Raw genomic sequence first — 57671 nt, 5'->3', positions numbered from 1 at the left:
CCTCGTCGGGGTGGCCGGGCACGTGGACCGTCCAGCCGTCGAGGGTGTCGAGCAGGGAGATGTCGCCCGGCGCCATGTGGGTGTAGCCGCCGGCGGGCCAGTCGAAGGAGGCGGCGGCGCTGACCAGGACGGCGCCGAGGCCCTGGTGGCCGAGATCGAGCTTCACCTGCTCGAAGGGCCTTTCGACGAGGAAGCTGGCGAAGGTGTGCAGGACCGGCCGCATGCCCGTCAGGGCCAGGCCGGCGCCCGCGCCGATGAGCAGTTGCTCGCGGATACCGACGTTGATCACCCGGTCGGGGTGCCGCCGCCGGGCCTCCGCGAAGCCGTCGACGCCGATCTCGGCGAGGACGACCGCGACGCGCGGGTCCTCGTCGAGCAGGCGGGAGACGACCGGGGCGAATCGGTCGCGCATGGTGTCCATGGGAGAAGTCCTTCCGGATCGGATCACGGGGGGCTGCGGGCGGGGGTTCTCAGGCCTGCTGGGACGGGACGCGCGCCACGACGACGTGCGGACGCCCCGGATGCGGGGCCGTGAAGGCCGCGTACAGGGCTTCGTGGTCGCGGCCGTCGACGGTGACGGCGGACCAGCCCGCCGCCTCGAACCGGGCGGTGATGCCGCCCGGACGGGCGTGTGAGGCGGAGGAGTTGTCGACGACGACGGTGTGCAGCCGGTCCAGCCCGGCCGGGCCGGCGAAGGCGATGGCCTCGTGGTTGCTGCCCTCGTCCAGTTCGGCGTCACCGGTCAGCACCCAGACGGCCGGGTGGTCCAGCCCCTGGGCCCGCAGGCCGAGGGCGGTGCCGACGGCGATCGGCAGCCCGTGCCCGAGGGACCCGCTGCCGATCTCGGCGCCGGGGACCAGGGTGCGGTCGGGGTGGTGGCCGAGCGGGGAGTCGTAGGAGCCGAAGGCGGGGAGCCAGTCGACCGGCAGGAACCCCTTGGCGGCCAGCACCGCGTAGTAGGCCATGGGGCCGTGTCCCTTGGACAGCAGGAACCGGTCCCGTCCGGGGTCGTCCATGCGGTCCGGGGCCACCCTCAGGACCCGGTCGTAGAGCACCCACAGCACGTCGAGGGTGGAGGTGGCGGCGGGCCCGTGCTTCTCGTCACCGGTCATCAGGCCCATCAAATGGTCCAGATGGGAGTGGCCGAGGACGTCGGGCGTCGGGTGCGGGGGAGAGGCAGTGGTCTTCATACCGCAGATCCTGATACCTCAACTTTGGTTGAGGTCAAGCCCCGGATGCGGACGCCGGCCCGGGCGTTGAGCGGAATCAGGTGATCCGGCGCCCCGGCGGCGGACTCCTCCGGCGCTGCCTGCCGCGGTTGTTCTCGCCGGCATCTGGCGTGGCTCCTTCCGGAGTCTCACGTTCCGCCTCCGGGTCGGTGTCCGGGGTGCGGTATCCGGCCAGGCCTCATCGGTGTCCGTTCTCACCGCCGCGGGCAACACCCCGGTCGGCGGTGGCATCGTCAAGGCCCCCGACCGGTGCCCGGCACCCCGCGGAGCGGCCCGCGTTCAGCAGTGGCCCATCGCGCGGTCCACCGTGATCTCGACCAGCACCCGCTCGGGGTTCGGGGTGGGCATGCGCTCGTAGCGCACGGCGTAGCGGTTCACCGCGTCGGCCACCGCCTCCGGCTCCGTACGGACCACCGCGCGGCCCTCCAGCGTCGCCCACCGGCCGCGCGACACCTGGCAGACCGCGACCCGCGCCCCGTCCGGCCCGGCGGCCAGGATGTTGCGGACCTTGCGGCTGGTCTTGCGGGTGATGACCCGGGCGATGCCCTGCTCCGCGTCGAAGGTGACGCCGACCGGTACGACGTGCGGGGTGCCGTCGGGGCGGAGCGTCGTGATGGTGCAGAGGTGCCGCTCGGCCCAGAAGGCGAGGTACTCGGGGGTCAGCGCGCTGAGGTCGGTGGCCATGCCGGAGAGCGTATCCGGGGCGGGGAGGGCGGTTGGCGGGGGTTCCGCCCGCCGGGAGAGGTTCGGCCGGGAAACGGCCGGTTCCCTGCGGTCCTTTATGGTTCCCGGGAGATCTCCCGCGGGCCGGTCGGCCCGCGGGTGCGCAGGGCGCCGGGCGGAAGATGCCGTTCGAGGAGCAGGACGGCGCCCGCGGCCAGGCAGTTGACCACGCCGAGGGCCGCCCACGGCAGGGAGCGGTGCAGCTCGAAGAGAGTGGTGAAGAAGGCCGGGGCGATGATCCCGGCGAAGGCGAAGCTGTACTGGTAGGCGGCCAGGTAGCGGCCCCGGGCGGCGAGCGGGGCGACCGCCGTCGCCAGCCCCATGGAGACCGGGGCGTGCATCAGTTCGGCCAGGGTGAAGAGCAGCGTGGCGGCCGCCAGCAGCGGGAGCACCCACGACGGCCGGTCGGGAACGAGTCCGGAGTACGCGAACGACCAGGCCGCCCACAGCCCGGCCGCAGCCGCCAGCACCCGGGTCCGCCGGTACGGGGCGAGCCGCTGGGCCACAGGGGCGGCCAGCAGCGACACCAGCACCATGTTGCCGACGAGGACCGCCGAGGTGAGCCCGGCGGGGGCGCGCAGGCCGGTCTCCACGAAGGTCGGGAGGGCGAGGGCGAGCATCATGGTCGTCATGGCGAAGACCGTGTTGATACCGGTCAGGGCGAGGAACGGGCCGTCCCGGAGCATGGTGCGGTAGCCGGCGCGAGGGGCTTCGGTACCGTCCGCGCGCCGTCCGGTGCGCCCCTCCGCCTCCCCCGCCGCGTCCTCCCCCGCCGCGTCCTCCCTCGCCCCGCCCTCTCCGCCGCCCCCGTGGCCGTCGTGCCGTGGCCTGGGCGCGCGGACGAAGACCCCGATCACCAGAGCCGCCACGGCGAAGCACCCCGCTGCCCCGTACGCGACGGCGCGGTAGGCGTCCGCCCTGCCGTCGGCGATGACGAGCCCGGTGAGGAGACCTCCCGCACCGATGCCCGCCGTGCGGGCCATCGTCGCCCAGCCGAACCAGGTGTCCTTGGTCAGTGCGGACCGGCTGCCGTCCGCGTAGTCGGCGATCACGGTGAAGACGGCCGACCAGAAGAAGCGCACGCCGCTCGCGACCAGCGCCACGGCGAGGAAGAGGCTCACCGGCCCGTCGGCCCGGCCGTAGGCGAGATAGCCGAGGCCGTGCAGCACCTGGGAGGCGACGACGACGGGGAGCGCGCCGAACCGGTCGGCGAGCAGGCCCGTCCACACGGGGATCGGCAGGGTGAGAACGTTGGCCGCGCTGATCAGCACCCCGAGCGGGCCGACCGGGATGTCGGTGAGCCGGAGGAAGTAGACCAGGGAGAGCGGCAGGAACAGCCCGTTGCCGACCGCGTCGACGACGAGCGCCCCGATCAGCACGGGCCCGCCGCGGCTCCCGCGGTTGCCGCGCCCCGGACTCCCATCGGCGGACGCTGCCTTGGCCATGGACACGGGTCTCCGGATCGGGGGCGGGCGGCTGGGGCGTTGCCGATGGGGTCGTGCGGTGGGAGTGGTGAGCGCGGAGTCTTTCTGCCGGAGGGCCGCGGCATTGACCGCCGGTGTGGAGGATGCCATGCGGACGCGGGCAGGGTACGACGAGCGACGGTAGTGGCTTCCGGCCCGACGGCGCACACCAATTCCAGGCCTTGGGAAGCCCGTTGGGCTTACGCCGAGCCGGCGCAAGAGGCCGGCCCCTGGGGTGGTCCGTCCCCGTCGGCGTGGCTTTTGGTATCGGCCGGTCCGGCCCCGGGTTGCCGTGCTCCTCCGGGCTGCTCGGCCCCAGGTGTGACTCCTTCGTGCCCTCCCCGCTCAGTCCTCCGGCAAGGGCGACGGACCCGCCGCTCCCGCCGTCAGCCGGGCCAGCAGTGCCCGTGCCTCCGGGTCGTGGGCGGACAGTTCCTCGTAGGGGTGCCGCGGCCACAGCGGGCGGCCCTCGATCCACGGCACGACCAACGCCGGGATGTCCAGCCAGCCGCGCAGCTCGGCTTCGCCCACCGGCGCGGGCAGCCCGAGCCCCGGGTGCTTGCCGCGACCCGGCGGCAGCACGGTCAGGACCGCTTCCGGCAGGTCGTCCGGGCCGCCGTGCGCCGGGAAGAGGACGAGGTTCGGCAGACCGCCGTACGGGTCGTACAGCAGGACGTAGCGCTTCGGCACGGGGACGGGCGCGCGGGCGGCCAGCGCGAGCCGCCGGGCGAGCGGAACGCCCCAGGTCAGCGCCCGGTGGAGGTGCACGGCGCCCATGACGGCGCCTGCGGCTATCCCCAGCACGACGAGCACGGTGACGTCCTCCGGCCACACCGTGTACAGCACCGCCAAGGGGGCCGCAGATCCCAGTCCCCAGGCGGCGGGCGGCAGTTGCGACATGTCGAGCAGGGTGCGGACGCGCCACCAGGGCACCTTCCGTACGTCCGCCTCCGGACGCCACCGCCCCTTCGCGGGCCGGGGCAGGGCTTGGCGCTCCGCCTCCGCCGCAAGAACGGCATAAGACGGCTGGACGGTGCGGGGCGGGGTGCCGCCCGGGGCCCCGCTGCCTCCGGCCGGGCCGGCGAACGGGTTGCCGTAGCCGTCGGCCGCGGCCGCCCCGTGAACGGGCGCCCCGGGGCCGTACGCCGCCGGGACAGCCCGCCGTACCGCCATCGTCCGGCGTGTCCACCGGATCCCGCCGCCGAGGAAGCCGGGGACGGCGACGGCGAGCCCGGCCACCGTGAGCACGGCATAGCCGTCGAAGGCGGCGGTGCCTTCCCCGTACTCGTTGTAGAGGTCGCCCTTCCACGGGCCGTGGGCCACGACCCATCCCCGCTCCCAGCCGACCGGGGTGTCCGGGTCGGGATCGCACTGGAACGGACCGGTGCGCTTCGTGCCGTTCCCGGGGTCGGTCCAGCTCACCGTGCAGCGGCCGAGGGAGTCCTTGTCGTGCACCGTGAGTTCGACCCTCGGGTCGGTCTCGGAGGCCATGTAGCCGCCGAGCCCGGCACCCGTGACCAGGACGCCGAGGAGGACGGCCCAGCGGAAGAGTCCGGGGACGCGGCCACGGGTCTTCGAGACGGCTCCGGCCTCCGGTGCCCGGAGGTCCGGCTCCGGCTGTACCGGCCGCGGCTGCCCGGACTGCGGCTGCTCCGCATCCGGCTGTACCGGATCGGGGCGCAGCGCCAGCCCTTCGCTCTCGGCGGTGCGGCACAGCCGCTCCCTGGTGCGCCGGCCCCGGACGGGCTTGACCCAGACCAGTTCCCCGCTCCCCGGCGGGGAGATCACTCCGCCCGCGCGGGGATCGCCGCACCACCACAGGACGCCGCTGGGCCCCGGAGCGACCAAGTGGTAGCGCTGCCGGACCGCGACGGCGGTCATGGGCCACCAGGTGCCGGTCTCGGAATCCCGCAGAACGACCGTCGCGGAGTGCAGGGTGCGGCCGATGCCCACGGCGGGGCAGGCGGTCCAGTGATGTGCGGACAGCGTCCGTTCCATCCGGCGGGCGATGCGCAGGGAGCCGAGCCCGATGGCGACCAGCACGAGCAGAGGGCCGAGGGCCTGCGGGGCGAAGAACGCGGCGGCGCCGTCGGCGACGGCGATGAGCGCGGCGGCCGCGAGCACTCCTGCCGCCCCCGCGGCCGCGAGTCTCCGGGCGCGGTGGCGGTAGTCCTCCAGCGCACGGGCGGTCGCGGGCAGGTCCAGGGCGGGGGTGTCATGCCCTCCTGCTTCCGGAAGCGGGCCCCGGACCGGTGCGGAAGGGCCGGTGGGGTGGGCCTTGACCAGGCTCACCCGAGGTTCGGCCGGGCTCGCCGACGGCTGCCCGTCCGCGGCGGCGGAGGCCGTTCCGGGGCTCCCTGCCGTGGCGGTTCGAGGTGTCCTGTCGTACGGTCCCGGTTCTCGCCGGCCCAGCCGGAGCGACCACCGGGTCAGCCCTCCGATGACGCCCGCGCCGGCCAGCCCGAAGCCCCCCAGAGCCAGGCGGCCGTTGACCTCATCGGCGACGGTGCCGTCGCCGTACCGGTCGTAGAGGTCCCCCTTCCAGGGGCCGTACGACACCAGATAGCCCAACTCCCAGTCGTCGAGCCGGTAGTCATGCTTCGGGTCGCACCGGAAGGGGCCGGTCCGTTCCGTGCCGTCCCAGGGCACGGTCCAGCTGACGGTGCAGCGGCCGTCGCCCTCCGCGTGGAGCACGGTGAGATCGACGACCGGATCACTGTCGGCGGCGTTGCTCCCGGCCAGGCCGAGGCCCATGACGAGCACGCCGAGGAGGACGGCCCAGCGGAAGAGGCCCCAGCCGATACGGACCGGGAAGGCCGCCGTGCCGTCCGGGACCGGGGAGGCCCACGGCCCTGCCGCGTGCGGTGTCTCCGGGGGGCGGGACGCATGCGGGCCCGTCTCTCTGCCGTCCTCCGCTGAAGCCATGTTGTGCCCCCCCGTCACGCCTATGACTGCCGGTCAGGGAGCCTAACCGGCGGTTCACGAGGGCGTAAGGGCAGGCCGGAGGTGTGGGGCGCCGGGACCCGGGGAGGAACGGACGAGACGGTTCCGGGAGGGCTGCCGCGCGGCGACTCAGGCGAACTCGGAGGTGTCCAGGTCGAAGCCGAACGGCTCGGGCAGCGGCAGCGGCTTGCCGAAGGAGACGGAGTGCGACTCGGCGTAGTCGGTTTCCCCCGGCTCCTCGAAGAGCGTGACCGTGCCCTTCTCGCGGTCGACGAGGAGGTAGCGGGGGATGCCGGCGCGGGCGTAGCAGTGCCGCTTGGCGAAGCGGTCGCCGTCCGGCTTGGCGGAGGTCACCTCGGCGACCAGGGCGACGCCGGCGGCGGGCATCCAGGGTTCGGCGCCGCGGAAGAGCCGGAGTGCTCGTGGAGCGAAGGTCGCGTCGGGGATCGCGTAGTTCCGGGGGCAGAGGGCGCCGCGCGGCAGGACGATGCCCTTGTTCCCCGAGCACTGCATGTCGGTTGCCGATCGCCGGTAGACCTGCGTGACGACGGCGTCCACGGTGTGCTGGTGGTTGCCGTCGGGTGGCATGGTCACCGAGATCTCCCCCTCGATCAGCTCGGCCCGGACCCCCTCAGGGGTGCCCAGGGCCAGAAAGGCCTCTTGGAGGGCTTCTCCCTGCGCGGACGTCGGCTCGCAGGCCACGGTCATCGTGTTCCCTCCCCGTTCTTCTGCTGCTGCGACCGTAGGAGGCGGTGGCGGGCCGTTGTTCGGAAGAGCCGATGAGTTCGCCCGATCGAGGGGTGGAGTGGGTAGCCGCTGACGAGGGCGTCCGGGTGCCCCGCGGCCCCGGAGTTTGGGCAGGAAGCCCCGCCCGTCCCACCCTTGAGTGGGGTAGACTCAACTTAATTCAGGTGCACCAGAGCAGGAACCGCAGGAGAGGAGCAGAGGTCACGTGGATGCCGAGCTGACCAACAGGAGCCAGGAAGCGATCAGCGCGGCCGGTCGGCGTGCCGTGTCCGCGGGCAACCCGGACATCACCCCCGTCCACCTTCTGCTCGCGCTGCTCGAAGGCCAGGAGAACGAGAACATCCAGGACCTCCTGGCCGCCGTCGAGGCCGACCAGGCCGCCCTGCGCTCCGGGGCCGAGCGGCTGCTCGGCGCGCTGCCCGCCGTGCAGGGCTCCACCGTCGCCCCGCCCCAGCCGGACCGCGAGCTGCTCGCGGTCGCCGCCGACGCCTCGCAGCGCGCGAAGGAGCTCGGCGACGCCTACATCTCCACCGAGCATCTGCTCATCGGCCTCGCCGCCCAGGGCGGCCGCACCGGTGAACTGCTCGGCCAGCAGGGCGCGAGCGCCGAGGAGCTGCTCAAAGCCTTCCAGAACAACCGCGGAGGACGACGCGTGACCACGCCCGACCCGGAGGGCACCTACAAGGCCCTGGAGAAGTTCGGTACCGACTTCACCGCCATCGCCCGCGAGGGCAAGCTCGACCCGGTCATCGGCCGTGACGCCGAGATCCGCCGCGTCGTGCAGGTGCTCTCCCGCCGTACGAAGAACAACCCGGTCCTGATCGGTGAGCCCGGCGTCGGCAAGACGGCCGTCGTCGAGGGGCTCGCCCAGCGCATCGTGAAGGGCGACGTGCCCGAGTCGCTCAAGGACAAGCGCCTGGTCGCGCTCGACATCGGCGCGATGCTCGCCGGCGCCAAGTACCGCGGCGAGTTCGAGGAGCGGCTGAAGACCGTGCTCTCCGAGATCAAGGAGAGCGAGGGCCGCATCATCACCTTCATCGACGAGCTGCACACCGTCGTCGGCGCGGGCGCCGGCGGCGACTCGGCGATGGACGCGGGCAACATGCTCAAGCCGATGCTGGCCCGCGGCGAGCTGCGCATGGTCGGCGCCACGACGCTCGACGAGTACCGGGAGCGGATCGAGAAGGACCCGGCCCTGGAGCGCCGCTTCCAGCAGGTGCTGGTCGCCGAGCCCTCCGTGCAGGACTCCATCGCGATCCTCCGCGGCCTCAAGGGGCGCTACGAGGCGCACCACGGCGTGCAGATCGCGGACTCCGCGCTGGTCGCCGCCGCCACCCTCTCCGACCGCTACATCACCTCCCGCTTCCTCCCGGACAAGGCCATCGACCTCGTCGACGAGGCCGCGTCCCGCCTCCAGATGGAGATCGACTCCTCGCCCGTCGAGATCGACGAACTCCAGCGCGCCGTCGACCGGCAGATGATGGAGGAGGAGTCCCTGCTCGCCATCGAAGTGGGCGACGAGAAGCGCAGGTTCCTCAAGAAGCAGGACCGCGAGAAGGACCTCTCCCCGGACGCCCGCGAGCGGCTGGAGAAGCTGCGCAGGGAGCGCGCGGAGAAGGAGGAGAAGCTGCGCGCCCTGAAGGCCCGCTGGGACAGCGAGAAGGCCATCCACACCCGGGTCGGCGAGCTGAAGAAGCGCCTCGACGAGCTGGAGACGGAGCTGGAGCTGGCCGAGCGCAAGGCGCCCGAGACGGGCGACTGGGTCACCCCCGGGCGGCTGCGCTCCGAGGTGATCCCGCAGACCCGCAAGGAGCTGGAGGAGGCCACCGCCGCGCAGAAGGATCTGCAGGGCGGCGGCATGGTCGGCGAGGAGGTCGGCCCGGACGACATCGCCGGCGTCGTCGCCGCCTGGACCGGTATCCCCGCCGGCCGGCTGCTGGAGGGCGAGACGCAGAAGCTGCTGCGGATGGAGGACGAGCTCGGCAAGCGCCTCATCGGGCAGCGGGAGGCCGTCCGCGCGGTCTCGGACGCCGTGCGCCGCACCCGGGCCGGGATCTCCGACCCGGACCGGCCCACCGGATCGTTCCTCTTCCTCGGCCCGACCGGTGTCGGCAAGACCGAGCTGGCCAAGACGCTCGCCGACTTCCTCTTCGACGACGAGCGCGCCATGGTCCGGATCGACATGAGCGAGTACAGCGAGAAGCACTCGGTGGCCCGGCTCGTCGGGGCGCCCCCCGGCTACGTCGGCTACGAGGAGGGCGGCCAGCTGACGGAGGCGGTGCGCCGCCGCCCGTACAGCGTGATCCTGCTGGACGAGGTGGAGAAGGCCCACCACGAGGTCTTCGACATCCTGCTGCAGGTGCTGGACGACGGCCGGCTCACCGACGGACAGGGGCGGACGGTCGACTTCCGCAACACCATCCTCATCCTCACCTCCAACCTCGGCTCGCACTATCTGGTCGACCCGGCGATCAGCGAGGAGGAGAAGAAGGAGCGGGTGCTGGAGACCGTGCGGTCCTCCTTCCGGCCCGAGTTCCTCAACCGCCTCGACGATCTGGTGGTGTTCCACGCCCTGGGCACCGGCCAGCTCAAGCGGATCGCCCAGCTCCAGATCGACCAGCTCCAGCGGCGGCTGACCGACCGCCGGCTCACCCTGGACGTCAGCGAGGACGCCCTGGAGTGGCTGTCCCGGCTGGGCCACGCGCCGAAGGCGGAGGCCGGGACCGGGGCCGCGGCCGACGGGGCCGGGGCGGCGGAGGCCGGACCGGATCTGTCGTACGGCGCCCGGCCGCTGCGCCGGCTGGTCCAGACGGCGATCGGCGACCAGCTCGCCCGGGAGATCCTGGCCGGCACCGTCCGGGACGGCGACACCGTGCGGGTCGACGTGGCGGCGGACGGCCGCGGCCTGGCCGTCGGCGCGGCCGACCGGACCGGCACGGACGACTGAGGCGGAGCCCCGCCCGGCTCCGGCCCCGTCGTCCCCGTACGGTCCCCGCCCGGCCTCCGGATGTCCGTCCGGAGGCCGGGCGGAGGCTCACCGGAGCCCGCGCGCGAGGACGGGCAGCCGCGGGGGCCGGGACGGGCTGACACGCCGCGCGCCGGATTCGGCGGCCCGCACTTGCCAGCCCCCGCCCGCGGTGGGGGAGGATGGCAGGAACCGTCTGAAGGGAAAACCACGGTGAGCATCGACCCGTCCTCGATTCCGAATTTCGGGGGCCAGCAGCCCGAACAGCAGCCGTCGGGGCCGCCGCCCGGTCCCGTCGTCCCCGATCAGGACCTGGTCAAGCAGCTCCTGGAGCAGATGGAGCTGAAGTACGTCGTCGACGACGAGGGTGACCTCGCCGCGCCGTGGGAGCAGTTCCGCACGTACTTCATGTTCCGCGGCGAGGAGGAGCAGCAGGTCTTCTCCGTCCGGACGTTCTACGACCGGGCGCACGAGATCGACAGCAAGCCCCAGCTGCTGGAGGCGATCGACGACTGGAACCGGCGCACCCTGTGGCCGAAGGTCTACACCCACACCAACGACGACGGCACCGTCCGTCTGATCGGTGAGGCGCAGATGCTGATCGGCGTCGGGGTCAGCCTGGAGCACTTCGTCTCCAGCACGGTCAGCTGGGTGCGGGCCTCGATCGAGTTCGACAAGTGGCTCGTCGAGCAACTCGGCCTGGAGGCCGAGGTCGAGTCGGCCGAGCCGGAGGACAAGAAGGACGACGGCGAGGCCTGACCGAGCCGAGCCGCCCCGGCCCCACAGCACCACGCTCCACAGCACCACGCGAGCCCGGCCTCCCGGCCGGGCTCGCGCGCGTTCCGGCCGTCCCCGTGAGGCCGGATCGCCCCCCGGGCGCCGGAACCGCGACGGACCCGGAAACGGCCGGGACCGTTCTCACAGCCACACCGCTGGGCTCGGTCACCCGGTGCTGCCCGCCGTATCCTGACCTCATACGGGAAGGAGCCGTCCATGAGCGTCGACGCGATCGTGCACACCGAGTTCCCCAAGGGGTACACGCTCCTGTTCGGGGCCGACGGAAAGGTGATCATGACTCCGCAGAGCGAAGAGCACTCCAGCACCATCAGGTCGATGCAGATCGACTCCGCTCTCGCTCTCGGCCGTCACGCGAAGGTCACCTCCGACGTCTACATCGACTTCCCCGCGGACGAGAACTCCGCCCCCGATCTGGCGATCCTTCGCGAGGACGCCCGCCGGGACGGCAAGCGCTACAGCTTCGAAGACGTCCTGCTGATCTCCGAGGTCGTCTCGACCTCTTCCGCGCGCAAGGACTACGACGACTGCACCAGGAAGTACGGCCGCTACGGCATTCCGATCTATCTGGTCGTGGACCCCTACGCCCAGGAAGTCGTTCTCCACACCCGGCCGACCGCCGAGGGGTACATCGCGGCACACACCCACAAGTACGGCACGGGCAAGCTCCCCATCCCGCTGGCCGACGGCCGCACCTTCACCCTCGACCTCGACGAGCTCCCGCGCCCGGAGCCCGAAACGGACGCCCGCTGACGAAGGACCCCGGTGCCCGTCCCGGCTGGGGAGCCGCTGGGGGCGGCATCGCTCCCGCGGCTCCTCTCGGGCCACCAGGTCTCCCGGGAACGCGCTGCGGCAAGACGGCCGGCGCGGGTTCAGCCCGCAAGGCGCCGCAGGCGGTCCGCGGCTTCGGCGAGGACGTCGTCCTTCTTGCAGAAGGTGAACCGGACCTGGCTGCGTCCGGCGTCCGGGTCGTCGTAGAAGACGGAGTTGGGGATGGCCACGACGCCGCAGCGTTCGGGGAGCGCGCGGCAGAAGGCGTAGGCGTCCTTCTCGCCGAAGGGCGTGATGTCGGTGGTGATGAAGTACGTGCCCTGGGGCTGGTGAACCTCGAACCCGGCCGCGCGCAGGCCGTCGCCGAGCAGGTCGCGCTTGCGGCGGAGGTCGGCGCGGAAGCCGTCGAAGTACGCGTCCGGCAGGCGCAGTGCCTCGGCGATCGCGTACTGGAAAGGGCCCGCGCTGACATAGGTCAGATACTGCTTGGCCGTCCGGACGGCGGCGACGAGCGGGCCGCTCGCCGTGACCCAGCCGACCTTCCAGCCGGTGAACGAGAAGGTTTTTCCCGCCGAGCTGATGGTGACCGTGCGCTCGCGCATCCCGGGGAACGACGCCAGCGGCAGGTGCTCCCCGTCGAAGACCAGGTGCTCGTAGACCTCGTCCGTGACGACCAGCAGGTCGTGTTCGACGGCGAGTGCGGCGATGGCGCTCTGCTCTTGAGCGGTGAGGACCGTCCCGGTCGGGTTGTGCGGGGTGTTCAGGAGAAGGAGGCGGGTCCGCTGGGTGATCTTGGCCCGCAGCTCGTCCAGGTCCGGACGGAATGACGGTGCGCGCAGCGTGAGCGGCACCCGCCGCGCGCCGGCCATCGCGATGCAGGCGGCGTAGGAGTCGTAGAAGGGTTCAAAGGCGATGACCTCGTCGCCCGGCTCCAGCAGCGCCAGCAGAGCGGCGGCGATGGCCTCGGTGGCGCCGGCGGTGACCAGGACCTCGGTGTCGGGGTCGAAGGAGAGGCCGTAAAAGCGCCGCTGGTGGTCGGAGACCGCGGAACGGAGCTCCGGGACGCCCGGGCCGGGCGGGTACTGGTTGCCCTTCCCCTCCCGCAGGGCGCGGACGGCGGCCTCGCGGATCTCCTCGGGGCCGTCGGTGTCGGGGAAGCCCTGGCCCAGGTTGATGGCGCCCGTCGCGGTCGCGAGTGCCGACATCTCCGCGAAGATCGTCGTCCCGAGCCCGTCCAGCCTTCGGTTCAGCAGCGGCCTGTTACCCATACTCATCTCTCCACCGTCCCTCACTCGGATCCCCTGCGAGCGGCCTGAGGGTCATCCTGACTCATCACCTCACCGGTCCTGTCCCCGCGGGGTGGTACGGGGAGCTCGGGGACGAGGGACGCCGGCGCTCCGCTCTTCCCGCTCGGCGATCGGCTCCCGGAGGACACCGGCCTTCGCCGAGATGTCACGCAGGAGCGCGTCCCGCAGGTCGTGCAGCGTTGCGATCTTGGAGACCAGGAGCCGCGCCGCGGCGTGCAGCGGTCCGGCCGCCTTGTGGAAGCCGGCGCGGGTGGACCAGTCCGGCCAGGCGATCTCCAGCCCCTTGAGGGCGCGGGCGGAGATCTCCCGGCCGTTCTGGCCTTGCGCCAGCTCGGCGATGGCACCGCTCCGGCTTCTGAGTTCGTGGAGCAGCCACCAACCGTCCTCGTTCTCGACGGGCCGTACGGCAACGACGCTTCTGAGCGGTGTCGCCGGCCGGCCCAGCACAGCGATATGCGCGCCGTCGGAACGGGTGCTCAGCACGAGGGTTCCCGGCGGATGGATTCCGCCGCCGTCGGCCGGGCCGCTCAGCCGGAACCTCTGGACGTGAGGCACGGGGAGGTCGTACAGGTCCCTGGGGGCGATCACATCGATGACGGGTCCCGGAGGCGACGGGGGGAGCGAGCGTTCGGAACCCTTGCCCGACTTCGGCTGGGCGACCTCCGCGAGCGCTCGTGTTTCCCGCGACGGACCGGAAGAGACCCAGTCGTCGTGAAGCGCGTCCGCCAGCTCCACCGCCTTGCGCGCTGTCTCCCGGTACAGCGAGGTCATCTCCTCGATGAGGCCGAAGACCCGGTGGTAGGCGGTGACGACGTCCGGCGGGGGCAGCGGCAACGGCATGTGGCGGAGGGTGTCGAGGCTGATGGTGGGCTCGACGTGTGCCGTTACGTCCTCGTCGATCCGGGCCTTGGCCGTGGGGGTCTGCAGCCAGATGCGCAGCCACCGCACGATGAGCGGCTCAGCGCGGACGATGCCGATCGACCTGGTCGCTGTCCATCCCGCGTGCTCCGAGGTGACCAGCGCGGATTCGCCCACCCGCCGGACGAGTACGACGGCCAGGTCGCCCTCCCCGAGGGTCGCCCGGTTGGGTAGGGGGCGGCCCGGCGCGCGCTCAGTGGCCCGGGGAGCGAGGATCCTGCCATCCCTGACGAACGCCGAGCTGACGACTCCGAGAGCCTGATCCGCGGTCGCGTCGTCCAGGAAACCGCAGGTGGTGCGGATGTTTCTGCGGACTTCCTCGGCCTTGAGGGAAGTCGTCCGCCAAGCCGCCGTCCCCGAGCCGGCCCGCTCGGACTCGGCATCCGTCATCAGATCTCCTCCAAGGCATCCAGCAGCCGCAGTTCCAGATCGCGCATCTGGTCGAACCCATCGGCCAGTTCGAGCTTGAGCCGTTCGATCCGGTGCCGCGTGTCCCGTTCGGGGCCGGGCGGCTCCGCGGCGTACGAAGTCGGCATCAGGCTGTACGCGCGGTCGGCGATCTCTTCGGCTGAACAACTCCGGCACCAGCCGGCTGTGTCGCTGTACGGCGCCGCTGCCGCGCTGTTCCCGGGGAGACCACGCCAGGCTGCGAGCGTGTCCAGGATGAGAGCCGTGTTCTTGTCGCCCAGCTTCCGTGCTCTCGAGTCCGGCACCGGTTCGAAGGCCCGGCGCGCGTTGATGAAGAGCACCTGCCCGCGACGGTCCAGGACGCCCCAGCCGGTCCGGGCGCTCTTGTCCTTGTTGAACACCCACAGACAAGCGGAGGCCTTGGAGTGCCCGAACACGCGGAGCGGCAGGGCGATCACGCACTCGACGAGGTCGTCACGCAGCAGTCGCTCGCGGAGCCGCCGTGGCGTGTCCTGCCGGCTGGTGGCCACGGTGTCGGCCATCAGGAAGACGGCGCGTCCCGCCGGGGCCAGCGCGTGCGAGATGTGCTGGATCCACGCGGCGTTGGCGGATCCCCGGGGCGGCGGTTCCTCCGGCCACCGGGGATCGGCGGGGAGGGGAGGGCCCGGCCGGCGGGCGTTCTCCTCTGCCCTCTCCCCCGGCATCCAGTCCCGCTGGTTGAAGGGAAGATTGGCCAGGACGATGTCGTGGGGCTCGGTTTCGGGCTCCGCCAGGCTGTCCCCGGGCGGAAGGATGTCGGCCGCGATCGCCCGCACCGAGAGATTCATCCGGGCCACCTGCGAGGTGGGGGCGTGCTGGTCCCTTCCCCGCAGCGACATGGCCGGGTTCAGCCCGACGCGCTCGCGGACGTAGCGGTGGCTTTCCACCAGCAGCCCGCCCGAACCGCAAACCGGGTCCAGCACCCTGTGTCCGTCGAGGGGGACGGCCGCGCCGACCATGAGGCGTGCCATGTCGCCGGGCGTGAAGTAGTTGCCGCCGTCGGCCCGGGCCGACGAGAGGTCCCGTAGGCACTGGTCGAGCAGGGGCCCGACCTGTTGAGTGGATCCGATGGCGTGCACGAGAGCGTGCAGAGGTCCTTCGGAGCCAGGAGGCGGAACGGGTAACAGGCTCACCGTGCCCGTTTCGGCGTCCTGGTCCTCGATCGCGGGGAGGCAGTGGACCAGGCACTTGGTGACGGCGGCGCGGAGGCCGCGCCCTGCCGGCTGACTCAGCAGCCACGACCATGTCGGTACGCCGGGCCCGGAGGCGGCGCGCGCGGTCCGGCTCAGGTACAGCAGGCCGAGGACGAGCCGAGTCGCGTCGGTGGTGTTCATGAGCCGTGAGAGCTGCGTGAGGTGTTGTCGCACCTTCACGAGCACCTGGTCGAGTGAGGCGGGATGCCGGTCCTGCGTGTGCCCTCGCAGGGCCTCCGTGTCGCTCACGAGCCCACCACGCCCACGGCCCCCATGACCACGATGAGAAGCGTCAGGGCGCCGGCGAAGGCGACCGCCCCGGTCTTGAGGGCCGCGGTGGGACGCCCTCCCTCGATGACGGTGACGAAGCTGCCGGCCACAGCGACGACAAGCGCCGCGAGGACCGCGATGATGACGTACATCAGCCTCAGCTGCACGTGGTTCCTTCCTGGGTCGAGGGGGATCGCTCCATGGCGAGGGTGTCGCGTGATCCCCCGGCGTCAGGAAGGACAGTAGAAGCCGCGGGCCGGACGGCGCTGGGTGCACGCTGTTTGGGAATTTCCGGGGCGCGTGCTCGAAGGTTCCACCCTGGGAGGCCGTGCACGTCGTTTGGGATCGATGGGCGCAGGTCCGTGAAGAGGCGCGGTCGGATGCTCACCTTGTGAGCAGAACAGGTGGGCCGGCAAGCCTTGACCCAGCCGGCCTTCCAGCCGGTGACGAGGTGGTTCTGCCCGCCGAGCCGATGGTGGCCGTTCGTTCGCGCTGGTGGCCGGCGACGGCGGTCCGCAACTCCGGGATGCGGGGCAGGGTTTCTCGCGGAGAGGACCCGGGGCGGGGCCCGAGCGGCCTTTCGGCGCTCGAACCTCTGGATTTGCTCAACTCTGCTTTCACCTCCTGACGCGACGGGCATCTCCCCCGCACACTGCGGAGCGGGGGGCTCGCTTCGGGGGACGAGAAGGGGAGTGGAGTGATGGGATTCGTGGTGTTCGCGGTGCTGCTGGCCGTGGTGCTGGCGGCGGTTGCGGGGGCGCGCGGTCAGTCCGCGCGCAACCGGAAGCGCAGCCGGGCGCGGGGGCGGAGCGGCGGGGGAGACTCCGGTGGCTCCGGCAACTCCAGCTGGTGGGCCGGGGACGGCGCTTCGTCGGACAGTGGTTCGTCCGACAGCGGCGGTTCGTCCTGCGGGGGCGGTTCCTCGTCCTGCGGCGGGGGCGGCGGCTGCGGCGGGGGCAGCTGACCGCGGGGGCCGGCCGCGGGGGCGGCTGACCGCGGGGGCGCCCGGCGCTGCCGGGCACACGGGGGGAGTGACGCCGACCGGCACGGGGCGGTCGGCGTCACTTTCGCGGCCACGGCCGGGTCATGCGTCCGGCCCATGCCGTCTCGCATATGCCATGGACCTTCTTCAACATCGTTTTATCTGATGGTTTTTGAACAGGTGAACACCCGCACCCCCTGGGGCATGGAAACCCGTCGAAGATGGGTAAAAACGCTGTGGGCACCGTGCACTTCATGATTCCGTATTCATCGGAACACCCCACGTGGGCACGAGCCGGCGAGTGATCTTTCCTGGGTCCTCTCTCCGAGGCGGGCCGGCCCACCATCCACTGCGTGCTGCGGAGCCGACCCATGCTCACCACTCTCGAAACCGCTTATTCCGACACCCGCGCAGCCGATCTCGCCTGGTGTCTCGGCAAGGAACCCCTGCCCGCGCTGGCCGTTCTCGATCTGCGGCTGGGGCCGGCGGAGGTGCAGTTGCGCCTGCTCGGCGCCTCCCATCAAGTGATCATCAAGGAAGGGGACAGCCATTGCTCGGAGACGGTGGCCTGCATACCCGGCAGCAGCACCCCGCTGCCCCTCGGGGCCGCCGAGAGCATCGGCGGCTGGGAGTACGAGTTCGCGGCGCGCGTCGAGACGCTGTCCCGCGGGTCGTTCGCCGGCCGGGCGCAGGAGCTGCTCGCCCTGGTGGCCGACCACCCCAACGGTCTGGCCGGGACCTTCCCCGGCGATCCGCACGCCTTCACGGCCATGCTGGTCCAGCGCTGCGAGGGCCGGGTGCGATGGCGCACCTGGCACGCCTATCCGCAGGAGGGGGCGCTCGTCACGACGCGCACCCAGGTCGGCGCCCGGAGGATGGCCCCCCTGTAGTGCGCCCCCGGCGCCCTCCGAGACAACCCTTGTGGGTGACAGGGCCGTGCAGACGGCTCACGTAGCGTTCCCCGCATGATCGATTCGCCTGAGCCACGGCTCCTGTCCCGCGCGGTCGCGCCGGACGAGCCGGAGAGCCCGGTGCGGCTGCCCGTACCGGCCGGGCTGGGACGACTTCTGGTATTGGCCGCGGTCTTCGTCTGCGCCGCCTGCGGGCTGGTGTACGAACTGGAACTGGTGGCGCTGGCCTCGTATCTCTTCGGGGACTCGGTCACCCAGGCGTCCGTCGTGCTGTCCGTGATGGTCTCCGCCATGGGTGCCGGCTCGCTGCTGGCCAAGCGGCTGCGGTGCCGGGCCGCGGTGGCCTTCGGGCTGGTGGAGGCGGCGCTCGCGCTGGCCGGCGGCTGCTCGGCCACGGCGCTCTACGCCTCCTTCGTCTGGTTCGGCGCGTCCCACGCCGTGCTGGTCGGGTTCTCGCTCGTCATCGGGGTACTGATCGGCGCCGAGGTGCCGCTGCTGATGACGCTCATCCAGCGCGTCCGCCGGCAGGACGCGGGCGGGGCGGTCGCCGACCTCTTCGCGGCCGACTACACCGGCGCGCTGGCCGGCGGTCTGGCCTTTCCCTTCCTGCTGCTGCCGCTGCTGGGCCAGCTGAGCGGCGCCCTGCTGACCGGGGCGGTGAACGCCCTGGCCGGCGGTGCGCTGGTGCTGTGGCTGTTCGGCCGCGATCTGACCGCCCGGGCCCGGCTGGTCCTGATCACGGCGAACGGCCTGGTGCTCGCGGTCCTCGCCGCCGGAACGTTCCTGGTGCCGTCCTTCGAACGGGCCGCGCGGCAGGCCGTCTACGGGGACGACGTACGGGTCGCCGTACGGACGGACTACCAGGAGGTCGTGCTCACAGGGGGGCCGGGCGGGGCCGGCGGTGGTGCTCCGCTCTCGCTCTTCGTCGACGGACGGCTGAGATTCAGCGGACGCGACGCCTGCCGTTATCACGAGGCCCTCGTCCACCCGGCGATGGACGGCCCGCGCGCGCGGGTACTGGTGCTGGGCGGCGGGGACGGCCTCGCGCTGCGCGAGGTGCTGCGGTACCCGGACGTCCGCTCGGTCACCGTGTTCGCGCCCGACCCCGGGCTGCTGCGACTGGGCCGCAGCGACCCGGGACTCTCCCGGCTGAACCGGGACTCCCTCGCCGACCCCCGGGTGCGGACGGTCACCGGAGACGTCTTCGGCCGGCTGCGGGAGGACGGTGCGGACGGGGGCGGCGGGGGGCCGTACGACGTGATCGTCTCGGATCTGCCCGACCCCGGCATCACGGCCGGCGCCAAGCTCTACTCCCGGGAGTTCTACGGGCTCGCGCGGCGCGCCCTCGCGCCCGGCGGGCGGCTGGTCGTCCACGCGGGCGCGCCGGACACCCACCCCCGGACGTACTGGACCGTCGACGCGACCCTGCGGGCGGCCGGGCTGCGCACCGCGCCGTACGCGGTGGGCGGCCGGCGGTCCGCCTACGCCGCCGGGCCGGACCGCTCGACGGAGGCCGAACACCCGTCCCGCACCTGGGGGTTCCTACTCGCCGCCCGCGCACCGGAGCGCCCGCGCCTGGCACCCGGCGCGCCCGTACGGCTCTCGCTGACCCCGCGGACACTGCGCACGGCGGAGCGCACGGCGGAGGACCTGCGGGTGGCGGGCGCGCGGGCCTCGACGCTGACGCATCCGCGGTATTGAGGCCCGCCGGCCGCCGTTTGCGCTGGAACGATTCGCCGCGGTGGGGTGCCGGGGGGCTCCTCCGGGGCCCCGTGTTCCCGGTCCGGGGGCGCGGTGCCGCCGTGACCCGGAGGAGGCGGCCCGGCGGGCGGCGCGGCCCCGGGCGCGTCGCTCCAGTCGTGGAGCGGCTCCGGACGGGACGAGACGAGTAAGGGCGGCGGGCGGGCTGGGCACGACCGGGGGCGGGGCCGGGCGCGCCACCGGAAATGGCGCGGACACGGGTGCCGGAACGCGTCCGCTGGGTAGGCTCGGCTGCCATGGAGCATGAGGTGTTCGTTCCGTTTCCGCCCGGGACCGTACGGCAGGCGCTCGGCGACCCCGAGCGCGTCGCCCGCTGCGTCCCCGGATTCCAGTGGGACGCCGCGTCGGGTCCGAGCACGCTGGCGGGCCGGCTGCGGCTCCGCGCCGGCGGCTCGACCATCACGTATCACGGCACGATCCGTCTCGCCGAGCGGGACGGCGGCGAGCTGGCCCTCGACGCGGAGGGAACGGAGGCGCGCGGCGACGGTTCCGTCGAACTCGCTCTCGTCCTGCGGCTGAACGCCGCCGACGGCGGCACGTCCCTGGCGTGCGGCGGCACCGTGCGGAGCCGGGGGCGGCTCGCCGAGGTGGACGACAAGGCCGCGGCCTCCGCCGGACAGCGCCTGCTCGACCGGTTCGCCGCGGCGCTGGCCGCCGACCTGGAGGAGACCCCGGTCCGTCCGGCACCCCCCTCGGCTCCCGCGGCCTCCGGCGAGAACGGCGCCGGCACGGGCCGGCGCGCCGGACACGGCGACGGTGACGTCCCGGCCCCCGGCGGGCAGCGTCCAGGCGGCGCCGGCCGCGGCGGTGCGAACGGCGGCGGCAGCGGCAGCGACGGTGCGGCACCGGACGGCCGGGACGCCGGCGGCGACGGCTCCGGGAAGGAGACCGGACCGGCCGGTGGCGGCGAGGACGCCGGCGGTGCGGCCGGTGGAGAGGGCGGCGGCCTCGGCCGGGCCGACGACAACGAACCCGTCATCCCCGGCATCCCCTCCCCCGAGCCGGGCCCCGACGCGGCGACGCCGGCGCCGGACAAGAAGGCCGGGCCCGGGGAGAAGCCGGGAACCGGCGAGCCGGGGCCGGGCGAGGACTCCGGGCCGCGTGGGAAGTCCGGAGCCGGGCGGGAAGCCGGTGACAAGCCCCGCGGCGAGGAGCCCCGGGACAAGGAGCCCCGGCTGCCCGGCACGCCCGAAGCGGCGGGCGCCGCCGCCGAAGCCGGGGGCGGCACCGCGCCCGAGGCGGCGTCCGTCCACGAGACCGAGGTGCCGCCCTCCTCCCTCGACCCCCTCGCCGACGACCTCGTTGAAGCGGACGACGACACCCCGCCCGCCGAAGCGGCCCACGCCCGCCGCACCATGATCGGCCGCAGCGCCGAGGAGGTGGACCACGCGCCGCCCCGGGGCCGCTACGCCCCCGTACCGGCGCCCCAGCCCGCCTCGGCCGGTGACACCCTGCGCTGGGCGGCCCCGGTGGCCGCTGCCCTCGTCGCCTCGGCGGTGATCGTCAGCCGCGTCCTCCGCCGCAGGCGCTGACGGCCCGGGCGGAGAGCCGGCGGCCCGGGCAGGTGCCGGCGGCCCCGGCGGCCCGGGCGGTGCGGGCGGTGCCAGAGGGTCCCGCCCCGCCCGGCCGAAGGGCCGCGCGGACGCCACCGCAGCCGTCCATCGGCACACCGTCTCGGGCAACCGTCTCCGGCGCCTCGCGCCGGGCCCCGACGACCGTGTTGGGCCGCCGCCGCGTCAGGGTGCCGGCCGGAGTGGCCGGAGGGAAAGGCTGGACGTCAGCAGGCGGGGCGTGTGCCGGGTCCGGTGGCGGCGCCGGAGCCGGGGCCCCGGATCGCGGGGCGCCGTGGCGTCAACCCGCGTCCCTGGAGGCGGCCGTGGCGGAAAAGGCGGGGCCGCGCCGGGTGCCCGGACTCGCATAGGGTCGGTGTGTGAGCACTCACGAGACGACCGAAGCGGCCCCGGAGGCCGGAGTCCTGCTGGCGGCGGGCAACGCCGAGGTGACCGTACGGCCCGAGCTGGGCGGGCGGCTCGGTTCGCTGCGGATCGACGGCACCGAACTGCTGAGACAGGGCCCTCGATACGGTTCCTTCCCCATGGTGCCGTGGTGCGGCCGGACCGCGAACGGCGTGTTCCGCGACGGCGCCGAGCGGCATGAACTCCCGCTCAACTCCCCGCCCCACGCCATCCACGGCACCGGCCGCGACCAGGTGTGGCGGACCGTCCGCGCGGACGGCACGGCCGCCGTCCTCACCTACGACCTGGGCGACCCCTGGCCGTACACCGGCCGCGTCACCCAGCTCGTGGAGCTCGCCGAGGACGCTCTGACGCTGAAGATGGGCGTCGAGACCTACGGCAACTCCTTCCCGGCGCAGGCCGGCTGGCACCCCTGGTTCCTGCGGCACCTCGCCGGCGGGAGCGGGGGCAGCGGCGGCGCGGGTGAGGGCGAGAGCGTCCGGATCTCCTTCGACGCCGCCTGGCAGGAGGAGCGCGGCGAGGACCACCTCCCGACCGGCCGTCGGACCGAACCGCGCCCCGGACCGTGGGACGACTGCTTCGGCATGCCCGACGGCGTGGACGTCACCCTGACCTGGCCGGGGCGGCTGGAACTGCGGATCACCAGCCGGGCCGAGTGGGTCGTGGTCTACGACGAGCAGGACGAGGCCGTGTGCGTCGAGCCGCAGTCGGGGCCGCCCAACGGTCTCAACACGGCCCCGCGCCTGGTCACCCCGATCGACCCGCTGGAGATCTCCACCACGTGGCGCTGGCGCCGGCTCTGAGCCGGGCCGCTTCGCCCGCGCTGCTCCGGCCCGCGTGCTGCTCCGACCCGCACTGCTCCGGCTGCCGTTGCTCCGGCCCGGCCCCGCCCGTACCGCTGTTGCCGGTCGCGCCGCCGCCCGTCCCGCTGCCATCGGTTCCCGCGCGGCCCGGGGACGGCCGGTGCGCGGCCCGGTGCCACCGGTGCCGGGGGCGGGTGCCGGGGCCCCGGATAGTCTCGTGGCCATGACCGACGTGCGTGATGCCCTGCTGCGGCAGATCAAGGACAAGGCCGTGGTGCACGGCAAGGTGACCCTCTCCTCGGGCCGGGAGGCCGACTTCTACATCGACCTCCGCCGGATCACCCTGGACGGCGAGGCCGCCCCGCTCGCCGGGCAGGTGATGCTCGACCTCACCGCCGATCTGGAGTACGACGCGGTGGGCGGGCTGACGCTGGGCGCCGACCCGGTGGCGACGTCGATGATGCACGCCGCCGCGGCGCGCGGGCGCCGGCTCGACGCCTTCGTCGTGCGGAAGGCGCACAAGGCGCACGGGCTGCAGCGGCGCATCGAGGGCCCGGACATCAAGGGCCGCCGGGTGCTGATCGTCGAGGACACCTCCACCACGGGCGGTTCCCCGCTCACGGCCGTCGAGGCGGCGCGTGAGGCGGGGGCCGAGGTGGTGGCGGTCGCGGTGATCGTGGAGCGCGGCGCGGCGGCCGCGATCGCGGAGGCCGGACTGCCGTACTACCAGGCGTACGGGCTGGACGACCTGGGGCTCTGAGACACCGGCGGGGCCGCCGGACCACCGAGCCGCAGACCACCGAGCCGCAGACCACCGAGCCACCGGACCACCGAGCCACCGAAGGCCGGACCGCCGGCCAGGTGGGGCGGCTGGGCAGCGCGGCGGCCGGGGGGCGTCCGGAGCCGGGTGGCCGGGCCACCCCGTCCGGGCTGCCGAGCCGTTGGACTGCCGGACTGCCGGACTGCCGGGCACATGGTGATCTCCGGGCTGCCGGGCCGTACGGACCCTCGGGCCCGGACCGCCCGGACCGCCCGGACCGCCCGGACCGCCCGGAGCGCCCGGACCGTCCGGAGCGCCCGGGCCTCGGTCGTGCCCGGCCCGTTCCGGTCACCCGTCCGGCCCGCCCCGCTTGCGGCCCGTCCGGCGGTCGTCGCCGTCCCGTTCGGCCCTTCCGGGCCCGGGGTCGAAGGGGCCAGAATCCGCCCCGCGAACGGGAGTTCAGCCACGGTCGGGGGGTTTCACGTGAAACCCTCACCGCCGCGTCCGGTTCGTCCGCTTGGGTGGTGTGGAGCGGAACGCCGTATCTGGGAGGATGACCCCCAGACGATGATGTCGCCCCTAGGTCAGGGCCTACTCGAATAACCGGCACATTCACAAGGAGCCGACAGATGCCTATCGCAACCCCCGAGGTCTACAACGAGATGCTCGACCGGGCGAAGGCAGGCAAGTTCGCCTACCCGGCCATCAACGTGACCTCGTCCCAGACCCTGCACGCGGCCCTCCGCGGTTTCGCCGAGGCCGAGAGCGACGGCATCGTCCAGATCTCCACCGGCGGTGCCGAGTTCCTCGGCGGCCAGTACAGCAAGGACATGGTCACCGGCGCGGTCGCGCTGGCCGAGTTCGCGCACATCGTCGCCGAGAAGTACCCGGTCAACATCGCGCTGCACACCGACCACTGCCCCAAGGGCAAGCTCGACGGCTACGTACGGCCGCTGCTCAAGCTCTCGCAGGAGCGCGTCGCCGCCGGCCGCAACCCGCTGTTCCAGTCCCACATGTGGGACGGCTCCGCCGAGATCCTGGACGACAACCTCGCCATCGCGCGCGAGCTGCTCGCCGAGGCCGTCAAGGCCAAGATCATCCTTGAGGTCGAGATCACCCCGACCGGCGGCGAGGAGGACGGCGTCTCGCACGAGATCAACGACGAGCTCTACACCACCGTCTCCGACGTGGAGCGGACCGCCGAGGCGCTGGGCTTCGGCGAGAACGGCCGCTATCTGCTGGCCGCCTCCTTCGGCAACGTGCACGGCGTCTACAAGCCGGGCAACGTCGTCCTCCGCCCCGACCTGCTGCGCGAGCTCCAGGACGGCGTGGCCGCGAAGGCCGGCAAGGCCGACCCGTTCGACTTCGTCTTCCACGGCGGCTCCGGCTCCACCGAGCAGGAGATCCTGACCGCGCTGGAGAACGGTGTCGTCAAGATGAACCTCGACACGGACACCCAGTACGCCTTCACGCGCCCGGTCGCGGACCACATGTTCCGCAACTACGACGGTGTGCTGAAGGTCGACGGCGAGGTCGGCGACAAGAAGACCTACGACCCGCGCAGCTGGGGCAAGAAGGCCGAGGAGGGCATGGCGCAGCGCGTCGCGCAGGCCTGCTCCCACCTCCGCTCCACCGGCACCAAGCTGAAGTAACCGCCTGAAGCGACCCGCCGCGGTGCCGTACCGGCTCACCGGCGGCGGCCTCACCGGCGGCGGCGCCGCGCCGCGCAGTGCGCACCGGAAGCCCGGTGGCCGCGACCGTAGAGGTCCCGGCCGCCGGGCTTCCGTGCGTCCGGGCTCCCCGCGGCGGAGCCCGTACCACGGGCCGCGTTACGGGCCGCGCCACGGGCCGCGCCACGGGCCGCACCCCACCGCGCCCGTCCGTTCCGCGCGCCCGGCAGGCAGACTGGGCGCATGGCCACACACGAGAACCTGCTCGGGGGACCGCCCCCGACCCGCCTGCCCGACGACCCGGAGCCCCGCGAACTGCTCGCCTCCGGCTCGGCCCCCGCCGAGGTCGCCGCCAAGTACCCGTCCTCCTCGCTGGCCTGGGCCCAGCTCGCCGACGAGGCGTACGAGAACGGCCGCGTGGTCGAGTCGTACGCCTACGCCCGCACCGGCTACCACCGGGGCCTGGACTCCCTGCGCCGCAACGGCTGGAAGGGCCACGGACCGGTCCCGTTCGAGCACGAGCCGAACAGGGGCTTCCTGCGCTCCCTGCACGCCCTCGCGCGCGCCGCCCAGGCGATCGGGGAGCAGGAGGAGTACGAGCGCTGCAGCACCTTCCTGCGCGAGTCCTCGCCGACCGCCGCCGAGACCCTCGGCTGAGCGGCGCGACGACGTCTCCCGTCCGGGCCGGCCGTGCTCACACGGCCGGCCCTTGCCGTGGCGCCCGCGGCCACGGATGATGCGCGGAGGGTTCCGCTCCGCGCCGACCGTGCGGGCGGGATCCGAGAGGGGACCGGGGCTCCGATGCCGAGAGGAAGGGGCGGACCGCTACCCGGGAGCACGCAGTACGAGGAGACAGCGATGTCGACGGCACAGCACGACCTGCCCGAAGCCGGTTCGGAGACCCCGAACCTCGACTTCCGGGGCACCACCCCCTACGAGGACTACGTCAAGGCGGACGTCCTCACCCACCTGCAGCACCCGCTCTCCGACGAGCCGGGCGAGATGGTCTTCCTGGTGACCACCCAGGTGATGGAGCTGTGGTTCACCGTGATCGTCCACGAATGGGAGACGGCCGCGCAGGCCCTCCGCCGGGACGACCTGCCGGTGGCCATGGCGGCGCTCAAGCGGTCCGAGTACGAGCTGCGCGCGCTCAACGCCTCCTGGGAGCCGCTCGCGCACATCACCCCCGCCCAGTTCAACGCCTACCGGGGCGCGCTCGGCGAGGGCTCCGGTTTCCAGTCCGCGATGTACCGGCGGATGGAGTTCCTGCTGGGCGACAAGTCGGCGTCCATGCTCGTACCGCACCGGGGGGCGCCCCGCGTGCACGCCGAGCTGGAGAAGGCGCTCGGCGAGCCCGGCCTCTACGACGAGGTGCTGCGGCTGCTCGCCCGGCGCGGCCACGCCGTCCCGGCCGAGGTGCTCGAACGCGACCTCACCCTGCGCTATGACCCGCACCCGGCCGTCGAGGAGATCTGGGCGCGGATCTACTCCGGCTCCCAGGAGGACGAACTGGTGCAGCTCGGCGAGGCGCTGACCGAGGTCGCCGAGCTGGTGTGGCGCTGGAAGAACGACCATCTGGTGGCGACCCGGCGGGCCATGGGCGCCAAGACCGGCACGGGCGGCTCCCCGGGCGTCTCCTGGCTGGAGAAGCGGGCCCGGCGGAACGTCTTCCCCGAGCTGTGGACGGCGCGCAGCCATGTCTGAGACCACGGACCAGCGCTCCGCGGGTTCCGCCGGGGCGGCGGGCACCGCCGGGGCCGCGGATGACCCCGGGGCGGCGGACGACGCGACCGCGCTCGCCGGCCGGGCCGCACGGCTGGACGCCGGTGACCCGCTGGCGGGGCTCCGCGCCCGCTTCCTGCTGGAGCGGCCCTCCGACGGGAACGCCGCCGTCTACCTCGACGGCAACTCTCTCGGGGCGCTGCCCGCCGGTGTGCCCGGCCGCGTCGCCGAGGTGGTCGAGCACGAGTGGGGGCGGATGCGCATCCGCTCCTGGACGGAGAGCGGCTGGTGGGAGGCGCCGGAGCGGATCGGCGACCGGATCGCGCCGCTCGTCGGCGCCGCGCCCGGCCAGATCGTGGTCGGCGACTCCACCAGCGTCAACCTCTTCAAGGCCGTCGTCGCGGCCGTACGGATCGCGCAGGAAGGTGCCCCGGGCACCCTCGGCGGCTCCGGTGCGGCGGGAGCCGGAGGCGCCCCCGGCACGGCTGGTGCCCCGGGATCCGCTGGAGTCGCCGGCGGGCACGGCGGCCTGCCGTCCGCGCCGGCCGCCGACGGACCGCTGGCGCGGGCCGGTTCGCTGCCGCAGGCGGCGGGGGCCGGAGCTGGCGGCGGGGAGCCGGGAGGTCAGCCCGGCGGTGCGGGTTCCGGGCCGGTGCGCGACGAGATCCTCGTCGACGCGGAGACCTTCCCCACGGACGGCTACATCGCCGAGTCGGCCGCGCGCATGACCGGCTGCCGCATCCGCGCCGTCCCCGCCGGGGAGATCGGCGCGGCCTGCGGGCCGCGCACGGCCGTGGCGCTGGTCAACCACGTCGACTACCGCACCGGGCGGCTGCACGACCTGCCCGGCACGACCGCGGCCGCGCACGCGGCGGGCGCCCTGGTGGTGTGGGACCTCTGCCACAGCGCGGGCGCCCTGCCCGTCGGGCTCGACGCGCACGGCGTGGACCTGGCCGTCGGCTGCACGTACAAGTACCTCAACGGCGGGCCGGGTTCACCGGCCTTCCTCTACGTGCGGCGCGAGCTCCAGTCCCGCTTCGACTCCCCGCTGCCGGGCTGGAACTCGCACGCCGACCCGTTCGGGATGGCGCCCTCGTACGCGCCCGCCGGCGGTGCCCTGCGCGGCCGCGTCGGCACCCCGGACATCCTGTCGATGCTGGCGCTGGAAACGGCGCTGGAGGTGTGGGACGGGATCGCGGTGGAGGACGTCCGGGCCAAGAGCCTGGCGCTCACGGACTTCTTCCTGGAGTGCGTGGCAGCGTACGTGCCGCCGGGGCGGGTGGAGTGCGTGACGCCCGCCGCGCACGCCGAGCGGGGCAGCCAGGTCGCGCTGCGCTGCGAGGACGCGGACGAGGTCATGCGGGAGCTCATCGCGCGCGGGGTCGTCGGCGACTTCCGCCGCCCGGACGTCCTCCGCTTCGGCTTCACCCCGCTCTACGTGGGCTACGCCGACGCGGAACGGGCGGCGCGGGTGCTGGCGGACGTCCTGGCCGAACGCCACCCGGGCGGGGGCTTGCCAGGAACCTCCGGACCTTCCGGCGCCCCGGCTCCGGAAGGCCGGGACGCCGCAGCGGACACCGCAGCGGACGCGGCACGGGACCCCGGATCCGGGGCATGACCGCACCGGACGACAGCCCCGGCGGGCGCCACCAGGTGCCCGCCGGGGCGGTTCCCGACGCCACGGATGAGGCCGTCCGTGCCGCCGCCGAGGCGGAGGAGACCGCGCTGCTCGGTCTGGCGCCGGAAGCGCCGCGGCGCACCGTGAGCTACGGCCCGCACCCGTCCCAGCTGATCGACTACTACCTGCCGGACGACACGGACGACACAGACGGCACGGACGGCGCCCGGGAACCGGGACTCCGGGTGACGGTCCTGCACGGCGGCTTCTGGCGCGAGGCGTACGACCGCACCCATCTGTCGCCGTTCGCCGCCGCGTTGGCCCGGCACGGCTTCGCGGTGGCACTGGCCGAGTACCGCCGGGCCGGGGGCGGCGGCGGCTGGCCCGCGACCTTCGAGGACGTCTCCCGGATCGTCGCCACGGCCTGGGAGGACCAGGACACCCGGAACGGCGGCCCCGACGGCGCCCCGCGCACCGGCCGTCCGTCCACCGGAGCGAGCGACCGCGGTCGGCACGTGCTGCTCGGGCACTCCGCCGGTGGCCATCTCGCCCTCTGGGCGGCGGCCGTGTGTACGGGCGTGGGGGCCGGGCGCGCGGCCGAGGCGGGAACGGACGGACCCGCGCAGTCCGCGCGCCGGACCCCGGCGGTATCCGCCGCCCCCGACTGCGTCGTGGCCGTCGCGCCGGTCGCCGCGCTGGGGCGGGCCCATGAACTGGGGCTGAGCCGGGGAGCGGTCGCCGGGCTGCTCGGCGGGGCCGGCGCGGTGGCGGAACTCCTGCCGCTGACCGACCCGTTGCTGCTGCCTCCCCCGGCCGCGCCGGTGACGATCCTGCACGGCACCGCCGACCCGGACGTACCCCTCGCACTCTCCCGTGCATACGCCGCCGCCGCGCGCCGGGCCGGTGCGCGGGTGGAGCTCCGGGAGCGGCCCGGCAGCGGGCACTACGCACCGCTCACCCCGGGCACCGCCGCCTTCGGCGAACTGCTGGACGCGCTGCGGGGTTTCCCACCGGAGACCGCCGCAGGGTGAACCGTGAGCTGCCGGGGGACGGGAAGACGGGGCCGGGGCCGGGCAGGCGAGAACCGCGCAAGCGCGGGACCGGCCCGGACCGGGCATGAGCAGGGATGACGTCTCCGGCCCCGGGTCATCCTCAAGTCGTATGCCGGGAAGTCCGCATTCACGGTGACGACGCCGGGGGCCCGCGTGCGTAGCGTTCACCGTATGAACGAGACGACGCCGACTCCGGCCTGGACCGAGTCACGGATAGCCCGGACGGTCTGGGACACCTTGCGGCAGGACCTCCTCCGGGACATCTGGGCGTTCCGGCCCCTCCCCCCGGTCAGCGCGGCGCGTCTGCGGCAGCGCCCGCTGCTGCGGCGGCTGGGCGGCCGCTGGCTGACGCACTGGCTCGTCGGGTCCCTGGCGCTGTTCCTGCTGCTGCTGGACATGACCGCGGCGCCCTGGGAGCGGCCCACTTTCCTGGTGGTGATCCTCGGGCTGGCCCAGACGGTGCCGCTGATGCTCGCTCTGTTCCGGCCGCTGGGCGCCTGGTGGGTGTCGCTCGGTGTCTTCCTCTTCATGACGGTGACGTCCGGATGGCAGGGGCCGGGGGTTCTGGCGCTGCTGGGCGTGATGGTCGTGGTCGCGCTGCGGTCCCGGCCCCGGGTCGCCCTGGAGATGTGGGCGATCGCCGTGCTGTCCGTGGGTTTGGCCGCCCTCGTCTTCCACCCCGGGAACGCCTATGTGGTCTTCCCGGTGGCGATCTTCTCCGGCTGTGTCCTCGGCACGGTGGTCGCGCTGCGCGGCTGGTGGCTGGCGCGGAACCGGGTGGAGGAGCAGGAGACGCTGGTCGCGGACGTGCGCGGCAAGCACACCGCGCTGGAGGAGCGGGCCCGGATCGCGCGTGAGCTGCACGACGTGGTGGCCCACCACATGTCGGTGATCGCGATCCAGGCCGAGGCGGCCCCGTACCGCGTCGAGAACCCCCCGGAGGAACTGACCCGCAGCTTCGGCACCATCCGGGAGAGCGCCGTCGAAGCCCTGTCCGAGCTGCGCCGCGTGCTGGGCGTGCTGCGGTTCGAGGGCGCCGGGTCCCTGGGTGTGCCGGACGCGCCGCAGCCGGACCTGTCCCGCCTCGACGAACTCGTCCAGGGCGTCCGGGACGTGGGCCTGGACGTGGAGATCGCCCGCACGGGCGCGGAGCGGCCGCTGCCGCAGGGTGTGGAACTGTCGGCGTACCGGATCGTCCAGGAGGCGCTGAGCAACGCGCTGCGGCACGCCCCGGGTTCGCGGGTGCGGGTCGAACTGTCCTACGTCCTGACGGGCATCGGGCTGCGCATCGTCAACACGGCGCCGACCGGGCCGGTGTCCCCGTCGCCCGGGATGGGGCACGGCGTGACGGGCATGCGGGAGCGGGCCGTGATGCTGGGCGGCGAACTGAGGGCCGAACCGACGGTCGAGGGCGGATTCGAGGTCACGGCCTTCCTGCCCGCCGGACCGGCCGAGAACGAGGAGCGCGGGACGCCCGGCGGGCGCGGCACGGGCGCGGGCACGGTCCCGGGCACGAGTACGGCCCCGGGCGAGGGCGCGGGCGAGCCCCGGCCCGGGCGGGAACCGGCGCCGCTGCGCCCGCACACCCCGGTGGCCCTGACCAAGACGGACCCGGACGGCCCGGAGAGCGCGGACCGCGCCGACCGCACCGACCGCACCGACCGCACCGACCGTTCGGAGGGCCGCTCGTGACGCACGCCGACGCCGCCGCCGGCGGCCACGGCCCCGCCTCCGCCCCGGACCACGGCACACCCGCCCCCGGCCCGGACTCCAGCCCGGCCCCCGTCCCCGTCCGGGACCCCTCCGCCCCCATCCGCGTCCTGATCGCCGACGACCAGGCGATGGTGCGGGAGGGCTTCTCCGTCCTCCTCGGCGCCCAGCCGGGCATCGAGGTGGTCGGCGAGGCGGTGGACGGCGAGCAGGCGGCCGTGCGGGCGGCGCGCCTGCGGCCCGACGTCGTGCTGATGGACGTCCGGATGCCCGGCACCAACGGTCTGGAGGCCACCCGGCGGATCGCGGCCGAGCGCGAGGAGGGCGGCCGCCCGCGCGTGCTGATCCTCACCACCTTCGACCTCGACGAGTACGTCTACGAGGCGCTGCGCGCCGGTGCCAGCGGCTTCCTGCTCAAGGACGCCTCGGCCCGCCAACTCGCCGACGCCGTACGCATCGTGGCGGCGGGCGAGGCCCTGCTGGCGCCCACCGTCACCAAACGGCTGCTCGCCGAGTTCACCCGCCTCGGCGCCCCCCGCGCCCCGCGCATGGACCGCATCCGGGATCTCACCGAGCGGGAAACGGAGGTGCTGGCGCTCATCGCGCAGGGGCTCTCCAACGGGGAGATCGCGGCCCGGCTGACGGTCTCGGAGGCGACGGTGAAGACCCACGTGAGCCGCGTCCTGGTCAAGCTCGGCCTGCGGGACCGCACCCAGGCCGCCGTCTTCGCGTACGAGATCGGCCTGGTCACCCCGGGCGGCGGCAGCGTGTGAGCCGGGGCGGGTCCGGCCGCCGGCGGGAGGCGGCGGGAGGCGGCGGGAAGCGTCGGGAGACGGCGGGAAGCGTCGGGAGACGGCGGGAAGGGGCGGAAGGCGGCACGGGCGGTGGCGGCCGGGCCTCCGACCCGTCGTCGTATACGCCGGCTTGCGCCGATCTGTTCGCGGTGGCCGGAACTCTTGTCCACAGGCTGTGGACAAGACGTGCCCGGTGGAAACCCTGGCCTCTTGGGTGCGAGGGCGTCGCTGCCTCCGGTGGGCAAACCAGGATAAAACGTCAGCAACGCCCTCGACGTCAGCGCCCGGTGACCATCACCCGGCACGGCCCCGGCACGGCGACGGCTCCGGCACGGCGAACGGCCCCGGCGCGGGGAAGCCGCCGGGGCCGTCGTCACAACACGTCGGAGCACGCCGTCTACTTGGTCTCCAGGTCCCGCCGCCGGAAGCCCAGCAGCCCCAGCCACACCAGCCCCGCCGCGAGCGCGGTCAGGATCAGCAGCGGTGGCCACTCCAGGTCGGCGGCGGGCAGTTGCGGCACATGGCCGAACGGCGAGAGGTTGTTCAGCCAGTCGGCGAACTGGAGCATCTGCCCCAGGTAGCCGACGACGAACGAGTACACCGGGATGAGCCAGGCCAGCGTGCCGTACCGCGGCACCCAGCCGAAGAGCGCGACCGCGAACCCGATGGTGAACCAGAGCGCCGGCGCGTAGGCGATCGCGGCTCCCGTCAGTTTCCACACCAGGTCGCCGTCCCCGGTCGCCGCGGCCCCCATGATGCCGAAGCCGAGACCGGCCACGGCCAGCAGGACGACACCGCCGACCGCCGCCACGGCGAGGTGGCTCAGCACCCAGCGGGTCCGCGACAGCCCCGTGGCGAGCAGGGGTTCGGCGCGCCCCGCGCTCTCCTCGGCGCGCGGCCGCAGGGCGGCCATCACCACGTAGACGGAGACGACGATGGCGAGGATGAGAGCGATCATCGAGGCGAAGGACTCGGTGATCGTCGCCCCGCCCAGGGCCTCGATGGCCTCCTGGATCTCCTGCAGGTCCTTGAGCATGTCCTCGGCGTCCCCGAGGACCGATCCGTACATGACGCCCAGCGCGAAGACGCCCGCGCCGAAGCCGGTCAGCATCCCGCGGTGCAGCCGGAGCGCGAAGCCCACGGGCCGGGTCAGCAGGTCCGAGGCGGCCGGGCGGCCGAGCCGGGTGGGCCGCAGCCCGGCGCCCACGTCGCGCCGGGTGCTCAGCGGGAACGCCACGGCGGCGAGCAGGGCGGCGAAGGCGAGGGCCACCAGCAGCGGCCACCAGCGGTCGTCGACGTAGGGGTAGGTGCGCTGGGCCCAGCCGATCGGCGACATCCAGGACAGCGCCTCCGTGCCGACGTCGCCGGTGGCGCGCAGGGCGTAGGCGAGGCCGATCACGGCGAGCGCCATCCCGGAGGCGCCCCGGGAGTGCGCGGTGATCTGGACGGTGATGGCGGCGACGGCGGCGAAGACGATGCCGGCCGCCGCGTGCGCGAAGCCGTAGAGCAGCGAGCCGCCCCAGCCGATCGACTCGACGCCCATGACGGCCAGGCCCGCGCCGAACAGGAGGGCCAGGGCGACGTTGGCGACGACGGCCACGCCCAGCGCGGCGGCCAGTTGGGCGTGGCGGCCGACGACCGTGGAGCGGATGAGCTCGGCCCGGCCGGTCTCCTCCTCGGCGCGGGTGTGCCGGGAGATGACGAGCACGCTCATGATGCCGACCAGGACGGCGGTGAAGCCGAGCATCTGGTGGCCCATCATCGAGCCGAAGGTGTAGTCGGTGAGGTAGTGGCGCGGACCCGAGGTGGCGATACCGGCGGCGCTGCCCATGGTCTCGGCGGTCGAGGCGCGCTCGGCCTCGGTGGTGTAGAGGCCGCTCAGGCTGTTCGCCGTGAGCATCGTCCCGAGGGTCAGCGAGAGCAGCCACACGGGGAGCCGGATCCGGTCCCGGCGCAGCCCGAAGCGGAACAGGACGCCGGTGCCGGCCAGGGCGGCGGAGCGCGCGGTGGCGGGCGGGTGCGGCGCCGGGGTCCGCGGTGCGGCTGCGGTGGCGGTGCCGGTCATCGGTTGCCTCCGTCGCCCGCGGTGCCGCCGGTGCCGGTCCCCTGGCCGGTGCCGCTGTCGCCGTCGCCCACGGGGTGGCCGTTGGCGGCGAGTTCGTCGCCGTAGTGGCGCAGCATCAGCTCTTCGAGGGTCGGCGGGTGGCTGGTCAGGATGTGGATGCCGAACTCGCTCAGCTTGCGGACGGCGCCGTCCAGGTGGGTGCCGTCGACGGCGAAGCGGACCCGGGTGCCGTCGATCACCGGCGTGTGGATGCCCGGCAGTTCGGCGAGTCCGGTCACGGGCCGCTCGGTCTCGGCCTCGACGGTCGTCCGCGTGAGGTGGCGCATCTCGCTGAGCGTGCCGGACTGGACGGTCTGCCCCTTGCGGATGATGCTCACGCGGTCGCACAGCTTCTCGACCTGGGCCAGGATGTGGCTGGAGAGGAGCACGGTCTTGCCCGCGGCCTTCGCCTGGAAGATCACGTCCTGGAAGACCACCTCCATCAGCGGGTCGAGCCCGGCGGTCGGCTCGTCGAGCAGCAGCAGTTCGGCGTCCGAGGCGAGCGCGGCGACGATCGCGACCTTCTGCCGGTTGCCCTTGGAGTAGGCGCGGCCCTTCTTGGTCGGGTCGAGGTCGAAGCGTTCGACGAGCTCGTCGCGGCGCTTCTTGTCGAGGCCGCCGCGGAGCCGGGAGAGCAGATCGATGGCCTCGCCGCCGGTGAGGTTCGGCCACAGCTCGACATCCCCCGGGACGTAGGCGAGCCGGCGGTGCAGCTCGACGGCGTCGTGCCAGGGATCTTTCCCCAGCAGCCGCGCGGCGCCGCTGTCGGCGCGGAGCAGTCCGAGAAGCACACGGATCGCGGTGGACTTTCCGGCGCCGTTGGGGCCGAGGAAGCCGTGCACTTCACCGGTCTCGACGGCCAGGTCGAGGCCGTCCAGTGCGTGGGTCCGGCCGAACGACTTGTGGAGGCCGGCTACGGAGATTGCCTTCGTCATGGTTCTGAAGCTACGCGCACTTCACAAACTTGTGAAGTTAAGGAACCATATAAACTCGGCCCTCACCTCCAGGACGCTGATCAACTGATCGAGGGAGATGGAGCGGACGTGACCGACGAGCCGACCAGGTGGCCGCCGCAATCGCCGACGCCGACGCCGACGCCGGCACCGGCGCAGTCGCAACCGGTGCAGGCGCAACCGGCGCAGGCGGAGCCGGCGCGGACGCAGGCCCAGCCGCAGGGGCCGGCCGGCCCGGATCCGGAAGGGCTGTCCCGTTTCGTGGAGCGCTTCGCCTCGGAACTCGTCGAGGCCGGGGTGCCGCGGATGCCGGCCCGGGTCTTCGCGGCGCTGATGGCCTCCGAGCACGGCCATCTCACCGCCGCCGAACTGGGGGAGCAGCTTCAGGTCAGCCCGGCCGCGGTCTCCGGCGCGATCCGGTACCTCAGCCAGGTCCAACTGATCAGCCGGGAGCGCGAACCGGGCTCGCGGCGCGAGCGCTACCGGCTCCACGACGACCAGTGGTACCTCTCCTTCAGCCGCCGGAACGAGGTCCTGCTCCGCTGGGAGAACACCTTGCGCACGGGCGTCGTGGCGCTCGGCCCCGGCAGCGCGGCGGGGCAGCGGCTCGAAGAGACGCTGGACTTCTTCGAGTTCCTCCGCCGGGAGATGGCGGCGATGCTGGACCGCTGGATCGAGCACCGTGACAAGCGGCACCGTGGGCAGCGGCACGGGGAGCGGCCGCACGGGGACGGGGACGGGGACGGGGACGCCGGCTGAGCGGTTCTCCGCACCGTTCCGGCCGCCCCGTCCGCCCCGTCCGCTCCCGCCGCCTCGCCTCGCCCGCTCCGGCCGTCCGCTGCGGTCCCCCCTAGCGTGCTCTGGCCATCCCGTGCCCTCCGCCCGTCCCGTCCGCTCCGTCCGTTTGTCAGTCCGGGCCGTTCCAGCCGTCCTGTCCGACCCGGCCGCTCCAGCCGGCCCGTCCGTGCGGGCCACGCCGGCCGTGTCCGCCCCGACTGCCCGGTCTGCCCCGACTGCCCGTCCGCAGCGCGGCGGGACCGCGGCGTGACCGCGGCGGACCCGGGCTCAGGACCGGCCCGAGGCCGGGGCCGGGTGCGGAAGGGTCAGCCGCAGGGCTCCGGGGCGCACCGTCCAGGTGCGGGTGCGGACCGGGCCGCCGACCACCGCGTCGGCCCGGTAGCGGAAGTCGGGCCCGGAGACGGTCACCGTCCGGGCGCGCGCCGAGACCGGCGCCCCGTCCCGGTCGTCGTCCGCCGGCCGGATGACGACCCGCGCCATTCCGCCGAACACCGACACCGACACGTCCCGCACCGGCCGGTCGAGGTCCACGAGCACCACCCCGTCCGCCTCCACGCGCAGCCGGTGCCGGCCCGCCCCGTCGCCGTTCCGCCCCTCGTCACCCGCGGTGCCGTTCGCCCGGCGGTGGCCGCGCACCAGCTCGCGGCAGCCCCGCAGCGCCGGCTGCCACCAGGGCGTACGGGCCGCGACCCCGCCGTCCGTGCACGGGATGCTCAGCCCGCCGATCACCACCCCGTCGCTGTCGTCGACCAGTAGATCGAGCCGCCGCTCCGTGCCCTCCAGCACCACCCGGGCCGCCGGCACCGCGCCCAGCGGCACCCCCAGCTCCCGCGCCAGCGCGGTCGACCGGGCCGAGGCCCCGACGGGCACGAAGGCCAGCGCCGCGTCCGCCAGCTCCCGTTCGCGGTGCAGCAGCCCCACGATCCGGCGCAGCGCCAGGTCGTCGCCGACCACCACCGGACGCCGCCGCCCCCGGTGCGCCAGATGCCGGGCCACGTCCTCCGGGCCGTCCGGGAGGCAGACCTTGGCGGACGCTCCCGCACACAGCACGTCCCGCACGATGCGGACCGATTCGGCGTCGTCGCGGCGGGCCACGGGGTCGATGACGATGAGCAGGGGGCGTTCGCCGGGTGCTGGAGCCGACACCTCGGTCCTTCCTCAGGTAATCTCTCGGTGCAAGAGCCCCTGTCGCTGTCTTGCGCCAGGGGCTTCGTCCAATCCGGGGCACCGGTTCGACGCTCAGCGGACGACGCGCGCCGAAAACGCCGCGCGACCGCCGCCGTGCACGTTGGACATGCCCCGCCCGGAAGGGGTGTACGCCTGTGCCCGCACTTGTGCTGCTCGGTGCTCAGTGGGGTGACGAGGGCAAAGGGAAGGCCACCGACCTGCTCGGCGGCTCCGTGGACTATGTGGTGCGCTACCAGGGCGGCAACAACGCCGGCCACACCGTCGTCGTCGGCGACCAGAAGTACGCGCTGCATCTCCTCCCCTCCGGCATCCTCTCGCCGGGGTGCACCCCGGTCATCGGCAACGGCGTCGTGGTCGACCCGGCGGTCCTGCTCTCCGAGCTGAGCGGACTCCAGGAGCGCGGCGTCGACACGTCGAAGCTGCTGCTCAGCGGTAACGCGCACCTGATCACGCCGTACCACACGACCGTGGACAAGGTGACCGAACGTTTCCTCGGGAAGCGGAAGATCGGCACCACCGGCCGCGGCATCGGCCCGACCTACGCCGACAAGATCAACCGGGTCGGCATCCGCGTGCAGGACCTCTTCGACGAGTCGATCCTGCGGCAGAAGGTCGAGGCGGCCCTCGACTTCAAGAACCAGATGCTGGTCAAGCTCTACAACCGGCGCGCCATCGCCGCCGACCAGGTGCTGGAGGAACTGCTCGGCTACGCGGACGAGCTGCGCGGCTTCGTCGCCGACACCACCCTGATCCTCAACAACGCCATCGACGAGGGCAAGGTCGTCCTCTTCGAGGGCGGCCAGGGCACCCTGCTCGACGTGGACCACGGCACGTACCCCTTCGTCACCTCCTCCAACCCGACCGCGGGCGGAGCCTGCACCGGCGCCGGCGTCGGCCCGACGAAGATCAGCCGGGTCATCGGCATCCTCAAGGCGTACACGACCCGCGTCGGCGCCGGCCCGTTCCCGACCGAGCTGTTCGACGAGGACGGCGAGGCGCTGCGCCGCATCGGCGGCGAGCGGGGTGTGACGACGGGCCGCGACCGCCGCTGCGGCTGGTTCGACGCGGTGATCGCCCGCTACGCCACCCGCGTCAACGGCCTCACCGACTTCTTCCTCACCAAGCTCGACGTCCTCACCGGCTGGGAGCAGATCCCGGTCTGCGTGGCGTACGAGATCGACGGCAAGCGCGTCGAGGAACTCCCGTACAACCAGACCGACTTCCACCACGCGAAGCCGGTCTACGAGATGCTGCCGGGCTGGTCCGAGGACATCAGCAAGGCCAAGACGTTCTCCGACCTGCCGAAGAACGCCCAGCGGTACGTCAAGGCCCTGGAGGAGATGTCGGGCGCCCCGATCTCCGCCATCGGCGTCGGCCCGGGCCGCACGGAGACGATCGAGATCAACTCCTTCCTCTGATCCCCGGAGCGCCGTGCCCGGGGGATGTCCACCGCTCCGCCGGGCACGGCAGTCCGTGTGCTTCCGGCTGCCCCGTTCCCGGTCGTCCGGCTTCCGGCTGTCCGGTTCCACGGCCCGGCTGACGGTGGACTCCCCGTCCCTCGGCATGGCGCCGGTCCCGCTGTCCTACGCTGGGGCGCCATGACGGAGGGGAGCGGCTGATGCCGGTCAGAAAGCCGGCGACGGAGCGGCAGCGGCGGCTCGGGGCGGAGTTGCGCAAGATGCGCGAGCGGGCCGGGCTGACCATCAACGAGGCCGCCGCCATGCACCGCACGGACCGGACCACCGTGAGCAACGTCGAGTCCGGCCGCTTCGGGGTGAGTGCCGACCGTGTACGTGTCTGGGCGGCCAACTACTCGTGTCACGAGACCCCGTACATTGACGCGCTCGCCGAGATGGCCAGAGAACGTCGTGCCGGAGCCACCAAGTGGTGGGACGAGTACCGAGACGTGCTCGTCTCGACACTGCTCGACCTCGCGGAGTTGGAGGACTGCGCCGTGGCTCTTCGCGCGGCACAGATCACGCACATGCCCGGGCTGCTGCAGCACGAGGAGTACGTGCGGGCCGTCTTCGGCGAGGCGGTCCCGCCGATGGCACCGGACGACTTCGAGCGCAAGCTCACCTTCCGGCTCAGGCGTTCCGGTGTGCTCGGCAAGCCGCAACCTCCCGAGTGCCGCTTCATCATTCACGAAGCGGCTCTGCGGATGGAGTTCGGTGGCCGGAAGACGGTCGGGACTCAGTTGCGGCACTTGCTGGAGGAATCCGAGCGGGAGAACGTGACGGTTCGTGTTCTGCCGTTCGCGGCCGGCGGGTTCCCCGCTGCGGCGAGTTCGACTCTTTACGCGCATGGGCCGGTCGCGGAGCTCGACACGGTGCAGACCGACACCCCGGTCGGGTCGTCGTTCCTGGACGCGGAGACCCATCTGGCCAACTACCGCGCGGTGTTGGACCGTATGGAAGAGCGCGCCCTCAGCCCGAGCCGGTCGCGAGACTTCATCCGCGATGTGGTGCAGCAACTATGAAAGCGTGGAAAGAGTGGATATACGGTGGCAAAAGTCGTCGTTCTCGGAGCAGCCGGAAGGTAACTGCCTGGAGCTCGCGGCAGGCGAAGCTGTGGTCCTGATGCGAGAGAGCGATGCCCCGGAGGGCGTCATCGTGACGACACCGGAGCGGCTTCGCGCGTTCGTCGCCGGAGTCAAAGCCGGCGAGTTCGACGCGCTTCTCTGACTCGCGCTGTCGATTTCCGGACCTGCGTTCGCCCTGGTGGACGTTCTTTCACCCCGTGGTGTGGCGAGACATATGCCATATCGAGTTCGCTCTTACAACACGTTGTAAATGGCGATTGTTTGTCGCTAGCGTTTTCACGACTCGCGGAACGTGCAAGCTGGTTGCCGCGCAGACGCAAGGTGCCCCGGCGGCGTTGCAGCGCCCCGGGGCGTGGCCAACGCTTAACAGGAGCGTCAGCATGAACCACCGTATCCGGCATGCCCTCCGGCGGACACTCGCCCGGTTCCGCGCGCCGCTCGCCCCCGCCACGGGGCGGCGGCGCGCGACCGGGGCGGCGCCCGTCCCGCCTGCCGTGTCCGCCCCGGCGCCGGCCCGGGAAACACGTACTGCCGCCGGCCTGCGGCTTGTCGTCCGGGCCGTCGATCCTCCGTACCGGTTGGGGCGGCTGCGGCCGCACCCCTGGCCGGAGGCTCGGCCGTACCACCGGCCCGTGGAACTGCCGGTTCGGGGCGGCGGTGGCCGGCGGACCGGCGCGTCCGCAGGGTCCGTAGGGTCCGGTCCCTCCGTCCACGAGCGACACCAGGCGCGGCGCCGGGCCGCGCTCGCGTACGCGATGGACGGGATCATCGCCGGATCCGAGACCGTTCGGGCCTACGACCTCGGGGCGGCGCTCCTCGCACGGGCTGCCGGAGGCCCGGGCGGCGGGTCGGACGGCCGGTCGGCTCCCGGCGCGGGGGTGGCGGCCTGATGAGCACCGGGACCTCGGACAACTCCAGCCCCGCGCAGGGACTGTGCGTCAGCCGCGTGCCCGGCAAGCCGGTGGTGTGGGAGGCGGACGGCCGGATCGCCGTCCCGCTGTGGCTGCGGCAGGACGGCCGGTTCGACTCCGACCTCGCCCTGCGGCTCTCCGTCGCCGAGGCGGAGATGCTGCACGCGCAGCTCTGCTACGCCCTCGCCGACGAGCCCGTGACGACCCCGCCGGACGGCACGCCGTACTGCCGGAGCCGCGAGCGGGAGGACGCGGCGGTGCGCCGTCCGTAGACGGCCCCGCGAACGGTGGTGGTCCGGGCAGGCGCCGTCCATGCCCTGCCCGGACCGCCCCGCGGCCGTACCCGCCGCGTGGGAGCCCTGGCCCCGGTGCGGCAGGCACGGTTCACTCCGGCGTCGGGAGCGCGAAGTCCGGGATGCGCGCCAGGACGTCCAGGTAGTGCGCGTTGTACATGACGCCCAGGACGTTGCCGAAGGGGTCGGTCACGGATGCCGTCACGAAGCCCTCCCCGCGGGGGGTGACGGGCTGGTACTCCTTGGCGCCCATCGCCAGCAGGCGCTCCACGGCGGCCGTCACGTCGTCCACGTGCCAGTGGACGATGGCGCCGCCCGGGCCTTCGGCCGCTGCAGCGGGAGGCGCGTAGCGGCGGTCGATCAGGCCGAGTTCGGCCTGGAAGTCGCCGAGACGGAACTCGGCGTAGGCGAGCTTGCCGTCCGGGCCCGAGCGCTCGAAGTACGGTCTGATGCCGAGCAGTTCGCTGTACCAGCTCTTCGCCGCCTCGACGTCGTCCGCCCAGAAACTGACGGTTGCCAGACCTCGCAGCATGATCGTTGATCCTTCCGTCACCGCGAGACCCTCCGCTCGCGCCCGTACAGCCACGCTAGGGGCCCTTGCGGACAGGACAGGTCCTCAACGCGCGGCCGGCCGGGGCGGCGGTCGAGACGGGTCCCGGTCTCGGGCACGGACCGGCGTCCGGACAGGGCGGCCCCTACAGTCGAGGAGCACACCCACGTTGCTCCGGGAGAGCCCGCATGGCCGATCAGCGCGTTGCCTTCCGCGTCCACTACACGTCCGATGACGGCGGTTACACCGCCCTGGAGCCGGTAACAGGCACCACGAGTTGGGGCAGGGACCTCGCGGGAGCCAAGGCGATGATCACGGAAGCCCTGGATCTGTACTTCGCCGAGGTCTCCCGGGAGCATGCCGAGGCCGTCACCGCCCGGTGTGCCGATGCCTGGTTCGGTGATGTCGACGTCACGGTGCGAGCCGACTGACGCCGGTGGTCTCCCGGACCACCGGATCGGCTTCCCGTGTCAGTCGATCCGCGTGTAGACCAAGGGCTTCTCGGTGCCCTCCGAGAAGACGCGGCGGATGCTGCCGTCGGGCTCCAGTTCCAGGGTGGTGACCGGGCCCGGCCGGCAGGCCGTGTCCGGCTGGGCGACCTCCACGGTGGACGCCGACAGTTCGACCGGAGGGCCGCCGTCCCGCAGCCGGGCACTGAACTCGCAGTGGTAGCCGGGGCCGTCGGCGTCCAGCCGGAAGACCGGGTCGCCGGCGTCGCCCTGCACGAGGGTGAAGCGGCGGACGTCCTGCTCGGCCGTGCCGAAGGCCGCCTCCCAGGTGCCCAGGTACTCCTGCGGTACGGCGCCGGGCGTGGGTCGCGGCGAGGGTGAGCCGGAGCCGGCGTCGGGGTCCGTGTCCGGGTCCGGGCTGTTCGGGTCCTCCGGGGCGCCGGCCTGGCGGCCCGACGCGTGGTCCCGGTTCTGGCCGGCGGCGCCGTCGTCCTTGAGCAGGGTGTAGACGGTCGTGCCGCCGATGACCGCCACCGCCAGGGCCACCGCCGTGACCAGTGCGCTTATGCGCCAGTGGCGGCCGGCCCGGCCGGAGCCGTCGTGCGGCACGTGGTCCGGCCGGTACGGGGGGAGGTAGCCCGGCGTGGTGTTGTACTGCCGGGTGCCGTAGCCGTAGCCGGAACCGGGGGGCGGCGGGCCGTAGTACGGCGTGGAGGCGGGCGGCGCGGAGCTTGCGGTCGGGGGAGGCGGCGGGGGCGGGAACTTCGGGGAGCCCGGGGAGTCCGGGGAGTGCGAGCTCGCGGTGGGCGCCGTGGGCGCGGTGGGCGTGGTGTGCCGGCGGGGGCTTTCCTGTTCGGCCTGGGCGGCGTGGTGGCCGTACGCGCCGTGTGCGTCGTAACCGCCGGGGGCACCGTGTCCGTTCGGGCCGACCCTGCCGTTCGGGCCGACCGTGCTGTTCTCACGGCCGTTGCCGTACGGACCGTTGCCGTACGGGCCGTTGCCCGGAGTATTGCCCGGGCCGCCGTACGGGCCGTCGCCCGGACTGCCGTTCGGGCCGCCGGCCGGGGTGTGCTCCGGCGTCGGCTCGTACGGCCGTTCCCGTGCCTGGTCCCCTGCCGGTTCCGCTCCGTGCAGCAGGCCGTGACCGTTCCCGTACGCGTGTCCGGTTCCGGCCGCGGGGCGGTCCGCCGCGGGAGCAGCCGCCGGATCCGCTGCGGGTGCCGGGGCCGGGCCGCCGTCGGACGACGCCGGGTCCTCCGCGTCCAGCAGCCGTACGGCGTGCCGTCCGAGCTGGGCGACCACCCGGCCCGGGAGCCACGGCTCCAGCGCGCGGCCGTCGCCCAGCGTCGCGTCCGCGCCCGAGCGCTCCCGGAGCTCGGCGGGGGCGGGCCGTCCGGCCGGGTCCTTGCGCAGGCAGTCCGTCACCAACTCCCGCAAGCCGTCCGGGAGTCCGTCCAGATCCGGCTCCTCCCGCGCGATCCGGTACAGCATCGCCGGGACCCCGCTCTCCGCACCGCCGAACGGCTGGCGCCCCGTCGCCGCGTGCACCAGCACCGAGCCGAGACAGAAGACGTCACAGGCGGGCGTGATGCGTTCGCCGTGCACCTGTTCGGGCGCCATGAAGCCGGGGGAGCCGATCATCGCGCCGGTGCGGGTCAGGCCGCCGTCCGCGACGGTCTCCAGGGCGCGGGCGATGCCGAAGTCGATGACGCGCGGGCCGTCGATGGTCACCAGGACGTTCGACGGCTTGAGGTCGCGGTGCACCAGCCCGGCCGCGTGGATGTCCTCCAGGGCGGCGGCCAGCGACGCCGCCAGGATGCGCACGGACCGCTCCGGCAGCGGACCGTGCTCACCGATCAGCCGTTGCAGCGACGGCCCGGCGATGTAGCCGGTCGCCACCCACGGCAGCGCCGCCTCCGTGTCCGCGTCCAGCACGGGCGCCGTCCACCGGCCGCCCACCCGGCGCGCGGCCCGCACCTCCTGCCGGAAGCGGTCCCGGAACTCCCCCTGCGCCGCCAGCTCCTGCCGTACGAGCTTGACCGCGACGGTGCGCCCCCGGTCGGAGCGGGCGAGGTAGACCCGGCCCATGCCCCCCGCGCCGAGGCGGCCCAGCAGCCGGTACGCGCCGATCCGCTGCGGGTCGCCCTCCCTCAGCTCATCCATAAGCCCCGCGCCCTTCCCCCCTGGTGCTCCGCCGACACAGGGGGAGAATAGGGCGAGACGTCCGATGGCGGGACGACTGCGCGCTCAGCGACCCCCGATTGTGTCCATCCCGTCCACGAGCCGTTCCGGAACCCGTACCGTTTCCTCCGGTCACCGGGGCCTCGCGGACGTCCTGCCGCCTCCCCGGACCGGGCTTCGTCGCCGCACGCGGTTCCGTCTCCCCCGGGCGGCTCCCGGCAGCGGCCCTCAGCCCCGGCCGGCTCCCGGAGCCGGAGCCGGGCCGGACTCCGCGCCGGGATGCGGCGTCTCCGCCGTGCCGTTCACGGCTCCCCCCGTGCCGTCGTCGCCGTCCCCGTCGTGGTCCGCGGCCGCCCGTTCCGCCGCGCTCATCAGGACGGGGAAGGCGGTCGGGTCCGAGGACGCGTACAGCCGGAACCAGGCGTCCAGGACGTGCGGTTCCATGAGGTCCAGCTCGGCGGCGATCTCGCGGGCGAAGGCCACCGGCTCGGTTGGTCCGGCGGTGATCAGGCCGCGGTCCCGGACGGCGTCCGCGTCGCGGTAACGCTCGTGGCCCCGGTAGCCGGGCTGGTGGGCCAGGTACTCGGCCACGGCGCTGGTGTGGTCGCGGTCGTCGAGCAGGCCCGCGCGGGCGAGTCCGGCCGTGCCGCCGCAGATGGCGGCCACCGGGACGCCCGCGTCGAGGAAGGCGCCGGCCGCGGCGGCGAACGGGGCCAGCTCCTCGCCCGCGTCCCAGGGTCGCGCCCCCGGCAGGATCAGCAGCGAGCTGTCCCCGGGGCGCAGCGCGTCCAGGGCCATGTCGGGCAGGAGCCGCACACCGCCGATGGTGGTGACGGGCCGGCCGGGCCCGCCGGGCGAGACGGTCCGGACCTCGACCGGGCGGCGGGGGGCGCGGTGGTAGCCGGTCTCGCGGAGGACGGCGGTGGCGTAGCCGAACTCCCAGTCGGCGAGGGCGTCGTAGACGGCGAGGTGCACGGTGGTGCTGCTCATCTCTTCTCCCGTGTCCGGACCCGGCGTTCCCGGGCGGCGGTGGCGGGCGGTGGGCGCGCGGGGCGTGCGGTATCCCGGCCGCCCTCGACAGCACGCTGTCAATCCGGCCCCGCGCTGTCCATCGGAGAAGGGCGTACGGGTCTCCGCCGCGAGGCCGGGCCGGGCCCGGCCGGTGGGAGGACGGGGGCGGGGAGCCGGGAGCCGCCCCGGAGCGCGCCCGGAGATTTCCCCGCCGCCCCGGTGAACGGAAGCCGCCCCCGCCCCGTATCCATGGGTGCAACCGCCGCGGAGGCCGAGGAAGGGCGGGCGGCTCTCGACGAGGAGCCGCCGGTCGCCTCCGCGCATACGGTGCGAACGGGGCCCGCCGTGTCCGCACGGCCGGGCCCCGTTCGTCCGGCTCCGCCCGCCGTGCCGTCCCACGTGCGAGAACGGGGTGAATCCGCCGGAGACGGAGGCCCCGCCGTCGCCTATGGTGACCCGGAGGCCGCGCGACCAGCGCACCCGTGACGGCGAAGGAGACCGACCCCATGCCCGGCAGCGGCAGCCACCCCCGCGGCTCGGCAGTCACCCGCAACACCCTGCGGCAGCAGATCGCCGAGGCGCTCCGCGACGAGGTGCTCGCCGGCCGGCTGCCCGCCGGGCAGCACGTCGCCGTCAAGGAGATCGCCGAGCAGTACGGCGTCTCCGCCACCCCCGTGCGCGAAGCGCTGGTCGACCTCTCGGCGCAGGGCCTGGTCGACCTGGAGCACCACCGCGGCTTCCAGGTGCACCGGTTCACCCCGGAGGACTTCCGCGACATGGTGGAGGCGCGCACCCTGATCGTCGACGGCATCTTCCGGCACGCGGTGCAGCGGATACTCGAGGCCCTCACCCCGGCCGCTCTCCGCTCCCTGCGACGCCGGGCCGACGAGGCCGTGCGCGCTTCCCGCGCGGGTGACCTGGATGTGCTCATCGGGCACGACCTGCGTTTCTGGCGGGAGCTCGGCCAACTCGTCGGCAACCCGTACATCCGCGACATGCTCGGCCGGGTCCGCGTGCAGAGCTGGGTCTTCGCGGTGCCGTACCTGCGGCGCGAGACGGATCTCGCGGGACGGCTGTGGAGCGGCCACGGCGAGCTGGCGGACGCCGTCGCCGCCCGCGACGAGCAGGCCGCCCGGCGCATCATCGCGGACCACAACGACCACTCGCTGGCACTGCTCGACCGCTTCACGACCCGATGCGACGGGCCATGACGGCCGGGACCACCGCCGGACGGGGAGCTGCCGCCCGCACCGCGCCCGGCCGCCGCGCGGTTCGTGGCGTGCGTGCTTTCCGTGCCGTGCGTGCCAGTGCCGTCCGTGCCGTCCGTGCCGTTCGCGGAGGCGGCGCGGCGCCCCGCGGCCGCAGGTTCGGGCCGCCGGCGGCCCGGCGGGCGCGTGACCAGCGCCACACGGACGGGTGCGAGTGGAACCTCCTCCCGGCCGAGAAGGTCTTCCTCCAGTGACGATTCCCCATCGCGCCGCCGTACCGGGGCCCCGGCCCGGGAGCCGGCCGCTCGTCGACCTCACGGTGGTGATCCCCGCCTACAACGAGGAGCACCGGCTGCGCCGCGGGGTGGACGAGGTGTGCCGCTATCTCCGCGCGGGCGGCGGGCGCTGGGAAGTGATCGTCGTGGACGACGGCTCCACCGACGGCACCGCGGCCGTGGCCGCGGAGGCCGCGGCCGGGGAGCCGCGCGTCCGGCTGATCCGTACGCCCGTCAACCGGGGCAAGGGCCACGCGGTGCGCAGGGGCGTGCTCGCCTCGCGCGGCCGCCGGGTGCTCTACTGCGACGCCGACGCCGCCACCCCGATCGAGGAGCTGGCCCGGCTCGCCGCACGGCTGGACGCCGGCTACGCCGCGGCGATCGGCTCGCGCGCGCATCCCGGTGCGCGCATCGAGGTGCGCCAGCATCCGCTGCGCGAGCTGCTGGGCAAGGCGGGCAACCGGCTGATCCGGGCACTGGCCGTGCCGGGCATCCGCGACACCCAGTGCGGCTTCAAACTGTTCGACGGGGACAAGGCGCGCTCCGCCTTCGCCCGTGCCAGGACGGACGGCTGGGGCTTCGACGTGGAGATCCTCCGCCACTTCCACGCGCACGGCTGGCCGATGGCGGAGGTGCCGGTGCGGTGGGCCCACCAGCCCGGCTCCAAAGTCGGCCCCCGCGACTACGTCCGCGTCCTCGCGGAGGTCGTCGCGGTCCGGCTGCGGACCACCGGCAGGAGGCCGGGCCCCACCGGCACTCCGTGGACGCCGGGCGCGGCCGGGGCACCGGCGGAACGGGAACGGACGAAGGGGGAGAGCGGCTGATGGGCGAGACGGCACACCCGGTACGCCGCGCGGAGCGGCACCCGGAGCCGGAGCCGGGCCCGGGTTCACAGCCGGGCCCGGCGGCGGACGCACGGCCGGGGACGGACGCACGGCCTGGCCCGGAGCGGACGGCGGGGACGGAACCGGTGCGCACGGCCACCGGCACGGACCCGGAGACGGACCCGGAGACGGACCCGGAGACGGACCCGGAGACGGACCCGGAGACGGGGAGGGGCCCGGAGAGGAAGCCCACCGGCGTCCCCCGCACCACAGCCGCCACCGGCACCGCCACCGGCACCGGCACCGGCACCGGCACCGGCACCGGCACCGGGACCGGGACCGGGACCGGGACCGGCACCGGGAAAGAACCCTGTGCCGCCGGCGGTCCCCAGCCGCCCGCACTCTCCGAGCCGTCCAGGCCGAGCGAGGCGGGGGAGCCCGCGCCCCACGGGGCGCCCCCGCCCTCCGCCGACCGCCCGCCGCGCAGGCGTCCACCGCTGCTGCGGCGCCTCCCGCGCGCCGGCCGGTACGCGCTCGCCGTCCCGGCCGGCTATCTCCTCGTCTCGCTCCTGCTCTACGCCGGGCTCTGGGCGGACACCGACCGCCGGTACCTCGTCGACAGCATGCGCGACCAGGACCAGTGGGAGTGGTTCGTCGCGGTCACCGCGCACCACGTCCTCCACGGCGAGAACCTTCTCTTCACCACCCTGCAGAACGTCCCGCTGGGCGTGAACCTCATGGCCAACACGGCCATGTTCGGGCTGTCCGTCCCGCTCACCCCGCTGACCGCCGCGCTCGGCCCGACCGTCACCTTCGCCACCGTCCTCACCGGCGGGCTGGCCGCCACCGCCACGGCCTGGTACTGGCTGATCCGCCGCCATCTCACCGGCAACCGCACGGCGGCGGTGCTCGGCGGAGCCGTGGCCGCATTCGCGCCCCCGCTGATCTCGCACGCGAACGCGCATCCCAATCTCGTGGTGTTCTTCGTCATCCCGCTGATCATCGACCGCGCCCTCCGGCTGTGCGGCGGCCGCCGGGTGCTCCGCGACGGCGTGGTGCTCGGTCTCCTCATGACCTGGCAGATCTTCCTCGGTGAGGAGGCGCTGCTGCTCGCCGTCACCGGCATGGCGGTCTTCGCCCTGACCCACGCCTGCGTCCGCCCGCGCGCCGCCCGGGCCGCCGCGGGACCGCTGCTGCGCGGCCTGCTCACCGGCGCGGCGGTCTCCGTGCCGCTGGTCGCCTACCCGCTGTACTGGCAGTTCTTCGGCGACCAGAGCTACGGGAGCATCGCGCACGGCCCCACGGGCAACTCCCTGCGCGCGCTCGTCGCGTTCTCCGAGCGCTCCCTCGCCGGTGACCGGGCCACCGCCGACGCGCTCTCCCTCAACCCCACCGAGCGCAACGCTTTCTACGGCTGGCCGCTGCTGCTTCTCTTCCTCGCCGTCACCGCCGCCCTGTGGCGCCGTCCCGCCGTGCGGGCCCTGGCCGCCACCGTGCTGGTCGCGGCCGCCCTGTCCCTCGGCTCGGACGTCTCTCTCAGCGGCGCGCAGGGCGCGGCCACCGTGCCCGGCCCCTGGCGGCTCTTCGACGAACTGCCGCTCTTCGAATCGGTGATCGAGTCCCGGTACGCGATGGTGTGCGCACCGGCCCTCGGCATGCTGCTGGCGCTCGGCTGGGCCGCCGTCTCGGACGCCGCCGCGGCCGCCCGTACGTCGCCCTCCGCGCCCGACGACCGGGCCCGCCGCGACCGGGCCGTCCTCATCCGGGTCGGGGGCGCCCTGGCGCTCTGCGCCGCGCTGCTGCCCATCGTGCCCACGCCGCTGGAGACCGGCGAACGGCCGCCCGTGCCGCAGGTGGTGGCGAGCGGTGCGTGGCGGACGTTTGTGAAGCCCGGCGAGTCGCTGGTGCCGGTGCCGCTGCCCTCGCCCGGTGAGGCGAGCGCGCTGCGCTGGCAGATCGAGGCGGACTTCGCCTTCCCGCTGCCCGGCGGCTACTTCATGGGCCCGGCCGGCCCCCGGCTCCCGGGGCAGGACAGCCCGCCCGGCATCTACGGTGCCGTGCCGCGCCCGACCGGCGAGATGCTCTGGGACGTGCGCTGGAGCGGCCGGGTGCCCGCCATCGGACCGGAGGAGCGCCGGGCCGCCCGCGAGGACCTCGCCCACTGGCGGGCGGGCGCGCTGGTGCTCCAGCGGCAGCCGAACGACATGGCCCTGCGGGCCACGCTCGACCGGCTGCTCGGCGTGCCGGGGCGGCTCGTCGGCGACGCCTGGGTCTGGGACGTCCCGTGAGCGGGCAGAACGGGCAACGGGGGCGCCGGAAGCGGCGCCTCCGGACGCTCCCCGGCCCGTTCCGTCTCCGTTCCGCCCCGCTCCGCCCCGTGCCGCCGCCCGCGCGACGGCGCGGCCCACTACGCTGATCCGACCATCGTGCCGACCCGGACAGAGAGCGAGTGCTCGTGGCGTGTGATCTGTGGCTCGTCCCGCTCGTCGATGTGCTGTGCCAGAGCCCCGACAACCCCTTCGCCGAAGAGATCGCGGTCTACGACAAGGCCCTGCGCGAGGCGGGGCTGCCACCCGTCCCCGTGTTCGGCTACATGCCCGGCCTGAGCGGGGACGTCGCCCCCGTCGCCGGGTTCGACTACGACGCGCTGCACTTCCTGCGCCGCGCCTATCTGCTCCAGATCTGCGGACTGCCGGTCACCCCGGTGGACGAACTCGGCGGCGACTACGAACAGTTGCTGGAGATGTTCGAGACCACCGCGCAGCAGTCGCACCTGGTCTGGCACTACGACCACGCCGGCGCCTACGTCCCCGTCGACTTCACCCAGCCGCTGTCGAACGACGAACTCCTGGGCGGCGGCGGCCCGCTGGGCTCCGCGCACGGCCTGCTCCGCGAACTGGAGGCGGTCGCCCCGGCGATCGGCATCGACCCGGTCAACCCGCCGCTGGCGCCCGCGCCGCCGGGCCGCCCCACCAGCCTGGAGGAGCCGGCGCTCACCGTCCCGTACGAGGACGCCGGCCCGTACGCCCGCGAACGGCATGTGTGGCTCGGCCTGAACGCGGCGGCGACCCGCAGCCTCAGCCAGGGATCGATGATCGTCTTCAGCTGACCGGCAGACGCGCGGCACGCGCCCCCCGCCGCTACCGCGGTGGCTCGGGGGGCCGCTGCCGCGGCATGTTGGGCCGCGTGCCCGGCGGCAGCTGGAAGCGGGTGACCGTGCGGCCCTCCTGCCGGCCCCAGGGCACCAGCGACTGGGTGAGCAGCGGCGCCGAACCGGACCGGAACTCCACCATCCAGTCCGCCGTCTCGAACCGCACCAGCTCCGAGACGTCCTCAGAGAAGCGCCGCAGCACCGACAGACAGCGCTCGGCGGCCTCGCTCGCCGTGCCCTCCGTCGGGCCGAGCACCTCGCGGACGCTCTCCGACGCCCAGTCGAACTGCAGGGCCTCCAGCCGGCGCTGCACGGCCTGCGCCGTGGCGACGTTCCGCATCCAGCCGGACGTCAGCCCGAAGAAGCGGTCGCAGGCCACACACGCGGCGGCGCCGACCAGGGCGGCGCAGCCCCAGGCCGCGCCGTGGCCGACCGTGCCGGTCAGCTCCAGCAGCGGCAGCGAGAAGCCGGCCGTGGCCAGCAGCGCGCTGCCGGTGCGCAAGAGCCTGGCGCCGCGGCGCTTCCAGCCGCGGTCGGCGAGATACCACTCGGAGGTGCGCAGCGCGCGCTCCTCCACCCAGCGGTACAGCTCGTCGAGCCGTTCCGCGGGCTCTCCCCAGTCACCCAGCGGCAGAGGGCGGCCGAGCAGATCGCCCTGCCGCCCACCGCTCTTCGGAGGAGGCCCCTCGGGCTGCATTTCCGGCTGGCTCACCCGTGTGCTCCCTCTGTGGTCGCTCTGTTGTCGGCGGTGCTGCCCGCAAGGATGCCGTCACCTTGCGCCCGGCTGGACACGAGGGACGTGCGAGAACCGCGTGACGGCTGCTGCGCGCCACCTTTCATACCGCCGAATGGTGGGGCTCACCTGCGATACGGCTCGATTTACCCACAGATGAGGCCTGTGATCAGGTATAGAGCCCGATTCGATCACTCGAAAGGGTGGTGGCCGCTCGAAGAAGGGATACGCCCCGCGTGTCACCGCGATGCTTGCCGCGGGTGCGGCACATGCGCCGGGAGGGGGCCGAGAGGTTCCCGGTTTCCCAACTCCCCTGTGCTGAAAGCGCCGTGGCGCATCCGGAGACGCCCGGGAGGCGTCCAGGAGACCGTCGGGAGACCTCCGGGAGCCCGCACGGCGGCCCCCGGCGGGCCCGCGTACCGCCGCGCACCGGGGCGGCCGGGGCGTCCGGCCGTGAGACGGCCCGGCGGGCGCGCACCGGCGGCGGCTACCCTGAGCCGCGTGAAGGTCCTCGTCATCGGCGGCGGCGCCCGCGAACACGCCCTGTGCCGCTCTCTCTCCCTCGATCCCGACGTCACCGCGCTCCACTGTGCCCCCGGCAACGCCGGCATCGCGGAGGTCGCCGAGCTGCACGCGGTCGACGCCCTCGACGGCGCCGCCGTGGCGGATCTCGCCGCGGACCTCGGCGCCGGCCTGGTCGTCGTCGGCCCCGAGGCGCCCCTGGTCGCCGGGGTCGCCGACGCCGTGCGCGCCCGGGGCATCCCCGCCTTCGGCCCGTCCGCGGAGGCGGCGCGGCTGGAGGGCTCCAAGGCGTTCGCCAAGGACGTCATGGCCGCCGCGGGCGTGCCCACCGCCCGCAGCCACGTCTGCACCACCCCCGAGGAGATCGACGACGCGCTGGACGCCTTCGGCGCCCCCTACGTCGTCAAGGACGACGGCCTCGCAGCCGGCAAGGGCGTCGTCGTCACGCACGACCTGGAGACGGCCCGCGCGCACGCGCTGAGCTGCGACCGCGTGGTCATCGAGGAGTTCCTGGACGGCCCCGAGGTCTCCCTCTTCGCGGTCACCGACGGCAGCACGGTCGTCCCGCTCCAGCCCGCCCAGGACTTCAAGCGGGCCCTGGACGGCGACGAGGGCCCCAACACCGGCGGCATGGGCGCCTATTCGCCCCTGCCGTGGGCAGACCCGAAGCTCGTCGACGAGGTGCTGGCCACCGTCCTGCAGCCCACCGTGGACGAACTCCGCCGCCGCGGCACGCCGTTCTCCGGGCTCCTCTACGCAGGGCTGGCGATCACCTCGCGCGGCGTCCGCGTGATCGAGTTCAACGCCCGTTTCGGCGACCCGGAGACGCAGGTCGTGCTGGCCCGGCTGCGCACCCCGCTCGCCGGGCTGCTGCTGGCGGCGGCCACCGGCGACCTCGCCGACTTCCCGCCGCTCACCTGGGACGGCGGGGCCGCCGTCACCGTCGTCGTCGCCTCCCACAACTACCCCGGCACGCCCCGCACCGGCGACCCGGTCACGGGCCTGGACGCGGTGGCCGCCGAGGACGAGCACGCGTACGTGCTCCACGCGGGCACCCGGCGCGACGACGCCGGGCGGGTGCTCAGCGCGGGCGGACGCGTCCTGTCGGTGACGGCCACCGGGCCGGACCTGTCCGCGGCGCGCGACCGGGCGTACCGCGCCGTGTCCCGCGTCGGCCTCGACGGCTCGCACCACCGGACGGACATCGCGGCGAAGGCGGCGGCGGAGGCCGCCGGAGCCTGACGCACACGCGTCCGGCCCGGCCGGACTCACGGGCCCCGGGCCCCGCCCGCACCACGCGCGGCGGGGCCCGGGGCTTCGCGGTATGCGGAACGCGGTGTCGCGGTGTGCGGTACGCGGTGTCGCGCAAGTGTCCCGGAAACCAAGCCCGAGGGAATGAGCTCTGACCAAAGCCATTCCATCGAGTGACCGCCCGGAGGTACTGCTGACGTACACCCGCCCGGCCGCTTAGGGTGCCCGCAGACGGCCCCGTACCGGTTCCCGACCGGACGGGAGCCCGTTGCGGCAACCGGACCACCGGCGTTGCGGTGGCCGTGCCCGGTGCCACAGTGGGGGTGGGGACCAGTCCAGACCAGCAGGGAGTGAGTTTCGTTGGCGTCCGAACCGGCCGGTGCGGAGCCCGGAATGCGGGTGGCGCGCACCCGGGCCCTGGCGGTCCTCCACGTCCGGGGTATGGCGGTGGCCGCCGTGCTGCTCCCGGCCGCCGTCGCGGTCGTGCTGTTCGCGGCGACGGCCTCCGGCCGGGCGACCGGCGCGGGCTGGGACACCGCCCGCTGGGCGGTCACCGGCCTGGCGCTGGCCGTTCTGCTCCCCGCGGCGGTCACGGCGGCCGTCGTGGCGCGGGCCCGGCCCGCGGTCAGCCCGACCGTGGCGATCCGGGAGGAGACCGCCCCCGACCTCTACCGGCTCGTCCGCGAACTCGCCGACCGGCTCGGCGTACCCGCCCCCTCGGCCATAGCGACCACCCCCGACTGCGACAGCTGGCTGGAGGACCGGGCGCACCTCGCGCGCCGGGCGCCCCTTCGCGGCCTCACCGGCCGCCGCGGGCAGGGAAGTCCGCCGCGTCCGGCGGGGCCGGGGCGGGCGGACCGGCTCTTCCGCCGTCCCGCCCCCGAACCGCCGGAGCTCGTCATCGGCTCGCCCTTCCTGTGGTGGATGCGGGTGGCCGAACTGCGGGCGCTGCTCGCGCCGGTGGTCGCCGGAACGGGCCCCTCGGCGCAGCCCGACATAGCGGCCGCACGGCGCTTCGTCCGCGGTCTGGACGCGGCCGTGGCCGTCGCCGCCCGCCACCGTGCGCTCGCCGTCACCGGCTGGGCGGCCCGGACCCTGCTGCGCGCCTGCCGCACCCACGCGGCCGAGATGGAGCGCGGGGTGGCCGCCGCCGCCTCGGTCCGCGCCCAGGCGGTCGACTACGGCCTGCGGATCGTCGCCCAGGAGCAGGTCGGCCTCGCCTACGCGGGCTGGGACCGGCTGCTGACCCGGGTGGCGCTCCCGGCCTGGCGGATGGGCCGCTGGCCGTCCCGGCTCGACGCCGGGGTGGTTTCCGCGCTGACCGAGCTGTCCCGGCGCGACCGGCTCGCCGAGGGCTTCGCCTCCCGGCTGGGCGAGCGCCCGGCCTGCGATCTGCTGGAGGAGCCCGGGGTCGTCGACGAGGCGGCGTCGCTGCTGGCCGCCCGGCTGTTCCACGGCGGCCCGGCGGAGCGGGGCCCGGGCTGGGCGCCGGTCGACTGGGAGACGTATCCGGAGGAAATCGTGGACCGCAAGTGGCGGCTGGACGCCGCCCGCCTCCAGCGGGTCCTCGACGACCTCCCGCCCGGCGAACTCCCGCCCGGCGCGGCCCCGCGCGCGGTGCGGGCCGGCGAGCCGGACGGGGACGAGGGCGGAGACGGGGGCGCGGTGCCCGCCGACGTGGTGCCCGCGGTGGCGGCCGGGGCGACGCCCGGGGTGAGCCCCGGAAAGGCGGCCGCGGCGCCGCCCGGCGCGGTCGCCGCCGGACCGCCGTTCGCCCCCACCCTCGCCCGCGTCCTGGACCGGTTCACCGCCGGACGGGCCGCCGGTGACCGGGAGTTGGCCGAGCGGCTCGCCGCCCGCCTCGACGCGGAGATCCATCGCGAGGAGCTGGAGAGAGAACGGGAACGGGAGAACGAGCGCGAGCAACTCGGCGCGCACGGCGGCCCGGTGACGGACGGCGGCCCGGCGCTGCCACCTGATGGCGGCACCGGAGGGCCGGACCCCCGCGGAGCGGACGCCGTGCCGCTCTTCCCGCTCCAGGTTCCCCGCTCCGGAAAGGAACTGCTGGTCGACCATGTGACGGCCATGGTCTGCTGCGCCGCCGTGGACACCGCCGGGGCGGCACCGGGTCTTGACTGGCTCGACGGCCCCGTGCTGTTGTTCGGCGACAGCCGGGGGACCGACCTCGGAGGCCCCGTGCTGCGCCTCGTCGAAGAGGGGGACGACACCGCACTGCGCGGCTGGCTGAGCGAGGCGGGGGTGCGCCCGGAGAAACCGGTGCGCCTCGTGTGATCCACCGGCGCTGCGGCGCGCCGCCGAACCGGCGCACGGAATCGAACACAGCAATTCGCGACGACGGTGACGGAATGCGCGCGGAATGTGATGTGCTGTCACGTATGGCCGTGTCTCCCGCCACTCCGGGAAGCATGTGAGCACTTGTGAACAAGGGCGCGCGGAACGGCACGGTCGGAAGACGCGGTGCGGGGAGGGGAACGTTCGATGGGTACCGATCACATCCGGCGCTGGGAGTCGGGGGCCCTCGCGCACGCCGTCACGGATCCGTTCGGCCAGGGCCCGCTGCCCTGGCTCCGCGGCAGCGAGAACTACTTCGACGACACGGGCCGCATCGTCCCCTGGTATGTCGACCCGGCCGTCGCCCTCGACGAGCCCGGCATCCCCCGGCCCCGCCGAGGCTCCGGCAGCTCCTCACCGCGCACGGCCGACGACGTCCGCCGGCAGATCAAGGGCTTCGTCTCCACCGGGGCCGTGGCCCCCGGCGAGGCCCTGGACTTCCACATCGAGGTCAACCCGCCCCAGCAGTTCAGTGTGGACATCTACCGCATCGGCCACTACGCCGGTGACGGCGCGGCGAAGATCACCACCAGCCCGCGGCTCTCCGGGATCGCCCAGCCCGCTCCGCTCACCGCCGACCGCACCGTCTCCTGCCACCACTGGTGGCTCTCCTGGCGGCTCCACGTCCCCAGCTACTGGAACACCGGCGCCTACGTCGCCGTCCTCACCACCGCCGACGGCTACCGCAGCCACGTTCCCTTCACCGTCCGCGACGACCATCCCGCGGACCTGCTGCTGGTGCTTCCCGAGGTCACCTGGCAGGCGTACAACCTCTACCCGGAGGACGGGCACACCGGCGCCAGCCTCTACCACGCCTGGGACGAGCAGGGCCGTCTGCTGGGCGAGGAGGACGCGGCGGTCACCGTCTCCTTCGACCGCCCCTACGCGGGCGCCGGCCTCCCCCTGCACGTCGGCCACGCCTACGACTTCATCCGCTGGGCCGAGCGCTACGGCTACGACATCGCCTACGCCGACACCCGCGATCTGCACGCCGGCCGCGTCGACCCCAGCCGCTACCGGGGCCTGGTCTTCCCCGGCCACGACGAGTACTGGACCGTCCCCATGCGCCGCGCCGTCGAGCAGGCCCGGGACGGCGGCACCTCCCTCGTCTTCCTCTCCGCCAACACCATGTACTGGCAGGTGGAGCTCTCCCCGTCGGCCTCCGGCGTCCCCGACCGCCTGCTGACCTGCCGCAAGCGCCGCGGCCCCGGCCGCTCCGCCCTCTGGCGCGACCAGGGCGCCCCCGAACAGCAGGTGCTCGGCATCCAGTACCTCGGCCACGTCCCCGAGCCCCGTCCGCTGATCGTGCGCAACGCCAAGCACTGGCTGTGGGAGGCCAGCGGCGCGGGCGAGGGCGACGAACTGCCGGGGCTCGTCGCGGGCGAGGCCGACCGCTACTTCCCGCGCACCGCCCTGCCCGAGCACACCCACCGCATGCTCCTCGCCCACTCCCCGTACGAGGACCGGGCGGGCGCCCTCCGCCACCAGGAGACCTCGATCTACCGCGCGCCCAGCGGCGCCCTGGTCTTCGCCTCCGGCACCTTCGCCTGGTCCCCGGCGCTCGACCGGCCGGGCCACACGGACCCGCGCGTCCAGCGGGCCACGGCCAACCTCCTGGACCGCATCTGCAAACGGGACTGAGGCGCGGACGGGGCACCCTGGACGGGCCGTGCCGCTGCCCATGCGGAAGAATCGGAAGCTGTCCAGGACCGACCGATGGAGGGCAGTGTGTCCGGATTCGTAGAGAAACCCGAGCCGGTGCAGGTACCCGGTCTGGTGCATCTGCACACCGGCAAGGTGCGCGATCTGTACCGGAACGAGGCCGGCGACCTGGTGATGGTGGCCAGCGACCGCATCTCGGCCTACGACTGGGTGCTGCCCACCGAGATCCCCGGCAAGGGCCGCGTGCTCACTCAGCTCTCCCTGTGGTGGTTCGACCTCCTCGCCGATCTCGTCCCCCACCACGTGCTGAGCACCGAACTCCCCGAGGGCGCCCCCGCCGACTGGGAGGGCCGCACCACCATCTGCCGCTCGCTGCGGATGGTCCCGGTCGAGTGCGTCGCCCGCGGCTACCTGACCGGCTCCGGCCTCGCCGAGTACGAGCGCGACCGCACGGTCTGCGGCCTCGCCCTCCCCGAGGGACTCGTCGACGGCTCCGAGCTGCCCGCGCCCATCTTCACCCCGGCGACCAAGGCCGCCGTCGGCGACCACGACGAGAACGTCAGCTACGAGGAGGCCGCCCGCCAGGTCGGCGCCGACACCGCCGCCCGGCTCCGGCAGACCACGCTCGCCGTCTACAGCCGGGCCCGCGAGGTCGCCCGCGAGCGCGGCATCATCCTCGCCGACACCAAGTTCGAGTTCGGCTTCCTGGAGTCGGGCGGCGAGGGCGCCTCCGGCGGCGGCGAGGGCGGCAACGACCTCGTCGGCGACCGGGACCTGGTGCTCGCGGACGAGGTGCTCACCCCGGACTCCTCCCGTTTCTGGCCCGCGGACCAGTGGGAGCCGGGACACGCCCAGCCGTCCTTCGACAAGCAGTTCGTCCGGGACTGGCTGACCTCCCCGGCCTCCGGCTGGGACCGGCACGGCGAGCAGCCGCCGCCGGAACTCCCCGCCGAGGTCGTCGAGCGCACGGCGGCGAAGTACACCGAGGCGTACGAGCGGCTGACCGGCACCGCCTGGTCGTAACCGCGCCCGCCCGGCCGCGCGCCCGCCGCGTCTCCGCCCCCCCGCCCGCGTACGCGTGGGCGGGGGGTGCCTCTATGTCTTCCGTCAAGACACCCTGTCGGGTTTGGGATGGTTCGGGGTGCTGAGGTTATGCGGCGAGCTCGACATCTTTCGGTGTCCG

46 protein-coding genes and 1 pseudogene (1 of these 47 running past the window's edge) are annotated in these 57671 nt (G+C 74.0%); 30 read left to right on the top strand and 17 right to left on the bottom strand.

The window, feature by feature from the left end:
• From IF83_RS0124260 to IF83_RS0124230, 6 genes are all read right to left on the bottom strand, one after another.
• Positions 1-421, bottom strand: the start of a protein-coding gene (locus tag IF83_RS0124260; RefSeq protein WP_030547600.1) for a transketolase family protein. It extends 515 nt beyond the left edge of the window; the window shows 421 of its 936 coding nt (coding positions 1-421); its start codon is at positions 419-421; the stop codon falls past the left edge of the window.
• A 49-nt stretch (positions 422-470) separates the two neighbouring features.
• Entirely contained in the window at positions 471-1190 is a 720-nt protein-coding gene (locus tag IF83_RS0124255) for a transketolase (protein WP_030547598.1), read from the bottom strand.
• 318 nt (positions 1191-1508) lie between these two features.
• Entirely contained in the window at positions 1509-1913 is a 405-nt protein-coding gene (locus tag IF83_RS0124250; RefSeq protein WP_030547597.1) for a pyridoxamine 5'-phosphate oxidase family protein, read from the bottom strand.
• A gap of 95 nt (positions 1914-2008) precedes the next feature.
• A complete protein-coding gene (locus IF83_RS30630; RefSeq protein WP_078843808.1) occupies positions 2009-3397 on the bottom strand; it encodes an MFS transporter in 1389 nt (462 codons plus the stop codon).
• A gap of 363 nt (positions 3398-3760) precedes the next feature.
• Positions 3761-6340, bottom strand: a complete 2580-nt coding sequence (locus tag IF83_RS0124235) for a hypothetical protein (RefSeq protein ID WP_030547595.1) — start codon at positions 6338-6340, stop codon at positions 3761-3763.
• A gap of 147 nt (positions 6341-6487) precedes the next feature.
• Entirely contained in the window at positions 6488-7066 is a 579-nt protein-coding gene (locus IF83_RS0124230; RefSeq protein ID WP_030547593.1) for a Uma2 family endonuclease, read from the bottom strand.
• A gap of 244 nt (positions 7067-7310) precedes the next feature.
• Here IF83_RS0124230 and IF83_RS0124225 point away from each other — a divergent pair, with 244 nt between their 5' ends.
• The 3 genes from IF83_RS0124225 to IF83_RS0124215 all read left to right on the top strand — a co-directional run bounded on the left by IF83_RS0124225 (position 7311) and on the right by IF83_RS0124215 (position 11618).
• Entirely contained in the window at positions 7311-10052 is a 2742-nt protein-coding gene (locus IF83_RS0124225; protein WP_030547591.1) for an ATP-dependent Clp protease ATP-binding subunit, read from the top strand.
• Between the two features lie 231 nt (positions 10053-10283).
• Positions 10284-10829: a YbjN domain-containing protein gene (locus IF83_RS0124220; protein ID WP_030547589.1), complete on the top strand. Its 546-nt coding sequence runs from the start codon at positions 10284-10286 to the stop codon at positions 10827-10829.
• Positions 10830-11063: 234 nt separating this feature from the next.
• Positions 11064-11618 carry a Uma2 family endonuclease gene (locus tag IF83_RS0124215; RefSeq protein WP_030547586.1) on the top strand — a complete coding sequence of 185 codons (555 nt, stop codon included), beginning with the start codon at positions 11064-11066 and terminating at the stop codon, positions 11616-11618.
• 119 nt (positions 11619-11737) lie between these two features.
• Here the strand turns inward: IF83_RS0124215 and IF83_RS0124210 are convergent, their stop codons facing one another.
• From IF83_RS0124210 to IF83_RS0124195, 4 genes are all read right to left on the bottom strand, one after another.
• The gene (locus tag IF83_RS0124210; protein WP_030547584.1) at positions 11738-12904 is read right to left on the bottom strand and encodes a pyridoxal phosphate-dependent aminotransferase; all 1167 of its coding nucleotides are present in this window, start codon (positions 12902-12904) and stop codon (positions 11738-11740) included.
• 69 nt (positions 12905-12973) lie between these two features.
• Positions 12974-14251, bottom strand: a complete 1278-nt coding sequence (locus tag IF83_RS0124205) for a restriction endonuclease subunit S domain-containing protein (RefSeq protein WP_030547582.1) — start codon at positions 14249-14251, stop codon at positions 12974-12976.
• Positions 14251-15750, bottom strand: a complete 1500-nt coding sequence (locus IF83_RS0124200) for an N-6 DNA methylase (RefSeq protein ID WP_030547580.1) — start codon at positions 15748-15750, stop codon at positions 14251-14253. The genes IF83_RS0124205 and IF83_RS0124200 overlap by 1 nt, the downstream gene beginning before the upstream one ends.
• Positions 15747-15938 (bottom strand): hypothetical protein, encoded by a 192-nt coding sequence (locus tag IF83_RS0124195; RefSeq protein ID WP_030547578.1) that lies wholly within the window; start codon positions 15936-15938, stop codon positions 15747-15749. Before IF83_RS0124195 ends, IF83_RS0124200 begins: the two co-directional genes overlap by 4 nt.
• A gap of 533 nt (positions 15939-16471) precedes the next feature.
• Here IF83_RS0124195 and IF83_RS0124190 point away from each other — a divergent pair.
• The 13 genes from IF83_RS0124190 (at position 16472) to IF83_RS0124125 (ending at position 31509) form a co-directional block, all read left to right on the top strand.
• A complete protein-coding gene (locus IF83_RS0124190) occupies positions 16472-16735 on the top strand; it encodes a hypothetical protein (RefSeq protein WP_030547576.1) in 264 nt (87 codons plus the stop codon).
• Between the two features lie 389 nt (positions 16736-17124).
• Positions 17125-17643 carry a DUF2617 family protein gene (locus IF83_RS0124185; protein WP_030547574.1) on the top strand — a complete coding sequence of 173 codons (519 nt, stop codon included), beginning with the start codon at positions 17125-17127 and terminating at the stop codon, positions 17641-17643.
• A 75-nt stretch (positions 17644-17718) separates the two neighbouring features.
• Positions 17719-19365 (top strand): polyamine aminopropyltransferase, encoded by a 1647-nt coding sequence (locus IF83_RS0124180; protein WP_030547572.1) that lies wholly within the window; start codon positions 17719-17721, stop codon positions 19363-19365.
• Between the two features lie 296 nt (positions 19366-19661).
• Positions 19662-20957, top strand: a complete 1296-nt coding sequence (locus tag IF83_RS0124175; protein WP_030547565.1) for an SRPBCC domain-containing protein — start codon at positions 19662-19664, stop codon at positions 20955-20957.
• A 398-nt stretch (positions 20958-21355) separates the two neighbouring features.
• A complete protein-coding gene (locus IF83_RS0124165) occupies positions 21356-22204 on the top strand; it encodes an aldose epimerase family protein (RefSeq protein WP_030547563.1) in 849 nt (282 codons plus the stop codon).
• A gap of 223 nt (positions 22205-22427) precedes the next feature.
• Positions 22428-22964 (top strand): orotate phosphoribosyltransferase, encoded by a 537-nt coding sequence (pyrE, locus tag IF83_RS0124160; RefSeq protein WP_030547561.1) that lies wholly within the window; start codon positions 22428-22430, stop codon positions 22962-22964.
• 629 nt (positions 22965-23593) lie between these two features.
• Positions 23594-24616, top strand: coding sequence for a class II fructose-bisphosphate aldolase (gene fbaA / locus IF83_RS0124155; protein WP_030547559.1), 1023 nt, complete (start codon positions 23594-23596; stop codon positions 24614-24616).
• Between the two features lie 261 nt (positions 24617-24877).
• Positions 24878-25291, top strand: coding sequence for a DUF3151 domain-containing protein (locus IF83_RS0124150; protein WP_019707210.1), 414 nt, complete (start codon positions 24878-24880; stop codon positions 25289-25291).
• Positions 25292-25492: 201 nt separating this feature from the next.
• Positions 25493-26338, top strand: a complete 846-nt coding sequence (locus IF83_RS32535) for a tryptophan 2,3-dioxygenase family protein (RefSeq protein ID WP_030547557.1) — start codon at positions 25493-25495, stop codon at positions 26336-26338.
• Positions 26331-27974 (top strand): kynureninase, encoded by a 1644-nt coding sequence (locus IF83_RS30625; RefSeq protein ID WP_078843805.1) that lies wholly within the window; start codon positions 26331-26333, stop codon positions 27972-27974. Before IF83_RS32535 ends, IF83_RS30625 begins: the two co-directional genes overlap by 8 nt.
• Positions 27971-29005 (top strand): alpha/beta hydrolase family protein, encoded by a 1035-nt coding sequence (locus IF83_RS0124135; protein WP_107046860.1) that lies wholly within the window; start codon positions 27971-27973, stop codon positions 29003-29005. The genes IF83_RS30625 and IF83_RS0124135 overlap by 4 nt, the downstream gene beginning before the upstream one ends.
• 192 nt (positions 29006-29197) lie before the next feature.
• Entirely contained in the window at positions 29198-30718 is a 1521-nt protein-coding gene (locus tag IF83_RS0124130) for a sensor histidine kinase (protein WP_078843803.1), read from the top strand.
• Between the two features lie 119 nt (positions 30719-30837).
• Positions 30838-31509, top strand: coding sequence for a response regulator (locus IF83_RS0124125; protein WP_030547550.1), 672 nt, complete (start codon positions 30838-30840; stop codon positions 31507-31509).
• A 418-nt stretch (positions 31510-31927) separates the two neighbouring features.
• On the opposite strand, the gene IF83_RS0124120 is transcribed toward IF83_RS0124125, so the two are convergent.
• Together IF83_RS0124120 and IF83_RS0124115 are read right to left on the bottom strand one after the other, a co-directional pair.
• Entirely contained in the window at positions 31928-33595 is a 1668-nt protein-coding gene (locus IF83_RS0124120) for an ABC transporter permease (protein ID WP_030547549.1), read from the bottom strand.
• Entirely contained in the window at positions 33592-34569 is a 978-nt protein-coding gene (locus IF83_RS0124115; protein ID WP_051723292.1) for an ABC transporter ATP-binding protein, read from the bottom strand. The genes IF83_RS0124120 and IF83_RS0124115 overlap by 4 nt, the downstream gene beginning before the upstream one ends.
• 186 nt (positions 34570-34755) lie before the next feature.
• On the opposite strand from IF83_RS0124115, the gene IF83_RS0124110 reads away from it, so the two are divergent.
• Complete coding sequence (locus IF83_RS0124110; protein WP_051723305.1) at positions 34756-35346, top strand: MarR family transcriptional regulator; 591 nt, start codon at positions 34756-34758, stop codon at positions 35344-35346.
• 306 nt (positions 35347-35652) lie between these two features.
• On the opposite strand, the gene IF83_RS0124105 is transcribed toward IF83_RS0124110, so the two are convergent.
• Positions 35653-36531, bottom strand: a complete 879-nt coding sequence (locus IF83_RS0124105; RefSeq protein WP_030547542.1) for a diacylglycerol kinase family protein — start codon at positions 36529-36531, stop codon at positions 35653-35655.
• A 176-nt stretch (positions 36532-36707) separates the two neighbouring features.
• Between IF83_RS0124105 and IF83_RS0124100 the strand changes: the two genes are divergently transcribed.
• The 4 genes from IF83_RS0124100 to IF83_RS0124080 all read left to right on the top strand — a co-directional run bounded on the left by IF83_RS0124100 (position 36708) and on the right by IF83_RS0124080 (position 40298).
• Positions 36708-37991: an adenylosuccinate synthase gene (locus IF83_RS0124100; RefSeq protein WP_030547541.1), complete on the top strand. Its 1284-nt coding sequence runs from the start codon at positions 36708-36710 to the stop codon at positions 37989-37991.
• Positions 37992-38191: 200 nt separating this feature from the next.
• Positions 38192-39052 (top strand): Scr1 family TA system antitoxin-like transcriptional regulator, encoded by an 861-nt coding sequence (locus IF83_RS0124095; protein WP_030547539.1) that lies wholly within the window; start codon positions 38192-38194, stop codon positions 39050-39052.
• A gap of 4 nt (positions 39053-39056) precedes the next feature.
• Positions 39057-39257, top strand: coding sequence for a DUF397 domain-containing protein (locus tag IF83_RS0124090; RefSeq protein ID WP_244177188.1), 201 nt, complete (start codon positions 39057-39059; stop codon positions 39255-39257).
• A 747-nt stretch (positions 39258-40004) separates the two neighbouring features.
• Positions 40005-40298, top strand: a complete 294-nt coding sequence (locus IF83_RS0124080) for a hypothetical protein (protein WP_051723288.1) — start codon at positions 40005-40007, stop codon at positions 40296-40298.
• A gap of 112 nt (positions 40299-40410) precedes the next feature.
• Here IF83_RS0124080 and IF83_RS0124075 read toward each other — a convergent pair whose 3' ends face one another.
• Entirely contained in the window at positions 40411-40851 is a 441-nt protein-coding gene (locus IF83_RS0124075; protein ID WP_208605937.1) for a VOC family protein, read from the bottom strand.
• Between the two features lie 206 nt (positions 40852-41057).
• On the opposite strand from IF83_RS0124075, the gene IF83_RS0124070 reads away from it, so the two are divergent.
• On the top strand, positions 41058-41300 hold the full coding sequence (locus tag IF83_RS0124070) for a hypothetical protein (protein WP_030547529.1): 243 nt from the start codon (positions 41058-41060) through the stop codon (positions 41298-41300).
• A gap of 39 nt (positions 41301-41339) precedes the next feature.
• Here IF83_RS0124070 and IF83_RS0124065 read toward each other — a convergent pair whose 3' ends face one another.
• Positions 41340-43481: a serine/threonine-protein kinase gene (locus tag IF83_RS0124065; RefSeq protein ID WP_030547527.1), complete on the bottom strand. Its 2142-nt coding sequence runs from the start codon at positions 43479-43481 to the stop codon at positions 41340-41342.
• 246 nt (positions 43482-43727) lie between these two features.
• Positions 43728-44489 (bottom strand): DJ-1/PfpI family protein, encoded by a 762-nt coding sequence (locus IF83_RS0124060; RefSeq protein ID WP_078843802.1) that lies wholly within the window; start codon positions 44487-44489, stop codon positions 43728-43730.
• Positions 44490-45016: 527 nt separating this feature from the next.
• Here IF83_RS0124060 and IF83_RS0124055 point away from each other — a divergent pair.
• From IF83_RS0124055 to IF83_RS0124040, 4 genes and pseudogenes are all read left to right on the top strand, one after another.
• Entirely contained in the window at positions 45017-45721 is a 705-nt protein-coding gene (locus tag IF83_RS0124055; protein WP_030547523.1) for a GntR family transcriptional regulator, read from the top strand.
• 247 nt (positions 45722-45968) lie between these two features.
• Positions 45969-46730, top strand: a pseudogene (locus tag IF83_RS0124050) (dolichyl-phosphate beta-glucosyltransferase); the annotation flags it as partial.
• Positions 46731-46963: 233 nt separating this feature from the next.
• Positions 46964-49105, top strand: a complete 2142-nt coding sequence (locus IF83_RS0124045; RefSeq protein WP_244177187.1) for a glycosyltransferase family 2 protein — start codon at positions 46964-46966, stop codon at positions 49103-49105.
• 167 nt (positions 49106-49272) lie between these two features.
• Positions 49273-49926: a hypothetical protein gene (locus IF83_RS0124040; protein ID WP_030547518.1), complete on the top strand. Its 654-nt coding sequence runs from the start codon at positions 49273-49275 to the stop codon at positions 49924-49926.
• Between the two features lie 31 nt (positions 49927-49957).
• Here IF83_RS0124040 and IF83_RS0124035 read toward each other — a convergent pair whose 3' ends face one another.
• On the bottom strand, positions 49958-50680 hold the full coding sequence (locus tag IF83_RS0124035; RefSeq protein WP_394297370.1) for an SLATT domain-containing protein: 723 nt from the start codon (positions 50678-50680) through the stop codon (positions 49958-49960).
• A gap of 522 nt (positions 50681-51202) precedes the next feature.
• On the opposite strand from IF83_RS0124035, the gene purD reads away from it, so the two are divergent.
• The 4 genes from purD (at position 51203) to IF83_RS0124015 (ending at position 57511) form a co-directional block, all read left to right on the top strand.
• On the top strand, positions 51203-52465 hold the full coding sequence (gene purD, locus IF83_RS0124030) for a phosphoribosylamine--glycine ligase (protein ID WP_030547514.1): 1263 nt from the start codon (positions 51203-51205) through the stop codon (positions 52463-52465).
• A gap of 402 nt (positions 52466-52867) precedes the next feature.
• Positions 52868-54766: a hypothetical protein gene (locus tag IF83_RS0124025; protein WP_030547512.1), complete on the top strand. Its 1899-nt coding sequence runs from the start codon at positions 52868-52870 to the stop codon at positions 54764-54766.
• Positions 54767-54973: 207 nt separating this feature from the next.
• A complete protein-coding gene (locus IF83_RS0124020) occupies positions 54974-56467 on the top strand; it encodes a N,N-dimethylformamidase beta subunit family domain-containing protein (protein WP_030547510.1) in 1494 nt (497 codons plus the stop codon).
• A gap of 87 nt (positions 56468-56554) precedes the next feature.
• The gene (locus IF83_RS0124015; RefSeq protein ID WP_030547508.1) at positions 56555-57511 is read left to right on the top strand and encodes a phosphoribosylaminoimidazolesuccinocarboxamide synthase; all 957 of its coding nucleotides are present in this window, start codon (positions 56555-56557) and stop codon (positions 57509-57511) included.
• The last annotated feature ends 160 nt before the right edge of the window (positions 57512-57671 follow it).

This window comes from Streptomyces albus subsp. albus (genome assembly GCF_000719865.1).
Classification (GTDB): Bacteria; Actinomycetota; Actinomycetes; order Streptomycetales; family Streptomycetaceae; genus Streptomyces; species Streptomyces albus_E.
The sequence above is the reverse complement of the archived record's forward strand: the minus strand, read 5'-3'. Positions and strand labels throughout refer to the sequence as shown.

Bases quoted from the DNA above. Each gene is read 5' to 3' on its own strand.
- IF83_RS0124120 (WP_030547549.1), bottom strand. From the start codon at position 33,595: ATGACCGGCACCGCCACCGCAGCCGCACCGCGGACCCCGGCGCCGCAC.
- IF83_RS30625 (WP_078843805.1), top strand. From the start codon at position 26,331: ATGTCTGAGACCACGGACCAGCGCTCCGCGGGTTCCGCCGGGGCGGCG.
- IF83_RS0124095 (WP_030547539.1), top strand. From the start codon at position 38,192: ATGCCGGTCAGAAAGCCGGCGACGGAGCGGCAGCGGCGGCTCGGGGCG.
- IF83_RS0124180 (WP_030547572.1), top strand. From the start codon at position 17,719: ATGATCGATTCGCCTGAGCCACGGCTCCTGTCCCGCGCGGTCGCGCCG.
- IF83_RS0124020 (WP_030547510.1), top strand. From the start codon at position 54,974: ATGGGTACCGATCACATCCGGCGCTGGGAGTCGGGGGCCCTCGCGCAC.
- IF83_RS0124235 (WP_030547595.1), bottom strand. From the start codon at position 6,340: ATGGCTTCAGCGGAGGACGGCAGAGAGACGGGCCCGCATGCGTCCCGC.
- IF83_RS0124150 (WP_019707210.1), top strand. From the start codon at position 24,878: ATGGCCACACACGAGAACCTGCTCGGGGGACCGCCCCCGACCCGCCTG.
- IF83_RS0124060 (WP_078843802.1), bottom strand. From the start codon at position 44,489: ATGAGCAGCACCACCGTGCACCTCGCCGTCTACGACGCCCTCGCCGAC.
- IF83_RS0124185 (WP_030547574.1), top strand. From the start codon at position 17,125: ATGCTCACCACTCTCGAAACCGCTTATTCCGACACCCGCGCAGCCGAT.
- IF83_RS30630 (WP_078843808.1), bottom strand. From the start codon at position 3,397: ATGGCCAAGGCAGCGTCCGCCGATGGGAGTCCGGGGCGCGGCAACCGC.
- IF83_RS0124115 (WP_051723292.1), bottom strand. From the start codon at position 34,569: ATGACGAAGGCAATCTCCGTAGCCGGCCTCCACAAGTCGTTCGGCCGG.
- IF83_RS32535 (WP_030547557.1), top strand. From the start codon at position 25,493: ATGTCGACGGCACAGCACGACCTGCCCGAAGCCGGTTCGGAGACCCCG.
- IF83_RS0124130 (WP_078843803.1), top strand. From the start codon at position 29,198: ATGAACGAGACGACGCCGACTCCGGCCTGGACCGAGTCACGGATAGCC.
- IF83_RS0124230 (WP_030547593.1), bottom strand. From the start codon at position 7,066: ATGACCGTGGCCTGCGAGCCGACGTCCGCGCAGGGAGAAGCCCTCCAA.
- IF83_RS0124135 (WP_107046860.1), top strand. From the start codon at position 27,971: ATGACCGCACCGGACGACAGCCCCGGCGGGCGCCACCAGGTGCCCGCC.
- IF83_RS0124215 (WP_030547586.1), top strand. From the start codon at position 11,064: ATGAGCGTCGACGCGATCGTGCACACCGAGTTCCCCAAGGGGTACACG.
- IF83_RS0124190 (WP_030547576.1), top strand. From the start codon at position 16,472: ATGGGATTCGTGGTGTTCGCGGTGCTGCTGGCCGTGGTGCTGGCGGCG.
- pyrE (WP_030547561.1), top strand. From the start codon at position 22,428: ATGACCGACGTGCGTGATGCCCTGCTGCGGCAGATCAAGGACAAGGCC.
- IF83_RS0124055 (WP_030547523.1), top strand. From the start codon at position 45,017: ATGCCCGGCAGCGGCAGCCACCCCCGCGGCTCGGCAGTCACCCGCAAC.
- IF83_RS0124075 (WP_208605937.1), bottom strand. From the start codon at position 40,851: ATGCTGCGAGGTCTGGCAACCGTCAGTTTCTGGGCGGACGACGTCGAG.
- IF83_RS0124065 (WP_030547527.1), bottom strand. From the start codon at position 43,481: ATGGATGAGCTGAGGGAGGGCGACCCGCAGCGGATCGGCGCGTACCGG.
- IF83_RS0124070 (WP_030547529.1), top strand. From the start codon at position 41,058: ATGGCCGATCAGCGCGTTGCCTTCCGCGTCCACTACACGTCCGATGAC.
- IF83_RS0124250 (WP_030547597.1), bottom strand. From the start codon at position 1,913: ATGGCCACCGACCTCAGCGCGCTGACCCCCGAGTACCTCGCCTTCTGG.
- IF83_RS0124175 (WP_030547565.1), top strand. From the start codon at position 19,662: ATGGAGCATGAGGTGTTCGTTCCGTTTCCGCCCGGGACCGTACGGCAG.
- fbaA (WP_030547559.1), top strand. From the start codon at position 23,594: ATGCCTATCGCAACCCCCGAGGTCTACAACGAGATGCTCGACCGGGCG.
- IF83_RS0124205 (WP_030547582.1), bottom strand. From the start codon at position 14,251: ATGACGGATGCCGAGTCCGAGCGGGCCGGCTCGGGGACGGCGGCTTGG.
- IF83_RS0124080 (WP_051723288.1), top strand. From the start codon at position 40,005: ATGAGCACCGGGACCTCGGACAACTCCAGCCCCGCGCAGGGACTGTGC.
- IF83_RS0124025 (WP_030547512.1), top strand. From the start codon at position 52,868: ATGCGGGTGGCGCGCACCCGGGCCCTGGCGGTCCTCCACGTCCGGGGT.
- IF83_RS0124255 (WP_030547598.1), bottom strand. From the start codon at position 1,190: ATGAAGACCACTGCCTCTCCCCCGCACCCGACGCCCGACGTCCTCGGC.
- IF83_RS0124210 (WP_030547584.1), bottom strand. From the start codon at position 12,904: ATGGGTAACAGGCCGCTGCTGAACCGAAGGCTGGACGGGCTCGGGACG.